We start from the raw sequence: 57,671 nt of genomic DNA on the forward strand, positions 1-57,671 counted from the left end.
ACCCCGGCCGATGGCCGGGGAATCTGTAACCCATGACCCGACTCATCTGTCACCTATGTCGTGAACTCAGACACCCTAGGCTCCACAAACTTCCCGTTAACTCCTGTGTCGCACACAACCAGGGTTTCCAGATACCCCCTGGGACCGCCGGCGATCCGCTAACATCCCCGACATCCGAGAGGTTGCTACCCCGCGATAAGGGATCCCACAGCGCAACTCCACCTTGCTATGAGGAGGAAACGGCTTTGTTCGGGCTAATCCGCAATGGGTTGGGGACTCGGGATCGGCCATGTCCACGGTCCAGATAGTCAATTCACCTCTTACTCCAATCGCGGTCATCGGGATGGCCTGCCGACTGCCCGGCGGAATCGCCTCACCGGACCAGTTGTGGGAGGCGTTGCTGCGCGGCGACGACCTGGTCACCGAAATTCCACCGGACCGGTGGGACGCCGACGAATATTACGACCCGCAGGCCGGCGTGCCGGGCCGGTCAGTGTGTAAGTGGGGTGCGTTCCTCGAGGACGTCGCGGGCTTTGATGCCGGGTTCTTCGGCATCACCGAGCAAGAGGCGACCGCGATGGACCCGCAGCATCGCTTGCTGCTGGAAACCTCGTGGGAGGCCATCGAGCACGGCGGGCTCACCCCGCGCACGCTGGCCAACTCGCGCACCGGCGTGTTCATGGGGTTGATGCATGACGACTACCAATTCGTGCACGCCGACGCCAACGCGTTGGAGGGGCCATACGGATACCTGGGCAACAGCTTCGCCATGGGCTCCGGGCGGATCGCCTACACCCTGGGACTGCGCGGTCCGGCGATGACGGTGGATACCGCCTGCTCGTCCGGCTTGTCTGCGGTCCACATGGGCTGTCGCAGTTTGCATGACGGCGAAAGCGACATCGTCCTGGCGGGCGGCGCATCCGTGTCGTTCGAGCCGCGCAAATCCTGCTCAGGTTCTGCCATCGGAATGCTCTCGCCGACCGGGCGCTGTCACGCGTTCGACGTCGCCGCCGACGGTTTCGTCGTGGGCGAAGGATGCGTCGTCCTGATGCTCAAGCGGTTACCCGACGCGGTCCGCGCGGGCGACCGGATTTTGGCGGTGGTCCGGGGTACGGCCGCCAACCAGGACGGTCACACCGTGAATATCGTGACGCCATCGAAGACGGCGCAGGTCGAGGCCTATCGGTCGGCGCTGGCCGTGGCCGGTGTCGACGCCCGCACCGTCGGCATGGTCGAGGCGCACGGCCCCGGTACCCCGGTGGGTGATCCGATCGAATACGCAAGCCTCGCAGAGGTTTACGGGCTCGACGGCCCTTGCGCGCTGGCATCGGCGAAAACCAACTTCGGCCACACCCAGTCGGCTGCGGGCGCGCTGGGACTGATGAAGGCCGTCCTCGCGGTGCAGCACGGTGTGATTCCACGTAATCTACATTTCACCCGTCTGCCTGACGAGATGGCGCAAATCGAGACCAAACTTTTTGTGCCACGAGCAAATTCACGGTGGCCCAGCAACGGTCACCTTGGACCCCGGCGCGCGGCGGTGTCGTCGTACGGGTTTTCGGGGACCAACGTGCACGCGATCGTCGAGCAAGCTCCCGAGACGCCCGCGCCGGACCGCGCATCGAGCCCTTCCGCCGCCGACGCGCCGCTCCTTTTCGTGCTGTCTGCCACCTCTGACGGCGGACTGCGGCAAACCGCGCGGCGACTTGCTGATTGGGCCGATACACACGGGTCAAACCTTGCGCCAACAGATTTGGCCTACACACTCGCTCGCCGGCGTGCGCACCGGCCGGTGCGCACGGCGGTCATCGCACGCAACATCGAGGAGCTGACCCGGGGTCTGGGCGAGATCGCCGCGGGCGACTTTCCCTATCAGCCCGCTGCCGGACAGGGCGATCGCGGCCCGGTATGGCTGTTCTCCGGACAGGGCTCGCAGTGGGCCGCGATGGGTGTCGAGCTGCTCGCGACAGAACCGGTGTTCGCAGCGACCGTGGCCGCGGTAGAGCCGCTGATCGCCAAAGAGTCCGGATTCTCTGTCAGCGAGGCGATCTCGGCCCCCGAGACGGTGAGTCAGATCGATCGGATTCAGCCCGCATTGTTCACGATGCAGGTCGCCCTGGCGGCCACGATGAGGGAATACGGTGTTGTGCCGGGGGCCGTGATCGGCCACTCGATGGGCGAAGCCGCGGCCGCGGTCGTGGCCGGAGCGCTTACGCTGGAAGACGGTGTCCGCGTGATCTGCCGACGATCGCGGCTGATGTCCACGATCGCCGGCTCCGGGGCAATGGCATCGGTCGAACTGCCCGCCGAGCAAGTGCTTTTGGAACTGATGGCGCGAGGCGTCGACGATGTCGTGCTGGCGGTGGTGGCCTCGCCCCACTCGTCGGTGATCGGCGGCGCGGCACGGACGGTGCGCGAGTTGGTCGCCGGCTGGGAGGAACGGGACCTGGTGGCGCGCGAGATCGCAGTCGATGTCGCTTCGCACTCCCCACAGGTCGAGCCGATCCTCGACGAACTGGTCGGCGTGCTTGCGGAGATCGAGCCCAGGACACCGGAGTTGCCCTTCTACTCCGCGACCGCGTTCGACCCGCGTGAGCAGCCCGTCTGCGATGGCTGGTACTGGTCGGACAATTTGCGCCACATGGTGCGTTTCGCCGCGGCGGTACAGGCCGCGCTCGAGGACGGCTTCCGGGTCTTCGCGGAGTTGGCACCGCGCCCCCTACTCATCCACGCCGTCGAGCAGACTGCCGGCAGCGTCGGCATGCCGGTCGCCGCACTAGCCGCCATGCGCCGAGAGGAGGCGCTGCCGCACGGACTGCGTACCTTCCTGGCGGAGCTGTTCAGTTGCGGTGCGGCAATTGACTTCTCGGTGATTCATCCGGGTGGCCGTCTGGTGGATGCACCGCTGCCGGCCTGGAGCCACCGCCCGCTGCTGCTCACCCGCAAGAGTCAGGAGCTGCGGGCACACGGCGCATACACGGTCCCGGTGCACCCATTGATGGGGGCGCATGTCCGGCTGCACGAGGAACCGGAGCGCCACGTTTGGCAGGGTGAGGTCGGCATCGCGGCGCAGCCCTGGCTCGGCGACCACCGGATACATAATGTGGCAGCCCTTCCGGGTGCCGCCTACTGTGAGATGGCATTGTCCGCGGCCCGCAAGGTATTTGGCGAGAGGTCCGAAGTTCGCGACATCCGCTTCGAAGCGATGCTGCTGCTGGACGACGAGACACCGGTGTCGGTGGTTGCGTCGGCGACCCCGACGGGCGCGCTCGATTTCGCGGTGGAGACCTCCCAGGACGGCACACAGATGGTGCGAGCGACCGCGACCCTGCACGCGGGGGTGGCGGAGCACCAGCCCCCGGCTTACGACATGCCCGCCCTGATCAACTCCCACTCATGCCGGCTCGACGGGACCGAGCTGCGGACGCAGTTCGACGGGCACGGTTTGCAGTATGGAACGGCATTCGCCGGATTGGCCGCCGTGCACCACTCGAACGAGACGATCGACACGCTGCTGGGCGAGGTGAACCTACCCTTGCCCATCCGCTCGCAACACAGCGCCTACGCGGTGCATCCCGCCTTGCTGGATGCCTGTTTTCAGGCGGTCGCGGCCCATCCCGGTGCCCGGGTCGCGGGCAACGCCGGCCTGCTTCTGCCGCTGGGCGTACGCCGAATCTGTGCCTACGGTTCTGCGCGCACCGCGCGTTACTGCTACACGACGGTGACACGGGCCGATTTGGCGGGGCTGGAGGCGGACCTCGATGTGGTCGACGAGGACGGGACGGTCCTGCTGGCCGTGCGCGGATTGCAACTGGGGACCGGCACCTCGGACAGCGTGAACCGCGATCGCGTGCTGAACGAGCGGTTGCTGACCGTCGAGTGGAAGCGCCGAACGCTGCCGGATGTGGATCGCATCGACCCGGGAACATGGTTGCTGATCAGTACCTCCGCCACCGCCGAGGTCATGACGACAAGGTTGACCGACGCGTTGAAGGTCGAGGGCGCCAGGTGCACGACCATGACATGGCCGCAGCATGCCGACCACCGGGCCAACGCCGAAGCGCTCGGCTCGCATCTCACCGGCGAGCTCAGCGCAACCGTCATACTCACCGGCCCCCAGCACGGCAGCCCGGCGGACGAGTGGGGCGTCCTCGGCGGCGGTTATGCGCGTCACCTGGTGCGAATTGCGCAGAAGATCACGGACATTGACGAAGAATCGCCCCGGCTCTACGTCGTGACACGGAACGCCCAGACCGTGTTGGCGGGCGACGTGGTGAACCTCGAGCAGGCCGGGCTGCGTGGCCTGGTGCGAGCTATCGGCACCGAATATCCGCACTTGCGCGCCACACAGATCGACATGGACGAGAATAGCGAGGCGGAGCAACTGGCCCGGCAACTGCTGGGGAACTCGGCCGAGGACGAGACAGCCTGGCGGAGTGGCCGATGGTACACGGCACGGCTGAGTCCCGCTCCCCTACGCATAGAGGAGCGGCGAACCGCCGTAGTGAACCACCAGCACGATGGCCTGCGCGTGCGGGTCCGCACGCCCGGCGACCTGGAAACAATGGAACTGGCTGCAGATCAACGTATTGCGCCGGGTCCCGGCGAGATCGAAGTCAGGATCAGCACATCCGGCATCAACTTCGCGGATGTCCTGTTGGCCTGCGGCCGGTATCCCCGCATCGACGGCGATGCACCCCGGCTCGGCATGGATTTCGCCGGCGTGGTCACCGCGGTCGGACCCGGCGTGACATCTCATCGTGTGGGAGACCGCGTCGGCGGTTTCTCCACAAATGGTTGCTGGGCCACTTTCGTCACATGTGACGCGCGCCTGGCCGTGACGTTGCCGGATGAGCTGACGGAGGACCAGGCGGCAGCGGTGAGTACCCCGCATGCCATCGCGTGGTACGGCCTGCACGATCAGGCCAGGATCGCCTCCGGCGACCGCGTGTTGATTCACTCCGCCACTGGCAGCGTGGGGCGGGCGGCGATCGGGATCGCGCGCGCCGCAGGAGCCGAAATCTTCGCCACCGCAGGCAGCGCGGAGCGCCGCAAACTGTTGTGCGAGTTGGGTGTCAAGCACATCTACGACTCGCGAAGCACCGACTTCGCCGAGCAGATCCGCCGCAAAACCGACGGACGCGGAGTCGACATTGTGCTCAACTCGCTATCCGGCGCGGCACAGCGCGCCGGACTCGAAGTGCTGTCCATCGGTGGACGATTCGTCGAGATCGGTAAGCACGACGTGTACGCCAATAGCCGGCTTGGCCTCTTTCCGTTCCATCGCAATCTCACGTTCCACTACGTCGACCTGGCGCTGATGTCGCAGAGTCATCCACAGCGAGTCGGCGACCTGCTGAGCACGGTGTATCGGCTCGTCGCAGACGGTGCGCTGCCGTTGCCGGAGATCACTCACTATCCGCTCGGCGATGCCGCCATCGTCGTGCGCGCGATGGACGCGGCAGAGCGGGCGGGCAAGGTGGTACTCGACGTGCCCCAGTTCGGACACACCAGCGTCGTGGTACCGCCCGAGCAGGCCAGGCCCTTCCGGCATGATGGCTCCTACATCGTCACCGGAGGCCTGGGTGGCATAGGACTTTTTCTCGCCGAGAAAATGGCCGAAGGCGGTTGTGGCCGCATCGTGCTCAGCTCGCGTTCTGAGCCCAGCCCCAAGGCGCTGGAAACGATCGAGCTCATTCGGGCGATGGGCACCGACATCGCGGTGGAATGCGGCGACATCACCGAAGTGGACACGGCCCCGCGATTGGTGAGCGCCGCGACCGCCACCGGGCTTCAGTTACGCGGGGTGCTGCACGCCGCCGCGGTCTTCGAAAACGCGATGCTGGCCAACATGACCGACGAGCTCATTGACCGCAATTGGGCTCCAAAGGTTCACGGCGCGTGGAATTTACACCGGGCCACGGCCGCTATTCCCCTGGATTGGTTCTGTTTGTTCTCCTCAGCCGTGGGTCTGCTGGGCTCGCCGGGGCAGGGGGCGTACGCCGCCGCCAACGGCTGGCTGGACGCTTTCGCGCGCTGGCGGCGAACTCAGGGCTTACCCGCCACGGCGATCGGATGGGCGTTGTGGTCCGAGGTGGGCCGCGCCGCCGAAGTCCGAGCCGAGGTCGGCGAAGAAACTACGCCCGGCCGCGATGGCGAAGGCACCGCGATCGCGCACTGGCGTGACACCGCTTTCACTGCGGACCAGGGTGCCTACGCATTCCAGGCTCTGCTGCGCCACGACCGCCCGTACTCCGGATATGCAACCTTGACGGGGACGCCGTGGTTCGCGGCGTATGCGCAACGTGGCCGGTTCGCTGAACTGTTCCGTTCCAACGACGAAAGCGCCTGGGACGCGGGCGAATTGTTGAACGAGTTGTACGCGCTGCCCTCGCAGGAGTGGCCCATTCGCCTGCGTCGGATGATCTCCGATGCGGTCAGCCTGATTCTGCGCCGTACCATCGATCCTGATCATCCGCTCTCCGAATATGGACTCGACTCGATGGGCAACCTCGAGCTGCGGACCCGCATCGAGGCCGAGACAGGGATACGCGTCACCACCAACGACATCACCACCATTCGGGGACTGGCCGGACTGCTATGCGAAAGGCTGGCTCCGGCAAGTGGTCTCGGCGTTATGGCGGTAGACCAGGACCGCGAATCGTCGGCCGAGCCGCAAGTGGACTGAGGGAGGGATGGTGTTAATAGGTGCAGGGCCGTCGCGCGGGCTGTTCGTGGGAACGGTTTATGACTGGGCGCCCGAGGCGGGCACAATTGTGTCTTGGCAGCCATCGCCCGCCTCGCTGGCGAAAGCTCGACAAGCTCCCATAAGTGCTGTACCGCTCAGCGCGATGCAAGACGCGCATCTTCGCGGCTTCTCCCGCTACGCGGCCCGCGGTCTCGACTATGCGCGGCTGGTGATCGGCTCCGGGGACGAACCCGGCCGATGTGATGTGCGAGCCATGAGTTACGTCATCAACTCACACCTTCGTCGGCACAAGACATATCACAGCTGGTTCGAGTATGACGATGCGGATAGCATTGTTCGGCATACCATCGTCGACCCCGCCGACATCGAGTTCGTCCTGACCCGGCAGGACAGTATGACGCCGCCCGAGTGGCACCAGTATGTGCTGTCCACTCCGGACCCGTTACAGTGGGATTGCTTCAGGTTCGGCATTATTCAGCGCAACGACCACTTCACTATCTTTGCGATCGTCGATCACCTCCACTGCGACCCGACGATTATCGCGGGCTTATACACCGAAATCGTGATGAACTATCGCCTTTTAGTGGCTGGCCGTGCGCTGGGTCAGGCCCCGCCGCCGGCCAGTCATGACGACTTCTGCGTGCGCGAACAGCAGCACGTCGCATCTTTGACCTTGGATTCCGTCGAGGTTCGCAAATGGATCGAATTCGCTGAGAACAACGGCGGAACACTGCCGGACTTCCCATTGCCGCTTGGCGATCTGTCGCAGGCCGCGGGCGGCGACGTGCTGGTCGATCGGCTGATGGATCAGGGACAGACGGCCGAATTCGAATCCCGGTGCATCGCGGCGGGCGCACGGGTCAGCGGCGGCCTGTTTGCCTGTATAGCCCTCGCGCAACATGAGTTGACGGGCGCGACAACATATTATGGCCTTGCGCCGACCGACAAGCGCAGGTCGCTTGCGGAATTTTCGACGATGGGCTGGTTCACCGGCGTGGTTCCCTTCACTGTGCCGGTGAACCCATCGTCATTCGAAGAGACCGCCCGAGCCGCGCAGACTTCCTTCGATTCGAATATGGGCCTCGCCGACGTGTCGTTCAACGAAATCTTGAAGTTGGCTCCCTGGCTTCGGGCATGGGGTCCGAACTGCACGATGGTCAACTACATGGATGCGGGCCTTCCTCCCTTCTCGGCCACCGTCACCTCTCACATGAAAGACGCGAATGTAAGCATCTACTGCGACCCCAGAGACCCTGCACACCTCTACTTCTCGGTGATCCGCCTTTTCGACGAGGTGTCGATGTGGGTGAACCTGCCGAAAAACGCAATCGCCAAGGACTCCGTGATCCGTTACGTGAGTGCGATGAAGTCCGTGTTGAAGCGTGTCGCTGACGGGCGTTACACCGGCGCAGCGGTTCAGGTGTCCTGATGAATATCGGCGCGAAATACCGACGAAAGGTCGGGGCCCGCCGATGAAAATCGTGTTGGCCGCCCATGGGACTCGCGGTGACGTCGAACCCTGCGCCGCAGTCGGTTTGGAGCTACTGCACAGAGGGCATGAAGTGCGCATCGCGGCTCCGCCCAACCTGGTTCGCTTCGTGGAGTCGGTCGGCCTGAACGCGGTCGCTTACGGGCCGGATTCGCAGGAGCAGGTGAGCGCGGTCGCTGACTTCGTGCACCACGCCTTCAAGCCGCAGAACCCCATCAACTTCGTCCACTCAGGCAGAGCCCTTTTCGTTGCCGGTTGGGCCCAGATGAGCCGGACGTTGGCTTCCCTGGCGGACGGGGCCGACCTGCTCGTGACCGGCCAGACGTACCACGGCGTCGTCGCCAACGTCGCTGAGTACTACGACATTCCGCTGGTGGCGATCCACCACATGCCGATCTGCGTCAATGGCCAGCTCGCACTGCCTTTGATACCGTCGCCGACACCGCTGGTGCGCTCCACATTGAGGGCGGCATGGTGGATGTATTGGCGCATCACCAAGGACGCCGACGACGCGCAACGACGTGAACTCGGCCTACGACGGACCTCAGCTCCCGCCGCGAAGCGAATGGCGGAACGTGGATCGCTTGAAATTCAGGCCTACGACGAGGCTTGCTTTCCCAACCTGGCAGCCGAATGGAACGGCCGGCGGCCCTTCGTCGGCGCACTGACACTGCAGTTGCCGACGGATTCCGACGACGAGGCCGCGAGCTGGATCGGCACCAAAACGCCGCCCATCTACTTCGGCTTCGGCAGCACACACGTCCACTCCCCCGCCGACACGATCTCCATGATCATCGCGGCATGTGCGGAGCTAGGCGAACGTGCCCTGATCTATTGCGACGCGGGCATTTCCACCTGCATCCGACATTGCGACGACGTGAAACTGGTCGGCCCCGTGAACTATGCCGCCATCCTTCCGCGATGTCGCGCAGCCGTCCATCACGGTGGTGCGGGCACCACGGCCGCGGCCCTGCGCGCCGGAATCCCGATGTTGATCCTTTGGGACGTAGCCGATCAGCCGATATGGGCGGCGCAGGTTACCCGGATGAAAGTCGGTCATGCTCAACGTTTGTCAACCATCACCCGAAACTCACTAATCGCACACCTACGCCGTATTCGCGCACCGCGTTACGTCGCCCGTGCCGGCGAAATCGCCGCCCGAATGACCGATCCCGCCGAAAGCGTCAGCGCGGCGGCCGATCTCATCGAAGGCGCCATTCACCGGAAGCGGGCTGCCTGATGTGGGCGACGGTGCTGGCACTGGCGCTATGGATCGCAACCGACCCGACGCGCCTGGTCGTCGTTGCGGCGTTGATGTCGCGCGTACGGCCTAAGCACAACCTGGTCGCATACTGGCTGGGCGGCCTGGCGGCCGGCACCGCCCCGGGAATCGTGGTCTTGGGCCTGATGCTGGTGATGCGCGATGCCGTACCGCTGGAAGGCATCAGGTCCGCGGTCTCCCGATTCACGGGCGGGTATTTCCAAATCGCGGTCGGCGTCCTCGCGCTGCTGATAGCGGCACTGCTGTCGGCGAGGTTTCGGGCACGGCCGGATGTCGAAGTGCCGACGTACGCCGGCTTCCCGTCCGGCCCGGATTGCCAACCACTCGCGTCAACCGGACTCGCACGGATAAGGGCGCGCGCCGGCCGGGCGTTGCAAGGCGGCAACCCGTGGCTCGCGTTCGGGATTGGTTTGGTGTCGACAATTCCGCCCATCGACTATCTGTTCGTCCTCATCGTCATCGCCTCATCGGGAGCCGCGATCGGCACGCAGTTCGGCGCGGTCGTGCTGTTCACGGTCGTGGTGCTCGCCCTCGTTGAACTCCCGCTCGTCTGCTATCTGGTCATGCCGGCAAGAACCCAGGCGGCGGTGTTGCAGCTGCAAAGGCTTGCGCTAGCTCACCGTCGGCGGATTCTCATCGCCGTCCCCGCAGTGGCAGGGGTTCTACTGCTGACGGCTGGCCTAGGCAACATCTGAGCCCGGCCTAGGGCAGGGCATAGCCTCTGCGGCTGAGCCTTTCGACGTTCGATTGGATCAATTGGTAGGGATAGGGGGTGTGCTGCTCGATGACGTCGCGCAGGTGCGTCATGGACTCGTGTCGGCGTTTGTCGCGCACCACGGCCACCTTGAGGAAAGGAAATCGGAAGTCCCTGATGAGGCCCTCCCAAAAGTAGAGGGTGCCGTTGTTTCGCCCGGAGCGGTTGTTGTCCCACGGATGCGACGAGAGACCGCCGGCGGTTCTGATGGCGGCGGCCGAGACGAACGGTTGGACGCTGAGCCCTGCTTTGCGCGCCCGCCGGGATAGGCCGACCTCGTAACGCCAGATCAGGGTGTTTTTGTGGGCGGTGTATCGGAATTCGTCCCATAGGTCGTTGAGGAAAGGGCGGGTGCGCGAATTGAGGTCCCAGGCGAGAAAAAAGGACTGGAGGTGGGAAAACATCTGAGTGTTTTCGATGGCGCCGTACATATCAGCGCCATGAAAGGAGCTCCACATCTCTTCCAGAGGAAAGAGCGGACCGAAGACGCTGTCGTTGGCGATGACGAAGCGGTCGAACTGATCGAGTGACCAGCCGCGCTGCCTGAGGATGCACCACGCGAGGTGCCACGAGCCGAAGTCGAAAGCGAGCGTGCGGCGGGTGTAAATGCCCGCACAGTAGGGGCGGATGGGAGCGGCCGATTCCGCCGAGAGTATGGGCGAGGCGGAGACGAAGACAATCGTCGCACCGAGTCGGTACAGCCCCTGCAGGTAATAGGTGACGTAAGGATCGACGATGCCTTGGACGTCGAAATGTGCGAACAGAACGAGGGTGCGCCGCCCGGAAGGAGGTTGCGGTGGAAGCTCTAGGTGGCTTTCGCAAAGGAATTGCAAAGCGTCGCGGCGCAGCCGGTATCCAATGATGGCCAAGGTGCGTTCGGTCTCCGTTCGCAGCATGTTCGACAGGTTCACGGCACCCCGATGTCGTCCGGTGCATGCGAAGTGGGCACTGCGACCGGCGCGCACCCCTTCGAGATGGTGTCCGCGGATGAGCCGATGCCATCCAGGCCATCGACCCCGCGATCGGGAGCAAGGGCAGTGTTGAAAAGCAAACTCGGACAGACGATCTCGACACGATATTTCTCATCGGCGATTGACAGGTAACGCCGACCAGGCGGTAAATGCCATCCGGCAAGTTCGCTCGGGAATCTTGGCCCGTTCTCCCGCGACGAGTACCGGCACCTGTAGGTGAACTTTGCGATCACCCGTGGCCCTGCCACTAGGCGTCCAAGCGGGCGAACTGATTCTGGCGATACCGCTCGACGCAGGCCGCTCTTCTGACCTTGCCGCTGGTGGTGATGGGAATCGAACCCGGCGCTACTACAACCAGATCCGCGACGCTCACCCCGTGGGCGTCGGAAATCGCAGAGGTGACCTTACGTTTGACGGCGTCGAATCCATCGTCGGTTCCGTCCGCGCAGCTGACCCGGTTTTTGAGCTCGATGATGGCTACGAGCTTTTCGGTTCCCTTGTCCGGCACCGCGATCGCCGCGCACCGCCCCGGCGCGACGCTCTGGATCGTTCCCTCGAGGTCGTCTGGAGAGTGGTTGCGCCCATACACGATCAAAAGATCCTTGATACGGCCGATGATGAACAGCTCCCCTTCGGACATGAATCCCAAGTCCCCGGTCCTCAACCAAGGCGCTTCAGGCGTGCCGGGGGACGGCGCGACAAGTGTTGCGCCGAACGTGTGCTCGGTCTCGCTCGCCTTCTGCCAATATCCGCTAGCGACGTTGCCCCCGTGCACCCAGATCTCACCGGTCGTTCCCGCGGGACATTCAACACGGGTTTCGGGATCGACGATGCGCACCATCGGTGAGCGCGGCGCACCGTAACTGACGAGCGCTGTGCCCCCTTTGTCCGCGTGACGCTTCGCCTGGCCAGCGGTGAGCTCTCCGGAATCGAAATGAGCGATCTGCGGTGGTTGACCCGCCTCGCGGGTCGAGACGTACAACGTCGCTTCCGCCAATCCATACGACGGCCGTAACACCTTGGGCTGAAGGTTAAACCGGGCGAACCGCTCGGCGAAACGCTGCAGTGTCGCGGGCTGTACCCGCTCCCCACCGTTGAAGATGCAAGACACGTCTTTAAAATCGAGCCCCACGAGATCGTCATCCGAGGTCTTTCGTGCCGCCAATTCGAAGGCAAAGTTAGGTGCTGCCGAATGTGCGCGACCGTTGTGTGCCAGCAATTGCATCCATCGGGCTGGGCGCTGCAGAAAGGAAACCGGACTCGTGAGCACACTGCGAAATCCCGAAAGAACCGAAAAGATGATCCCTAACTGCAAACCCATGTCGTGGTAGAGCGGCAGCCAGGACACCATCGTGCTGTCCGGTGGGGCAACTCCGCCGTGGTCGCCGAAGAAACCGGCATTCATGTGCTCGAAATTGGCCAGGATGTTCTTGTGCGAGATCATGACCCCGGCGGGGGTTCGGGTCGATCCCGAGGTGTACTGCAAATACACCGTGTCCGTTGAACTCTCGACACTCGCAGCGGGCACCTTTTTCGAGTCGAGATCCAACAGGTCGACTTCGATAAGCGATGGAGCGGCTTCGCCCGGCGTGGACCCGAGATAGCCGGCACAATCGCCCGCGATCGAGGATGTCGTGAGGACGGCAGAGGGAGATGCGTCGCGCAGCACCGAGCTGACACGTTCGTCGCTGGCGGCACCTAACGGAACCGCGATGAAGCCGGCCTGTATTGCGCCGAGAAACGCGGTGACGTAGTCGAGTCCCTGAGGTGCCAATATCAGGGCACGGTCACCGGTCGACCCATGAAGCCGTAGCTCGTGTGCCAGGTTCAGCACTCGTCGATGCAGCTGCGACCATGTCAGACTTTCCTCAACGCCGATTCGGTCCAGTTCGTAATTCATAAACGTGAACGCCGTCCGATTCGGCTGCAGACTGGCGCGTTCGCGCAGCAGGGCCGGAATGGGAGACTTGAGCATGGGCGTCAGGTTACCTCGGCCGTTATCACCACGCCGGTTTTGCAGCAAAGACGGTGGGCCGCTGCAACGTACGCCGATCGAAAGCATCATCGACCGGTTGAATCGCAACCCAGTCACGCTGAGAGTTCTGAATTTGCGCTTCAAATACGGTTACCGATTACTTAGCTGGCTGCTCATGCGGGACGACGTATTGTTCCTGAATTACGGCTACGAAGAGGACCCGCCGATGTCCTTGCCGCTGACGCCGGGCGATGAGGCCGATCGGTACCCCATCCAGCTCTACCACCGCACGGCCACGCAGGCGGACCTCGCAGGCAAGGACGTGCTGGAGGTGAGCTGCGGCCACGGCGGCGGCGCTTCGTATTTGGTGCGGACTCTGCGCCCGGCTTCGTACACGGGCCTGGATCTGAACACGGTCGGCATCGAGTTCTGCCGCAAAAGGCACACGTTGCCGGGCCTGAAATTCGTGCAGGGCAACGCAGAAAGCCTGCCGTTCGCCGATCGATCATTCGACGCCGTGGTCAATGTCGAAGCCGCGATCAACTACCAGAACGTTCCCAGGTTCTTCGCCGAGGTGGAACGCGTGCTCCGCCCGGGCGGCCGGTTCCTGTACGCCGATATCCGCTACGCCGACGAAATCCCCGCCTGGGAGGCCGACCTGGCTAACATCCCAATGCGGCTGTTATCGGAACGCGTCATCAACGCGGAGGTCATGCGTGGGCTGGAGAAAAATCGGTTCGTCGACCAAATCACTCGCCGGCTACCGAATATCGCGTCGTTGCGCGGCATAGCCAACGACTACGCGGGTGGGCCAGGCTCGTTGATCTACCGCCGGCTCGGCAACGGCGAGGCCTCCTATCGGCTGTTTTGCTTTGCCAAGGATTGAGACGCACGCCACCAGAATTTGTGCCGCGAGCATCCGGGTGAGCGGTTAACACTCCCTCCTGCAGTGCCCGACGGCCTATCCTTTGAGGAGTCAGCAAACGCCGGGGGCAAGGATTGGCGGAGGGTCGGATGACGGCCGTAGCGGCGTGCCAAGCATGCGGCACCGAACTCCTCGAGGACGCGCGGTTCTGCCACGGGTGCGGCGCGCCGGTCGGCGAACCCGCCGCACATGCGGAGTACAAGCAAGTGTCGGTGCTGTTCGCCGACGTCGTGCGTTCCATGGACATCGCCGCGGCCGTCGGCGCCGAGCGGTTGCGCGAAATCATGGGCGATCTGGTGCACCGCTGCACCAAGGTGGTCCACCGTTACGGGGGGACGGTGGACAAGTTCACCGGCGACGGGATCATGGCGGTGTTCGGCGCGCCGGTGGCGATGGAGGATCATGCCCTTCGCGCCTGTCTAGCGGCCCTGGGCCTTCAGGAGGAGATCAAGCGGCTTGCCGTCGACGTCCGCGAGCGTGACGGTGTGGAGCTTCAACTGCGCGTGGGGCTGAACTCCGGTCAGGTGATCGCGGGCGAAATCGGTTCGAAAGCGTTCGGTTACACCGCCATCGGCGAGCAGGTCGGGATGGCGCAACGGATGGAATCCGTGGCGCCGCCCGGTGGAGTGATGCTCAGCGAATCCACCGCCCGGCTCGTCGCGCAGGCCGCCGTGTTGGCCGATGCCGAGCAGGTGCACGTCAAGGGCAGCGCCGTTCCGGTCCTGGCCCGTCGTCTACTCAGCCTGACCGGCGGGCCGCAACGAAGCCGGTCCTTGCAAGGCGCACTGGTCGGACGAGAGCTGGAGGTGACAACGATCGCCGGCCTCCTGGATCGATCGAAAAGCGGACGCGGATGTGTGGTCTGTGTTGTCGGTCCGGCGGGCATCGGCAAAACGCGACTCGCCGATGAGGCCGTCATGTTGGCGAAACGTAAAGGCGTCGAGGTGGTTTCAGCCTTTTGCGAGTCACACACCAACGATGTCCCCTTTGTCGCGGCGGCGGCGCTGCTGCGTGCAGGACTGGGAATAACCGAACTCGACGACGAGGCGGCCCGGGCACAGGTGCGCGCCAGGATCCCCGACGTGCCCGATGAGGATGTGCTGCTGCTCTATGACCTGATGGGCATTCGAGACCCCGACACACCCCCTCCGACGATCCACCCCGACGCGCGGCGACGGCGGTTGACCGCACTGATCAACTCGATGTCGCTGGCCCGCACCGAACCGGTCCTCTACGTGATCGAGGACGCGCACTGGATCGATGAGGTCAGCGAGTCGCTGGTGGCCGACTTCCTTGCCGTCATCCCCCGGACGCCTTCGATGGTGGTGATCACCTACCGCCCCGAATACACCGGCCTACTCGCGAGTGTGCCCGGAGCGCAGACGATTTCGCTCTCCCCCCTGAGCGAATCGGAAACCGCGGTGCTACTCGACGAATTGTTGGGCCCCGATTCGTCGGTCGCCGGGATCAAAACGCTCGTTGCCGAACGGGCAGGCGGGAACCCGTTCTTCGCGCAGGAGATGGTGCGCGAGCTCGCCGAGCGCGGTGTGCTCGAGGGTGACCGCGGCGGCTTCACCTGTGGCACGGATCTGGCCGAGGTCTCAGTGCCTGCGACGCTGCAGGCCACCATCGCCGCGCGCATCGACCGCCTGGAACCTGATGCCAAGCAGACGCTGAACGCCGCGGCGGTGATCGGCTCGCGGTTCACACCCGAGTTACTCGCGGCGGTGGGCAATACACCTGTCCTCGACACGCTCGTCGCGGCCGCGCTGATCGACCAGGTTCGTTTTACGCCCAGCGCCGAGTTCGCCTTCCGCCACTCGCTGATCCGCAGCGTGGCCTACGAATCCCAACTGCGGTCCGATCGTGCAAAGATGCACCGGCGGCTGGCCGATGCCATCGAGGCGGGTGAGCCGGAATCCGCCGACCAGAACGCGGCGTTGATCGCCGAACATCTCGAAGCCGCGGGTGATTTGCGGGGTGCCTATGGCTGGCACATGCGGGCGGCAACATGGGCGACGTACCGCGACATCGCTGCGGCGCGGCTGAGTTGGGAAAACGCAACCCGGATAGCCGACGCGTTGAGCGCCGATGACCCAGACCTGGTAGCCATGTGCATTGCTCCTCGCACCATGTTGTGCGGGATCGCCTGGCGGTTGCATGTGAGCGACGTCGCGGACCGTTTCGACGAGTTGCGTCAGTTGTGCAACGCCGCAGGAGACAAGCCGTCGCTGGCGATCGCAATGGCGGGGCTGGTCGTGGATCACACGTTCCAGGACAGGGTGCGTGAGGCGTCGCGGCTGGCTTCCGAGGCCATCGCCCTCATCGAATCCATCGGCGACCCGACTTTGACGGTAGGGCTGTCCTTCACCGCGATCCGCGCCAAGATCGGGACCGGCGAGTGGGCCGAGATGCATCGCCTGTCGCAGAGGGTCATCGACCTGGCTGACGGTGACCCCACAAAGGGCAACTTCCTCTTCGGGTCTCCCCTGGCGCTCGCATTCGCCCAGCGTGGCACCGCCCGATGGGCCCTGGGTCGGCCCGGATGGCGAGACGACCTGCAGCGCGGCGTGGTCATGGCGCACGGCGCCGACTCCCTGTCCTACGTCACGGTTGTCAGCTACGTGTACACCACGGGTATACCGGCCGGCGCGCTTGTGCCCGACGAGGCCGCGGTGGGAGAGATCGAGGATGCGCTGGTGATCGCCCAACCATCCGGCGACAACCTCCAATTGGGGGTCGCCTGGCTGACCCTCGGGCTTGCGCTGGTGCATCGCCACACGGACGACGAGCGTGATCGCGGACGACAGTTGCTGGCTGAGGTCCGCGAAGTGTTCCGGCGCGGGGGGCACTTCTTGTGCGATCTACCGATGCTCGACGTGTACGTGGCCCGTGAGCAGGCGCGCCGCGGCGATCGTGACCGGGCGATACCGCTGATGCGCGCCGCGGTCGACCATCTCATGCTTGGGGGACAAGCGCTTTCGTGGGGAGTTTTGACGACGGGCGTCTTGGTCGAGACACTGCTCGAACGCGGGACCGAGAGCGACGTCACCGAAGCCGAGGCAGCGATCGAACGGTTGGCGTCCGAGCCAGCCGATGACCACCTGGCGATGCGTGAGACATGGCTGCAGCGGATGCGGGCGTTACTGGCGCGAGCTCATGATGATGCCGAGGCTTACACGCACTTCAGGGATCGTTACCGTGACCTGGCGAGAACGCTTGGCTTCGAAGGACATATCGCATGGGCCAAGGAGATGCCGTAGGAGCCGCGGCTCGACCGTGCGGGTCTAACCTGGCCTCGTGTAAGACGAGCCGAGAAAGCGCTCCACCAGGGCGCGTTCGGCGGCAGGGTCTTTCAGCGGCCACCCCCACAGCGCCAGGAAGACCCGGATCAGCCACTGCGCGGCCAGCGGATCATCGTTGCCGGGCCCCAGCATCTCGGCGGCCAGGTCCGTCACGGTCGGCGAACTGATGACCCAGTCGCTGACCGGAGCGGCATGGATCGACCGCATGAGTTGGGCCAGTGGATCGGAGCGCAGGCGTTGAAGCGCCATGATGGTGGCGGTCACCACGCGCTCCGGGCCGACGAGATCCTTGATGGCTTCCCTCGTGGTGTCAACAATGCGAGCCGCTTGAATCCCGATGACCGCATCGCGGATAGTCGATTTACCGCCGGCATGCCGATAGATCGTCGCGGGTGAGCAGTGAACCCGGGCCGCCAAGGCTTCGATCGTGAACCCCTCATAGCCCTGGCGAGCGATGATGTCTGCGGCCGCGGCATAGATCCGTTCGGTGGCTTCACTACGGCGGTCGCGGCCAACCAGCCAGTCGTCACGTGGCATCCACCCATGCTCCCCCATATTGCGGAGCACGGAAACGCTTCTCGCAGCATGAGAAATTCTGGCATCTTCTCTCACGAGAACGGCCTGCTCGTGCAGGGTTCACGTGGTCACCTGCGATCACGCCGGATCACGACCGGTCCTCAACTTTCCCCCGTTCCATTGACCCAGCGGTGAGCTACACCGAGCCTGAAGCACATGGCGGTCTTGGACAGTGCGACCCGGTTCTTCGACAGCGAGGCGATACAGGATCCCTACCCGCTGTATGACCGGATGCGCGCCGAGGCACCCGTGCACCGGATCGGCGACTCCGTCTTCTACGCCGTGTGTGGCTGGGATTCGGTGCAGGAGGCCGTGGAGCGGGTCGAGGACTTCTCGTCGAACCTCACGGCGACGATGGTCCTTCACCAGGACGGCGCGGTCACGCCGCTCGACATGGGGCCGCCCGGAGCCCCGATGCACGCGCTGGCCACCGCCGACGACCCCGCGCACGCGCAACACCGCAAGATACTGCTGCCGCATTTGTCGGCCAGACGAGTGCGGATCATCGAGGAATTCGCGGCCCGAACCGCCGACCATCTTTGGGACCAGAACCTGCGCGACGGCCAGATCGAATGGATGGGCAGCATCGCCAATCGGCTGCCGATGATGGTGGTCTGCAAGCTGCTGGGTCTTCCCGACGGCGATGTCGACGAACTCATTCGGCTCAGCTACTCGACCACCACACTCCTCGACGGAATCGTCACTCCCGAGCAGATCGAGCAGGCCGGACTAGCCGCGATGGAGCTGTCCGCCTATGTGTTGGAGCATTTCGAAAAGGCCAGCGGCAAGCCAAATTCCGGGCTCATAGGCGACCTGGCGGCACGTTACGCATCGGGTGAGCTCGAGCAGGTGCCGGCGCTGGGCATCATGCTCACGCTCTTCAGCGCGGCCGGCGAATCGACCGCATCGCTGCTGGGCAGCGCGGCATGGATCCTCACCGATCGCCCCGTGATCCAACAGCGGCTTCGCGAGAACCCGGAATTACTAAGCACTTTCATCGAAGAGACGTTGCGCTTCGAGCCGCCGTTTCGCGGTCATTACCGTCACGTGTGGCGCGATACCACGCTAGGCGGGGTGGAGGTGCCGGCCAACTCCCACCTGCTGCTGATGTGGGGAGCCGCCAACCGCGACCCGGTGCACTTCGAAACTCCAAACGAATTTCGGCTCGACCGCACCGCCGCCAAGAGCCACGTGAGCTTCGGCAAGGGCGTGCATTTCTGCGTCGGCGCCGCATTGGCCCGGTTGGAAGCCACCATCGTGTTACGCATGCTGCTCGAGCGCACTACCTGGATCGACGCCGCGGACATCGGACAATGGCTGCCGAGCATTCTGGTCCGGCGCCGCGAACGGTTGCGGCTGGTCGTGCGGTGACCTCAGGGACGCGGCTGCACGTCGACGCTGGGCGGCCGTGACTGCGGGTCCTGAGGCTTGGCCCGCACCGAGCGCCGGACGATGCTGAACGCGGCCGCGCCCCCGACAAGGACGGCGACGGCTACCCCCGCAAAGATCAACGGGCGCTTGCCGCGACGCTGCGCGCGTCGCGCATCCTGCAGCGCTTGGGGCAGACTGGTGACCACTTCCTGCGCGGCGGCCAGCTCCTGGGCCAACGTTTCTTGGGCCGCGGCGAGGTCACGGGCCAGCCGCCCCTCTTGGTATCGCCGACGCAGCTGCGAGGCGGTCGACTGCGCGGACTGAACACTCAGGCCGGCAACTCCCCGGGTGACGTCCAGCGGTCCCTGCGCCGAATAGGTCAGGCCGCGGGTCAGTCGCTGCCGCGGGGTCAGCCGGGAATCCATCTTCGCCCTCATCGGTCGCCTTTCTGTCCCGCTCATAGAGCCCGCCCTGAAGCCGGCTCAGGAAACTCCGGTATCCGAACAGACTCCCCAGCATAGGGACGTGCGTGTCGTATGGGCGCGCCGCGGTGTCCGCGGCGGTTCGCCTTGGGTGACACCGCGTGCGGCGACTCCCACCCGTAGTGGCAGACTCTCATGCCGTGACCAACAGCCCCTTTCAGACTGCTACCGCCACGCTCCACACCAACCGCGGCGACATCAAGGTCGCCCTCTTCGGAAACCACGCGCCCAAGACCGTCGCCAACTTCGTCGGCCTGGCGCAGGGGACCAAGGAGTACTCGACGCAGAATGCATCGGGAGGTTCCTCGGGCCCCTTCTACGACGGCGCGGTCTTTCACCGGGTTATCCGGGGCTTCATGATCCAGGGCGGCGACCCGACGGGAACCGGCCGCGGCGGCCCCGGGTACAAGTTCGCCGACGAGTTCCACCCCGAACTGCAATTCGACAAGCCCTACCTGCTGGCGATGGCGAACGCGGGCCCGGGCACCAACGGCTCTCAGTTCTTCATCACGGTGGGCCAAACCCCGCACCTGAACCGGCGCCACACGATCTTCGGTGAAGTGACCGACCCCGAGTCGCAGAAGGTCGTCGACGCGATCTCGACGACGGGCACCGATGGTAACGACCGCCCCACCGAGCCGGTGGTCATCGAGTCGATCACCATTTCCTGAGCCAGGACGTAGGCCGGGGGGTCGATCAGCCTTGCCGGGGGCCCGCGTAGCCCGCTGCCGTGAGGACGTCGAGCACCTCCACGGGATCTGTCCCAAGGTCCCAGCGGGAGAACAGCACCAGGTTGCCGTCGGCCTTCTCGACCTCGAGCAACCGCACCTTGCGTCCGTAGCGGCGGAACTCGATGATGCGGATGATCTTGATGTCGGAATGCTGCAATAACTGCGTTCTCAACCACCCGCGAAGGAGCAGGCCGTCGGGTGTGATTGCCAGCTTGGGACGCGCGTGCCACGACACGCCGGCAAACAAGATCAGACCTGCCGCGGCAACACCCGCGAAAATGCGCCCGGGCGGGTCTGTGACCACGGTCACACCGGCGATAGCCATCAAAACACCTGCGGCTCCGCAACCAGCGATTCCCGCCGTGTGCGGCTCCCATTGTGTTTGCTGCATGCTCTCGTTAACCCCTCCCACCACGGCCTATGCAGTTATCCACATCAGCTATCAACAGTGGGGATAAATCACACGCGTGTGATTGGGTGACCGGAAAGTTGCTGACGCAGTAACGAATCAGACCAAAAATGAATTCATCACGCCGACCGTCCTGATCAGTGCCAGCGCATCGTGAGCAACAACCCGGTGATCATGAAAGCGAACGCGATGGCATAGTTCCACGGGCCCAACTGCGCCATCCAGTTCAGCGCGGTCGGCGCCTGACTCCCGACCGCGGCCAACTGGAACACCATCAGCCAGACCAGGCCGATCAGCATGAGACCGATGAACAGGGCGACGAACCACACGCTCGATGGTCCGACCTTGACTTTCACCGGGGTGCGGCTGACCGCGCCGACGGCGAAGTCGTTCTTCTTGCGGACCTTGGACTTGGGCATGATTACCTCGCGGATTACCTCAACGACACGGTGAGCAGGACGGGGTGCAACGATAAACACCGCAACTGCACCCCATAGCTTGGCTACGAGACTAACTCACCTAGGGCGGTGACCAGGAAATGGAGAGGCGATGATCCAGACGCGCCGGTCGCCGTGGCGCTTTGGCGTCCCGGTCGTGTGTCTGCTGGCCGGACTGCTGCTCGCCGCCACCCACGGAGTCTCCGGCGGCGCTGAAATCCGCCGCAGTGATGCCCCGCGGCTGGTGGACCTGGTCCGCGAGACCCAGTCTTCGGTCAACCGGCTGAATGCTCAGCGTGAGGCGCTGGCGGGCAAGATCGACGCCGCGCACGGGCGGTCGTCGGATGCCGCGCTCGCGGCCATGCTGCGGCGCTCCACCGAGCTCGCCGGCGAGGCGGGGATGAACCCGGTCCACGGACCGGGCTTGGTGGTCACCCTTGCGGATGCGCAGCGCGACGCCAATGGCCGTTTCCCCCGTGATGCGTCCCCCGACGACCTGGTGGTCCATCAGCAAGACATCGAGGCAGTACTCAACGCGTTGTGGAGCGCCGGGGCCGAGGCGATCCAGATGCAAGATCAGCGGCTCATCGCGACGTCGGTGCCGCGCTGCGTCGGTAACACCTTGCTGCTCAACGGGCGGACCTACAGCCCGCCGTATGCGATCACCGCGATCGGCAACGCAACGGCCATGCAAGCCGCCCTCGCGGCCGCTCCCCTCGTGGTCCTCTACAAGCAATACGTCGTCCGCTTCGGCCTCGGCTACCAAGAAGAAGTCAAGTCCGATGTAGAGGTGGTGGGCCATTTCGAGCCGGATCGGCTGCATTCCGCCCAGCCCGGCGGCCCGATCGGCTACTGACGCATACCGACCAGGATCGCGATCGCCGTGGGACGGTAACCTGGCACGGTGCGGATCCTGGTCGTCGACAACTACGACAGCTTCGTGTTCAACCTGGTGCAGTACCTCGGGCAGCTGGGCATGGACGCCGAGGTCTGGCGCAATGACGACACCCGGCTCTCCGACGAGGCCGCAGTCGCCGGTCGCTTCGACGGGGTGCTGCTCAGTCCGGGCCCGGGCACCCCGGAGCGCGCGGGCGCGTCGATCCCGATGGTTCGGGCGTGTGCCGCCGCGCGGACCCCGCTGCTCGGGGTCTGCCTGGGGCATCAGGCCATCGGCGTCGCGTTCGGTGCGACCGTTGACCGCGCACCAGAACTGCTGCACGGCAAAACCAGCAGCGTCCACCACACTAATGTCGGTGTGCTGCAAGGACTTCCGGATCCATTCACGGCGACGCGTTATCATTCGCTGACGATCCTGCCCGAGTCGCTGCCCCCGGTGCTTGAGGTCACGGCTCAGACCCAAACCGGCGTGATCATGGGTGTGCGGCACACCGAATTGCCGATTCACGGTGTGCAGTTCCACCCCGAGTCGATCCTGACCGAGGGCGGCCATCGAATGCTGGCGAACTGGCTCGCCGATTGCGGGTGGGAGCGCAACGACACGTTGGTGCGGCGCCTCGAGAATGACGTGCACGCCGCCGTGCGGCCGTACTTCCCGGCCGAGCCGTCGGCTACTGACCGAACTTCAGCGTGATGATGCCGTCCCGGTTGACCCCGGAGCCCGCCGGCGGATTCTGATAGACCACCCGATGGGATTGGGAGCCGCCGGCGTCGACGTCGGCACCCTTGTCCAGGATTCCCGTCCAGCCCAGCGCGCGTAGCCGTGGTTCGGCGTCGGTCCAGAACATGCCGGACAGGTCGGGCATGACGAACTGATTGCCCTTGGACACTTGCAGCTCGATCACCGAGTCCACCGGAACCACCTGTCCCTTGGATGGGTTGGTTCCGATCACCTCACCGGCCGGTCGGGTGCTGTCCACCTGCACCTGGGTGACCTTGCTAAAGCCGTAAACCGTCAGATTCTTCTGCGCGATGTCGACGGTTTGGCCCGCGACATCGGGAACCTGCTTGGTCTCTGGGCCAGAGCCGACGATGAGGGTGACGACGTTTGTGATCGCCGACGTCTGGTTGGCCGGTGGATTCGTGCCGATCACCTTGCCCAGCAGTTCCGGGGTCGACGGGGAGTTGGCCTGCTTGAACTTACTGAAGCCCGCAGCCTTCAGCTTGCTGACCGCATCGGAGTAGCTCAGTGAGGAAACGTCGGGCACCTCCCGCTGTTCGGGTCCGGTGGAGACGTTGATGGTGATCTCGTCGCCCGCATTGACCGACGCGTTGGCGCCCGGGTCGGTACTGATGACGTGGTCGGGTGGGATCGCCGAATCCGGCTTCTGCAGGGTGCGGGTCTTGAAGCCACGATTCTGCAGCGCCGCAATGGCATCGGCGGACACCTGCCCGCGCACGTCGGGCACCTGCACGTCCCGGGCACTACCCCCGAACGTGTTGAAGGCAATGACAACAACGATCGTCAGGACCGCAAGCGCGGCCACGGCGACGATCCAGCGGCCGACCGAACCGACGCTGCGGTCCTCGCCGGCGTCGGCGAGGACCTGACGTGGCAGCGGGTCGGTACGCGACGGGCCGGAGCTACCGGCGTTGGACGACAGCAGCGAACTCCGGTCGGCGTCCGTGAGTACCTTGGGTGCCTCCGGTTTCTCGCCGTTGTGCACCCGAATCAGATCGGCACGCATTTCCGCCGCGGTCTGATAACGGTTGTCTGGATTCTTGGCCAGCGCCTTGAGCACCACCGCGTCGAGGTCGGCGGAGATGCCTTCGTGCCGCTGGGACGGGGGGACCGGGTCTTCCCGAACATGTTGGTAGGCAACGGCTACTGGCGAGTCACCGGTGAAAGGTGGTTCGCCCGTGAGGATCTCGTACAGAACGCAGCCCAATGAATACACATCGGAACGTGCATCGACGGCATCACCACGAGCCTGCTCGGGGGAGAGATATTGTGCGGTTCCGATCACCGCGGCGGTCTGGGTGACGCTGTTGCCGCTGTCGGCGATCGCGCGGGCGATACCGAAGTCCATCACCTTGACCGCGTTGGTGGTGCTGATCATGATGTTGGCCGGTTTGACGTCTCGATGGATGATGCCGTTCTGGTGGCTGAAGTTCAGCGCCTGGCACGCGTCGGCGATGATCTCGATGGCTCGGCGCGGTGGCAGGGGGCCGTCCGTGTGCACGATGTCGCGCAGGGTGACGCCGTCGACGTATTCCATGACGATGTAGGGCAGCGGCCCGGTGGGAGTCTCGGCCTCGCCAGTGTCATAGACGGCGACGATCGACGGGTGATTCAATGCGGCGGCATTTTGCGCCTCACGCCGGAAGCGGAGGTAGAAACTGGGATCGCGGGCCAGATCCGCGCGCAGCACCTTGACCGCGACATCGCGATGCAAACGGACGTCGCGGGCCAGATGAACCTCGGACATCCCCCCGAAGCCGAGGATTTCGCCCAGTTCATAGCGGTCGGACAGGTGCTGCGGCGTGGTCATTGCGGTGTTCCGTGTCGAGCCGGCACAGTGCGAAAGCCGGAGATCCCTATTGTCCCGTCATCCGGCCATTTCAACCGCATTTCGGGTCGGGCTCCGGCACCGCCCGGAGTGGCGCTCGGCGGCGGCGCCGAGGCGGGCGGTGTCCCGGTGTCGGTCACCGTCGGTGGCTGTTGCTGCTGATCCGCCCGCGAGTTGATGACGATCAGCACCGCAATGATGATCGCCAGCGCTCCGAGCACACCGGCTGCCCACAACAACGCGCGCTGACCCGAGGAGAAGGTACGACGGGCCGGGGGCGGGCGGTGGCCGCCGGTGGCCGGCCGCGACCGGCGTGCGGCGGAGCTTCGGCTCGGAGACACCGCGGCGGCGCGGGTCGTCGGACTGGACGGAATGGCTGCCGGCGATGCGCGGCCCGGCGGCGGTGACTGGCTCGGGCGTGGCGGACGACGGCCGGCCCGCACCGCCGCCACCGCGTCGGCGAACGGTCCACCGCTGCGGTACCGCATCGCCGGGTTCTTCACCAGCGTGATCTCGATGAGTTCGCGCACATTGGGCGGCAGTTCTGCGGGCAGGGGCGGCGGCGGTTCTTTGATGTGCTTCATCGCCACCGTCAGGGCACCATCACCGGTGAACGGCCGCTTGCCACATACAACCTCGTAACCAACGACCCCCAGCGAGTACACATCGCTCGACGGGGTGGCGTCGTGACCCAGGGCCTGTTCGGGTGCGATGTATTGGGCCGTGCCCATCACCATCCCCGTCTGGGTCACCGGCGCGGCGTCGACGGCCTTGGCGATACCGAAGTCGGTGATCTTCACCTGACCAGTCGGGGTGATCAGGATGTTGCCGGGTTTGACGTCGCGGTGCACCAGTCCGGCGGCGTGCGCTACCTGCAGCGCACGACCCGTCTGCTCAAGCATGTCCAGTGCGTGCCGCAGCGACAGCCGGCCGGTTCGCTTGAGAACCGAGTTCAGCGGCTCGCCGTTGACCAGCTCCATCACCAGATAGGCAGTCCGGCCCTCCCCGTCCAGCTGGCTTTCACCGTAGTCGTGGACGGCCGCGATGCCAGGGTGGTTGAGCATCGCGGTGGTACGCGCTTCGGCACGGAACCGCTCGATGAACTCGGGGTCTTGAGAGAACTCCTGCTTGAGCACCTTGACCGCGACGCGCCGGCCCAGCCGGCTGTCTACCGCCTCCCACACCTGACCCATGCCGCCGGTGGCGATCAGGCGCTGTAGACGGTATCTGCCGGACAGCGTCACACCAACTCGCGGGCTCATGGTCCTCCCTGTAGCGCGGCCTGGATGACGGCCCGTCCGATCGGCGCGGCGAGTGCACCCCCCGTCGCGGACAGGCGGTTGGCGCCATTCTCTACCAACACCGCCACGGCGACCTTCGGGGTCTGCGCGGGTGCGAAAGCGATGTACCAGGCGTGCGGCGGTGTGTGCCGCGGATCGCTGCCATGCTCTGCGGTACCAGTCTTCGATGCGATCTGCACGCCGGGAATGGCCCCTTTCTGTTGTGCGACCTTCTCGGCGCCGACCATCAGCTCTCTCAGCTTAGCGGCGACCTGCGGCGACACGGCGCGCCGCTGCTCATAGGGTGCAGTGGTGCTGATCGTCGTCAGGTCGGGCCCCTTGAGGCTGTCGACAAGGTACGGCTGCATCGTCACCCCATCGTTCGCGATGGTCGCGGCGATTTCGGCGTTTTGCAAGGGCGTCAGGGCGACGTCCTTTTGGCCGATGCTGGACATCCCCAGCGCCGCGGCGTCGGGAATGATCCCCACGGTCGACTCTGCGACCTGCAGCGGGATGACGCTCGGCGTGCTGTCCAGCCCGAACGAGCGCGCCATGTTGCGCAGCGCATCGGAGCCGGTGAGGATCCCGAGCTGGACGAATGCGGTGTTGCACGACAGGGCGAACGCCTGCCGCAAAGACACCGTCGGCTCGTTTCCACACGACTCCCCACCGTAGTTCTCCAACGTTGCGGTGCTGTTGGGCAGCGGAATCGAGGGGGCGGCGGTCAGCTGCTGGGTGTCCGAGGCACCGGCCTGCAGGGCGGCCGCCGTCGTGATCACCTTGAACGTCGACCCCGGCGGGTATGTCTCAGAAATCGCGCGGTTGGTCAGCGGATTGTTGGGGTCGTCACGCAACTTCTGCCACGCCTGCGCCTGGACTTCGGGATCGTGCGACGACAGCAGGTTGGCGTCATAGGACGGCGAGGACACCATCGCCAAGATCTTGCCGGTCGACGGTTCCAGGGCCACGACGGCGCCCTTGCACGGCGGACCGCCGCAGTCCTGTTGCATCGCGTCCCACGCGGCCCGCTGGACCCGCGGCTTGATTGTGGTGTCGACATTGGCGCCGCGCGGGTCGCGACCGGTGAAGAAGTCCGCGAGCCGGCGGCCGAACAGCCGCTCGTCGGAACCGTTCAACAGCGGGTCCTCGGCACGTTCCAGACCGGTGCTGGAATACCGCAACGAATAAAAGCCGGTCACAGGCGCGTACTCCGCCGGGTTGGGGTAGACGCGCAGAAAGCGATAGCGGTTGTCGGTGGCAACCGAATAAGCCAACAGCTGGCCGCCCGCCACAATCTGGCCGCGCTGACGTGAATACTCGTCGAGCAGAACCCGCTGGTTGCGTGGGTCGGCACGCAGCGAGTCCGCGGCGAAGACCTGCGTCATCGTGGCGTTGATCAACAGCAGCACGATCAACGCCATCACGGTCACCGAGATCCGGCGCAGAGAGGCGTTCATACTTTCTCGATCACCTCGGTGCTGGCCGCCGCGATCGAGGGTTTGCGGGCCCGGGTGCGCAGGGGACGACGGGCGCTGTGCGAAATGCGCGCCAGTATGGCCAGCAGCACGTAGTTCGCCAGCAAGGACGAGCCACCGTAGGACATCCACGGGGTCGTCAGCCCCGTCAGCGGAATCAGCTGGGTTACCCCGCCGACAACGATGAACAGCTGAAGGGCCAGCGTCGACGCCAGGCCCGCGGCCAGCAGCTTGCCGAAGCTGTCGCGGGTCGCGATCGCCGTGCGCAGACCCCGCACGATGACGATGGTGTAAAGCATCAAGATGCTGGCCAGGCCCACCAATCCGAGCTCTTCGCCGAACGCGGCGATGATGAAATCGGTCGAGGCGGCGGGCACGGTATCGGGCTGACCGTTGCCCAGGCCGGTCCCGAAGATCCCGCCGGTGGCAAAGCTGAAGAGCGACTGGACGACTTGGTAGCCGCTGCCGTCGGGGTCGGAGAACGGGTCCCACCACATCTGCACTCGCACCCGCACGTGGGCGAAAATGTAATACGCGACAACACTTCCCGCGGCGAATAGCACGAGGCCGATTCCCACCCAACTGAAGCGTTGGGTGGCGAGGTAGACCACCACCAGAAATGACGTGTAGAGCAATAGCGAAGTGCCAAGGTCCTTTTCGAAGGCCATCACCCCGACCGAGATCACCCACGCTGCCAGTAGGGGCGCGAGGTCTCGAGGCCGGGGCAGCGTCAACCCCATGAAATGCTTGCCCACGCTGGTGAACAGGCCGCGCTTGGCGATCAGCACCGCGGAAAAGAAGATCAGCAACAAAATCTTGGAGAACTCGGCGGGCTGAATTGAGAAGCCGGGCAAGCGGATCCAGATCTTGGCGCCGTTCTGCTCGGACAGCGACGCCGGCAGCAGGGCCGGGATCACCAACAACACCAAACCGACCAGTCCGCATATGTAGCCGTAGCGCGCAAGCTGCCGATGGTCTTTCAAGAACGTGACCACCAAAGAAAAGGTCACAACGCCGATCAGGGTCCACAGCATCTGCTGGGTCGCGCTGGGGTGGTGCCGGCCGCTGAGCTGATTGGTGACCAGATCCAACCGGTGAATCATCACCAGGCCAAGACCGTTGAGCAGCGCCACGATCGGCAGCAGCAGCGGATCGGTATAGGGCGCAAAACGCCTGATGGCCACGTGCGCCGACCCGAAGACGACAAGAAACACCAGCCCGTAGCTGATGGCAGTCCAATGCAGATCGCGCGCTTGGTTGGCTTCGACTATGAGCAGCGCGGCGACGGTGATCAGTGCGGCGAATCCGAGTAGCAACAACTCGGCATTGCGCCGGGTAGGCAACGGGGGTGTGACCGCGACCGGCGGCTGAAGCTGTGTGGTCATGCCACCGTACGGCAATCGATGCCTGGTTCAGGTGGCGGCCCGGGAAGCGTGGTCACTGGCTGCGACGTGGTCGTCGGACCTGCCGGTGCGGAATTCGCGGGGCCGTTGGCGCTCGTGCTCGGTGCGGGGCTGGCGCTCGGGGAGCTGGTGGTTGGTGGTGCGGGTGATGCTGTGGTGCCGGATTCTGGTGTTCCGCTGCGGGTGCCCGGTGAGCCGGGCGGAGAGGTGGCGCGCGGCGCCGGACAGATCGGCAATAGATATTCGGCCAACAGCTGCCGAAGCTGCGACTCGGCCTGGTCCAGGCTGCCACCGGGTAGTCCGGTTTGAACTTGGACTTGTCCCGGGCGGCGCAGATCTTGCAGCGTCATCACCTGGCAGTTGGTGTGGGCACCGGATTGCCGGTAACCGACCAGGGAAAGCTCGTTGCGGGTGTTGAGGCATCCCACCAGATAGGGCTGCTGCAACGGGATGCCCAGCAGGGTGCCCTGGATCCCGCGGACGATGGAAACGCGGCCGTCGTATTCGGCGACGTAGTAGTTGCGTTGAATGACCCAGTATCCGACGCCGAGGCCAGCGAACACCAGGAGCACCGCCAGGCCGACGGCGGCGAGCATCTTCCACCGTGGCCAGCGCGGGCGATGCGGTGCTTCTGGTTGCGGCGCAACGCGTTTGGCAGACTCATCGCGGGGACGAATCGCGGAAGCACGCCCGGCGGAGGTATTGGGCAGGGTCATTTGATCCTCGTCGCCCGACACCGCACCGGCAAGGATCGGCTGGGTTTGCCCGTAGTCGTAGTCGACTACATCGGCGACCACCACGGTCACGTTGTCCGGGCCCCCGCCACGCAACGCCAATTCGATCAGGCGGTAGGCAGCCTCGGCGACGTCGGGTATCTGCAGTGCCTCCAGGATGGTCTCGTCGCTCACCGGATCCGATAACCCGTCGGAGCACAGCAGATAGCGGTCCCCGGCCCGCGCCTCGCGCATGGTCAACGTCGGCTCGACCTCGTGACCCGTGAGGGCCCGCATGATCAACGACCGCTGCGGGTGGCTGTGCGCCTCTTCCCGGGTGATCCGGCCCTCATCGACCAAAGTCTGAACAAAAGTGTCGTCTTTGGTGATCTGAGTCAGTTCTCCGTCGCGCAACAAGTAGCCGCGCGAGTCGCCGATGTGCACCAGCCCGATGCGGTCACCCGCGAACAGGATCGCGGTAAGGGTGGTGCCCATCCCCTCGAGTTCGGGCTCGGCCTCCACTTGGGCGGCGATGGCCGCGTTGCCGGAGCGGACCGCGTTGTCGAGCTTGGCCAGCAGATCGCCGCCCGGCTCGTCGTCATCCAGGTGTGCCAGCGCAGCGATCACCAGTTGGGATGCCACCTCGCCGGCGGCGTGACCGCCCATGCCGTCGGCCAGCGCGAGCAGTCGTGCGCCGGCGTAGACGGAGTCTTCGTTGTTGGCGCGTACCAGGCCGCGATCGCTTCGCGCGGCATATCGCAGGACCAAGGTCACGGGCGCCACTCCTCGATCCCGGCTGCGCCGGCAGCATAGTCGTAGGCTCGGGTCACGGACGCAACTCAATCGCCGTTTTGCCGATTCGAATCGGCGTTCCGATTGGAACTCGTACCGCAGTCGTCACCTTCGCCCTGTCAAGGTAAGTACCGTTGGTCGATCCTAGATCCTCGACGTACCACTCCGAGCCGCGCTGAGTCAGCCGGGCGTGCCGCGTCGAGGCGTAATCGTCGGTGAGCACCAGCGTGGAGTCGTCAGCTCTTCCGATCAATACCGGCTGTCCGCTCAGCGTGATACGTCCGCCTGCCAGCGCGCCTTCGGTGACTACCAGATAGCGGGCCGCATGCCGGCGCTGGCGTGACGGCAGCAGCGTGCTGCGCAGCGCCAAACCGCGACGCACCATGACAGCACCGGTGGGCGCGTAGATGTCGGTCCGAAGGATCCGCAGCACGGACCAGATGAATACCCACAGCAGCATCAGAAAGCCGGCGCGCGTCAGCTGCAGTACCAGTCCCTGCATCTGGCGTCCTTTCCGTCCTAGCGTCGCATCCCTGGCGCCCGTGACTCCGAGCACATCGGCTACGTCACGATACTTGGACGGCGGATGACACGGGGCGAAGCACGGCAGCTTAAGCCCGGTGGCTTAGTGGATCCGGACGATGATCTCGGAGTGGCCCAAGCGGATCACGTCGCCGTCGGCCAGCTGCCACTCCTGGATCGGTGCGTTGTTCACCGTGGTGCCGTTGGTCGAGTTCAGATCCGACAGCAGCGCGACCTGTCCGTCCCAGCGGATCTCGAGGTGACGCCGGGACACACCGGTGTCAGGCAACCGGAACTGGGCGTCTTGTCCGCGGCCCACGATGTTGGAGCCCTCGCGCAGTTGGTAGGTGCGGCCGCTGCCGTCGTCGAGCTGAAGGGTGATCGTGGTTCCACCGGCGCCGTAGCCGCCCTGGCCGTAGCCGCCGTAACCAGCCTGTTGTCCGTAGTCGGCGGGCTGGCCGTAGTCAGCCGCCTGTCCGTATTCCGGTTGCTGTCCGTACTCCGCCTGCTGGCCGTAGTCATACTCGGGGCTGGCGGTCTCGGGATAACCGCCGGCTTGACCGCCGTACGGCCCGCCCTGCGCGTGCTCGGCGTATTGGGTGTACTCGGCGGAGCCATAGTCCTGGCGGCCGTACCCGCCGCCTTGTGGGTAGCCCTGGTCGTACCCACCACCGTGCTCGGGGTACCCGGGTCGTTGTTCGGGCGGGGCGTAGCCGCCCTCGTCCTGACGGGCCGGGCCGCGACCGTAGTCGCCGTATCCGCCGTAGCCCTGCTGACCGCCGGGAGGGGGAGCGTAGCCGCCGCCTTGGCGGTATCCCTGGTCGTAGCCTTGCCCGCCGTAGCCGCCGGGCGCGGGCGGACGTTGCTCATACGACTGCGGATAGCCGCCCTGTCCCTGCTCGGGGTAGCCGCGCTGTTCTTGGTAGCCCTGTTGGGGCGCGTAACCGCCCTGGCCCTGTTGGTCGGGGTAGCCGCGCTGCTCGGGGTAGCCGGCTTGTTCCGGGTAGCCCTGTTGCGGCGGGTAGCCACCGCCGTGCCCCTGCTCGGGGTAACCGCTTTGTTCCGGGTAGCCGCCCTGCTCGGGCTGGCGGGGAGGCGGCGGGTAGCCCTGCTGAGGTGGGTAGCCGTGCTGCTCGGGTGGATATCCGCCCTGCTGGTCGGGTGCTCCCTGCGGGTCTGGACCACCGCGCGCGTCGTCCTGCGGACGCCCGTAGCGGTCGTCGTAATACTCGTCGCCGGATCGGCCCGGCCCCTGACCCCCGCGGTAGCCAGAATTGTCAGTCATTGGTGCCACTCCTCGTTCTTCGCCGAACGCGTTCTTTGATTGTGGCCGGACGGGGTCGTCGACCGTCGGGCGGGGCTGGACATCAGGGTTGACAGCACCGCGGGCGCGGTACTGGCCGGTGCGCAGGTCCGACGACTGTTCGAACCGAACGACCACCTCACCATACGTTTGCCACCCCTGTTCGTGGATGTAGTCGGCCAAGTACCTCGCGAAAGCGCTCGACGTGAGATTTGAATCGGCGCTCACCTTCTCGAAGTCGTGCATACCGAGCGTAATGATGTATTCGTTGGGGGCCAAAAGGCGATTTCCCTGAAGTTTCTGCACCCCGTCACGCGCCTCGCGGCATAACAGAGCTTCCACCTCCTGCGGAACGATCGCTCCACCGAATACCCGGGCGAAGGCGTTGTCTACCGTCGCCTCGAGTTTGCGCTCGATGCGCGCGACCAGCCCCCGTTGGCTATTCATGTCCTACCGTTCGTGTGCACTTGCCATTACGTATTGCCGCTGGACGGCAAACGAATCACCACGGCGCTGGATCACTCCCGCATCGTATCGGGACATCGTGTCGCTGCGGCACTTTCGAAATCGTGAGAACCGCATCGGCGCAGTTCAGAGCCGTGCGCACTGGAGACCGCGAGGTGCGGTACGGCTTCGGATCCCACTTCGCCGGTTCGGGAATCAAGCCATTAGAGTGATATGGTCCATCGGTTGTTTTTCCGGGCGAGTGGCGGAATGGCAGACGCGCTGGCTTCAGGTGCCAGTGTCCTTCGGGACGTGGGGGTTCAAGTCCCCCTTCGCCCACACTGAGCGGTTCTACAAAAGGTCACGGCCTCGAAAGAGGTCGTGGCTTTGCGTTCGTGAAGGATGCTTTCGCCCCACCCCTATCGGCGCGGCGATAGGTCTCGTAGCCCTCGACGACCGCGCCGGGCTGGAAGGGCGGCGCGTGACCGGGTCGCGAACGAATGCGCTTCAAGCGGAACCGCGGATCCGGAATGCGTGCGAAGGCTCGGCCCCATACCTCCATGACGCCGCGGGTCAGCGATGATGCCGGCTGCGCCCCGGCCGGGTTGTCATAATTGACGGCGAATGTCGAGAAGGTGGTGCTGCAGTTCGTGTGCGGTGTGTACCGCGACCCACCGCAGCGACCGCACACTGGTCTCGGGGTAGTGATAGACAACCGTGCGGGCCCAGTCGTCCGCGGAGAGCCGCGCCAGCACATTGGTGAACATCGTTGCGGCATCGGCCAGTTGGCGAGCGACCCGCACGGGGTCCTGATCGTTGTAGCCGTCGTGTTCGGCGCGCTCCTCGCGTCCCATGGACACGCAATCGGCGCCATCGACTCGACGCGCCGCGAGCACTCGTTCACGTTGGACGAGCAGCACATCGCGTGCATGGCATGCGTACTGCAGCGGGGACCACACGTCGGGCCGCACCCGCAGCCGGACGGCCCCGCCGTTACTACACAGCAGCGCGCCAATATGGGTGGCCGCGGCGCGGATGTCGTCTCCGACGGTTGTGGCCTGCCGCGGGTCATAGGTGAAACCGCATTCGGCGCAGGGGCCAGTCACCAGATCATCATTCCAGATCGCACCTTTGGTGTTCGTATTAAAGGTGCGACACAGGAGGCTGATGGAACAGACTTCAAAGTTGTTGTGGCCGTGGCGATATAGCTAACCAGGAACGGCGGTGGCAGACTGGCCGTTGCGCATCGCCCCACCTGGAGGGAGCGCGGATGCTACGCCGCTGGTCGACATAGGTGACCTACGAGCGCACCCACTGCGTGATCTCGGGAGTGACCGGGTCGGTGATGTCATCGAATTCGGGATGCTTCTTGAGCACCGTGCCAATCATCGAGCACACCGGAACGATGCGCTTGCCATCGTCCCGCGCCTCGTTGAGCGCCTCCTCGACCAGGATGGTCGCCAGCCCACGTCCGCCATAGTCCGGATCGATTTCTGTGTGGTAGAAGACGCGCTGATCGCCGCGGTCGGCGAAATCGGCCAGCCCCACCGACCTGCCGTCGACGGCGATCGTGTACTTGCCGTCCTCGAGGGTGACCGTGGCTTCCGCGCCGGTCTTATCGGTTGTCATCTGTGTTTCCCTTTCTTTGCGGTGTAGGCCTGGGCCGCAGCCGAGTGGTCGGCAGCGGCGGGGCGGGAAGCCGGTCGAGCGCTCCCCGGTATCCCTGGACAGCGCCGAATCGGTCATCGGCGTCCTCCCACAATCGGCGGTAGTTGACGATGTCCTCGTGGCTTCGTCCCACGAAGTTCCACCACATCACCACCTCATCGGTGAACGGTGTGCCACCGAGCAGCAGCACCCGCGCGGGTCCCTCCCCCGCGTTATGCAACCGCAGCCGGTCCTGGCCGGGCCTTTGGTATGCCAAGTCAGCCAGCGCCAGGGCCGTCCCGCCCACGTGTATGGTCCCGGAATCACACAACACCCCATGCTCGAAGTTCGGGTCCACGTCGATCTCGAGGGTGGCCCCCGGCTCAAGGTCTATCTGGGCACCCAGCAAGGGTGTGAACGTCGGCACCGGCGATCGGCTGCCGGCCAGCTCGCCGAGAAAGACGCGAGCGTGCGCGCCCGGCAGGGACAGGGGCGCGGGCGCGTAGTGGGCGAAGTCTCGCCCTGAGTCGCGATCGGATGCGGGCAACGCGACCCAAAGCTGGACGCCGTGCAGCGGGGCGCCCGAATCGACCGAGACTTCCGAATGGCAGATACCGGCGCCCGCAGTCATCAGATTCAGCTCGCCGGGCCGGATGGCCGCGTGTACGCCCGCGCTGTCACGGTGCTCCACCTCGCCACTAAACAACCAACTGACGGTTTGTAGTCCCGTGTGGGGGTGCGGCGCGACGTCCATTCTCGCGGCGACCGGGCCGTAATGGTCGATGAAACACCAGGCGCCGACGAGCGATCGCTGGCGCTGTGGAAGGGTGCGTTGCACCCGGATCGCCCTCGGGCCGCCTAACGGAACCTCCCGCGGACGCAGCACTTCCACCGTCGGCGAGTCGCCCGCCTGTGGTGAAGCAGCGCAGGCGACTTCGGCTGGGGCGGCTTCAAGATTGCTCATCGTCCCCCCTCCGTCGCGAAGCCGCCTGCAGCGCCTTCGTCCGCGACCGTACCCGGCGCGCTTACTTTCGTGGGGGCCGCAGCACCTTCATGGCAAGGCTCATGACGGGCTCGGGCACGCGATCCTTGATAGACAGGGCGTTGTCGGCGAGGCGACTTCGCAGCGGGGTTCCCCGCCCGAATACCCGGTTGAGCGGCCCGCCGGTCGGCTCCAGCACCACATGCAGCGGCGGAGTACCGACGGCGGCGCCTAGCGCGTTGGAGATGACCATCCGCTGAATCTCGCTTGTTCCTTCAAAGATGGTGTACAGCTTGGCATCTCGATACCATTTCTCAACCGGATGATCAGTGATGTATCCCCAGCCGCCCATGGTTTGGATCGCACGTTCGGTGGCCCTGACCGCGACTTCGCTGGCGGCCATCTTCGACATCGAACCCTCGCCCCGTTCGAAGGGAACGTTATTTGCCGCCATCCACGACGCGCGCCACGTGAGCAGCCGAGCGGCGTCGATCTGGGTCGCCAGTTCCGCCAGCGGGAATGCGATGCCCTGGTTGTCGATGATGGGGCCACCGAAAGCCTCACGCTCGGTGGCGTACGCGGTGGCGTACTCGAGCGCGGCGCGGGCGATGCCGATGGCTTGGGCGGCGACCATGGGTCGGGTCTGCTCGAAGGTGCCCAACGTCGCAGAACCGGAGCGTTTTCCGCCGGCTACGACTTCCCTGGCCTTGGCGAGCTTGTGCTCGAGTTTCTCTTCTCCGCCAAGCAAGTTGGCGGCCGGAACGCGCACACCTTCGAAGAGCAACTCGGCGGTATGAGACGCCCGGCAGCCCAGTTTGTCCAGTTTCCGCACCAGCTTCAGCCCAGGGGTGCCGCCCGGCACTACGAACAGTGCCTGACCGCGATGGCCGAGCTCCTCGTCGACCACCGCGTTGACCACGTGCACGTTGGCGATGCCGCCATTGCCGATCCACATCTTATGGCCGTCGATGATCCAGTCGTCGCCGTCGCGGCGCGCGTGGGTGCGCAGGTTACGCACATCGCTGCCGCCTTCGGGTTCGGAGATGGCCAGCGCAGCGAGTTTGAGATCTCCTGGTGTGCCGAAACATTCGGGCGCCCATTCCAGCATCTGTTCGGGTGAGGCGGCCTGGCCGATTGCCGACAACGCCAACGCCGGCATGACGATGGCCAAGCCGATGCCCGCGCAGCCCCAGAACAGCTCCTCCATGAACATGGGCAACGAGATGCCGGTCGGATCACCGATCAGATCGCGGTAAAAGAGCGGACTGTAGAAACCGCGCTGGGCCGCCTCTTCGAGCACTGCCCAGGGAAATTCCTGTCGTTGGTCGTAGTCGAGCGCTACTGGGCGTATTACGGATTCGGCGAACTCGTGCGTACGCCGCGCAAGGTCGTGTTGGGCCGCCGTCGGGGTCAGGTCGAACGTCATGGGGCGCCTCTAGGTCGACAGACTGTTCCTGCCGACCCCGACTACCCCGTTGATCGGCTCGGCAAACTGCCAGCGCACCTTTCGACGAAATGTCAGGCGGCCGAACGGGGTTTGACTTGCCCCAGCGGCAGATGCAGAACGACCGCGGCCACCGCGACCGACTGGTGTTCATGACGTGCCAGCAGCGCCGCGTTCTCGGGCAGTTGCCGGGCGTTGATCTCCCCCGCGGCAATGCGCCGCAGGACATCGTGTGCGTGCGCGAGCTGGTCACGCTTACGGTATTGACCGCCCGGCAGCTTCACCCCGGCCCAGACGCCGTACTCCTCGTGGTGTGCGATGGCATGCGCGGCGCAGCGGCGCTGTTGCGCCAGCGGGCAGCGGCGCAGGCACTGGATCCGTGCTTCGGTGGCCGACCGCTCGTATGCGCGCGCCTTCGCGGCGCCGTCTCCACCGTCGTCGTCGGGGTAGCCGAACCAAAGTTCCGGATTGGCTGCGCAGGGGTGTCCCATGTCGGTCTCCTTGTTGAGCGTGAAACGTAGATGGAAGCGTATACAGAAGAAGCGCCTGCGCACAAGAGAAACGTGACAAAAGCGTATATCCAGATGCGGGAGCCGCCTGCTGTGTAATATCCGGCTCATGGCCGGAGCGTGCGGTGACCCGTGAATCGGCCGGTGCGGCTATCCGCGCGCTACGTGAATCACGCGATTGGTCACTAGCCGACCTCGCCGCCGCGACCGGTGTCAGCATCATGGGGCTCAGTTTCATTGAGCGTGGTGCCCGGAAACCGCACAAAAGCACAGTCCAGAAGCTTGAAAACGGCCTCGGCCTGCCCCCGGGCACCTACTCGCGGCTGTTGGTGGCCGCCGATCCGGACGCCGAATTGGCGCGCCTGATGTCCGCGCGGCCGCCGGCGCCCACGCCCGCGCGGCGCAGCGGACCGGTGGTGGTGGACCGTCATAGCGACACCGAGGTGCTGGAAGGCTACGCCGAAGCGCAGCTCGATGCGCTCAAATCCGTCATCGATCGATTGCCTGCGACAACATCAAACGAATATGAGACGTATATTCTGTCTGTGATTGCGCAGTGCGTGAAGGCCGAGATGCTCGCCGCCAGCTCGTGGCGGGTTGCCGTGAACGCCGGTGCCGACTCGACCGGTCGGTTGATGGAACATGTTCAAGCTTTGGAGGCGACGCGTGCGGCGCTGTTGAAGCGGATGCCCTCCACCTTGAGCGCCCGTTTCGACCGGGCATGCGCAAGGTCGTCGCTGCCGGAGACCATCATTGCCGCCCTGGTCGGCGTCGATGTCGACGAGATGTGGGATATCCGCAATCGGGGCGTGATCGCACCGGGTGCGCTGCCGCGGGTTCGTGCCTTCACCGAGGCGGTCGAGTCGGACGAAAAAGATGCAAGCCGGGACGACGAGGGGGCATCGTGAGTGAATCCGAAGTCGAGGCGTTGAGCCGGGCCCATCAACTCTTCGCGGGCAGCGCCCAGCGGTCGTCGTTGAACGCGGACACCGCGCATTACCGCAATGTGTTGCACCGGGCTGCCAGACTGAGCGACAGGATGGCGCGCGGCGGTTACCAACTCGCGGTGGACCACGGTCGGGAACGCCTCGCCGCGGCGGCCGACACCGACGCGGCGGCCACCGACGTCGTTGCCGGCGCCCACCGCGATCGCGCACAGGCAAGCGACCGGACCCGAAGCGTGCTGGACGCGGCCCGCGCGGATGCCGATACGCCGGCGACACCATTGGCCCAGCGGGAAGCGATGCGTCGCCGCGTGACTCGCCTGCGGGCCCAGCGGGCGCACGTCGTGTCGGCACGCGCGCATGCGCGGCGCCGCCACGCCGAACTGCTGGCCTTGCGTTATCGGCTCCGGCGCGACCGTCGGCTCGGGATGTCGGGACTGCGCGGGCTGACAAATGACCGCGCCGGGCTGGCGGTGCGCGCCGCATTGTCTCGACTGGGCCGACCCTATGTCTGGGGAGCGACCGGACCCGACCGGTTCGATTGTTCGGGGCTGGTGCAGTGGAGTTACGCGCAGGCCGGTATTCACCTGGATCGCACCACATATCAGCAGATCAACGACGGCATCCCAATATCTCGTGCCCAAGTGCGGCCTGGTGATCTGGTGTTTCCGCACGCCGGCCATGTGCAGCTGGCCATCGGGAACAACCTGGTTGTAGAAGCCCCCTACTCGGGTGCCTCGGTGCGAATAAGCCGACTGGGCAGCAACGTTGCGATCCGCCGACCGATATGACCAGCAGAGGGCCCGGTATACGGGCACAACGAATGGGGGTGAGCCGATGCCGGAACAACCCGGCCCCTCGTTAGAGGCCGTCGAGGCGCGGCGGTCGGCGCTGGCGAGCCAGCACGGCACCGCGACCGAAGCCGATCGGGCGCTGAGCGAGGTGCTGACCAGCGTTCACGACGCGGCGCGCGAAAGTGTCAGGCGACTCGACTCCATCGCCGAGCAGATCGACCGAGCGACCGTGAACCAGGCGGACCTCGCCCTCGATACCCCGATGGGTGCGCGCGAATTTCGAAAGTTTTTGATGGCCAAGCAACGCGAGATCGCTTCGGTCATTGCCGAAGCGCGCGAAATCAGCCGGGCGAAAACCGCTGTGTTGCAGAGCCTTCGGGCTCAATATGCCGCCGATAGCGGCTAGCCAGAACTAGTCCACACCGTGCAACACAGTGAATTGTCGACAACTCTGCCGCTGAGTACTGTCGCCGAACATGAAGGGGCCGCGCCGTTTCCCGCAGCAGCGTCCGAGCAGGCTGCGACGCCGCTTGCCTGGCTGATGTCGGCCTATGACGACCTGCTCGCCGCGCTCGAATCCGTAAGAGATCGCACCGGCGATCCGAACGCGTGGCAGACAGGATTGACGCCGGCCGAAGTGACTGCCGCGCTCAGCCCGACCACGCGTTCCGAACAGATCGAGGCAATCCTGCGCAAGATCCGCCAACAACAAGCCGGCGTGCTCGGCGCGGGAACGACGGCGAACGCGCCCGTGCGGCCGTTCGCCGAAGCCGCGGCATCGCCGGACCGAGAGTCGGGCGATGCGGCCGATGCCATCGCCCATGCCGAAGCGGCTCTGGCACAACAGAACTCGGCGAGCTCGCAACTGGACCTGCAGGTAATCTCGGCCATCTTGAACGCGCACCTGCATGCGGTTGACGGCAGCCAAGCCCTCGTCAGGTTGCAACACGACACCGAAGCCGCGGTACGGACCCGGTCGGATCTGGACACCCCGGCCGGGGCGCGTGACTTCCAGCGGTTTCTTATCGGCAAGCTCCGAGACATTCGGGAGGTCGTCCTGAATGCCAGCCTGGACGACACGTCGAAGTCGGCACTGATGGCCGCCTGGACGTCGCTGTACGACGCCTCCAAAGGTGAACCGAATGCCCCGGGCGGACGCCCGGGAGCCGCGGCGCCGGTTGGTGATGCGCCCGGGGGCGGCCCGACCGACGATCTCGACGCCGAATGGGATCCGCTACTGGACTCGTTGCTGGCCGACGATGGTGGCGTCCCCGGCGATGTGTCAGGACCGGAGACGGCGGGCGTCGCCGCGATGCCGGCCATACCGCAACAGCCGATGGCGTCCGCCGTGCCTAACTTTGGTGGGGGGTCACTGCCGGGGCTCGGTTCTCTACCCGCATCGATGGCCGGTTGGGAAGGGCCCGGCGGACTGCCGCTCTCCCGGCTGGGGGATGGTGACAGGACCGATCCGGCTCTGGGCGATCTGGCCGACGAGGAGGTGCCCGACGAGCGAACCCAGGATCCGAGCTCGCGGGGAGCCTCGAACGAGCCAGGCGACGGGACCGACGCCGAGGAAGGCACGGCATCCGAGGAGCCGCCGGCGGGTCCGACACCGGTGACCTTGCCCGATGGGGAAACAGTCACCGCGGGTAGCCCAGCGCTGGCAGCGGTGATCACGGCCGCCCTCGGCGGCACTCCGATAGCGGAGGCCTTCCAGCAGCAGGGAATCACCATTCCCCCACCGGGAACCGCAGTCCCGAGCCCTATCGATGCCCCGCAGGTTTCGCCCGGCGATATCGGGATGCTCACCGATCGGCATGCGCTCGCCCTTGGCCCCGGAAAGGCGCTTCTCGATGGCCAAATTCAACACATCGCCACCGTGAGCGGACCGAGCTTCCTAGGCTGGGAGCATCCGCCGTCGTCGCATGCGGCAGTAACGACGCCGGCCAAGCCTGACCCACCGACACCTACCCGGCCGGCGACCTCGTCGACCACCTGACCAAAACTCGCCGGCGCAACCGGCGGTCGTCAACAGGAGATAGCGGATGGCAGATTCGATTCATGTAGTGCCTGCGCACCTACGTCAGGCTGCCGCAGACCACCAGGACATCTCCGAGTACCTGCGTACCGTCCCGTCGTCGCACGCGGCGATCCAAGACAGCCTCGATTCGCTCGGACCGGTCTTCAGTGAGCTGCGCGACGCAGGCCGTGAGCTGCTGGAACTTCGACGCCAGTGTTATGAACAGCAGGCTGCCGACCACGCTGATCTGGCCGACAAACTGAACGCCTCGGCGACGATGTGGGAACAGCACGAGCAGGAGGCGGCAGGGAAGTTCGACGACATCGTCGACCGCGGTCGATGACCGACGCGAATCCCGCTTTCGACACTGTTCATCCGAGCGGACACATTCTTGTCCGCTCCTGCCGGGGCGGCTATATGCACAGCGTCACCCTGAGCGAGGAGGCGATGGAAACCGACGCTGAGGCATTGGCGCACGGCATTCTCCTGACCGCCGACGTGTCATGCCTCAAAGCTTTGCTGGAAATCCGCGACGAGATCGTCGCTGCCGGGCACACACCCTCCGCGGCGGTCCCAACCCCCCGAGACCTTGATGCGGCCATCGAAAAGTTGCTGTCCCACAAACTGCGTCGCCGTAGTGGCGCAATCTAGAGAGCGATCAGGCGCACGCTGGCCTAGCGTAACCGTGGCTGAGCCACGCTTGGATCGGGAGCGATACCGGTTGGCGGTTCTACCGGATTGGGGCCGAACAACTCTCGCGCGCGAGCGAGGAAGGCGCGCACCTCATCGAGTTGCTGCTCCAGTGCAGAATCAGCCATGTCCTTACGCTACCGAGGGCCTTGCGACCGCACAATTCACCGACCGCAAAGGTCGCCGGCCGGGCCCCGGTACGCTTAGCCGGTGGCGGTCTTCGGTCGGATGTCGGCGCGTCAGCGCCTCCGGAGAGCTACCCGGGAATCGCTGGCGATGCCGGCTTTCAGCTCCCCTATCGACTGCACCCCGTGGGTGACAGGCGGATTGTGGCCTGCCGAACTGTCGACGGTCACAGCCGAAACCGCTACTCTCGCTGAGCATCTCAAAGCTGACCTGCAGCGGATTTCTCACGCCGCCAACGACGAACTGAAGTTGCTCAAGCGATCGGGAATGACCGACGCCTCCCGCCAGGCGGCAGAGGCGCGAGTCATCGACGAGGCCCGCGCCCGTGCGGTGCGCCGAGTCGAGTCGACGATGCGCTATCTGCATGCCATGCGAAGCGGAGCCCAAGCTCCCGTTACTCCCCCACCGAGGCTCGAGCCGCACGGCGCGGATCTGGAAAGAACGCAGGTACTGCCTGCGATCCGCGAGGCCAAGCCCGTCGCCGAGCCGCCCATGCGGCTTGACCCTGAGGCAACCCCACGGCCGGAAGGAAGGCGTCGTCGCGAGTCTGCGATCGAACTTGTCGCCGACCCCGGTACGCCGCAGGCACCCAGTCAGCGGGCACATGCCGACCGCACCGCCGATGTGTCACATCTCGGCGAGACGCAAGTTATCCCGGTGGTCAGGGACGAGCCTGATTCACCGGTGCCGGTGCAGCCAGCGCCCGAGCCGGCACCGGATCAGGCCGACTCCGGCCGCCACCACGCGGTCGTCGACGAGGCGGTCACCGGTATGGCGGAGCCGCAGGTGGTCCGCCAGGAACGGGTTGTCGATCCAACCGCCACCGCCGCCACGCCTGCCGTTGCGGGAAGCGGCAGACCATCCGCCACGACTGCCCAGCCTGGCGACGAAAAACGCAGATTTGCAACGAGTCTCGATAGTGAGCGGCTGAACCGGTTGCTCGAGTTCGTGGTTCGGCAGGAGCCGCGCCTCAATTGGGCTATCGGAGATCGTGGCGACGGCACGACCGTACTGGTCACCGATCTCGCTCACGGGTGGATACCTTCAGGCATCACCCTTCCGGCGGGCGTGCGATTGTTGGAACCCGAGCGTCGCAGCGGTAGGGTCGCCGCACTGATCGGCGAAACGGCGCGCGTCGTCACATACGCCCCCGGCGATTCTTTGCACCGCTCGGTCGACTTCACCGCGACCAGATCGTCGATGGAGCCGCGCACGCTGCCCGCCATCGATGACCTGGCGAGCGTGTTGAGTGCGGCCACGCGCGGTCGTGACGATCTACCCAAGATCGCGCCGAGGTTGGCCGAAGCCGCCGCCACGGGAACGGTTGTCGTCGACCAGGAGGTCGACGTGCTGCGGGTCCATCTCGATACCGCGCGTTACCAGCTCCTCGTTCAGTATCCGAACGTCAATCCCGGGCTCCTGCTCAAGTGCCTGTTGATGGCCGCCACCGAGGGCATCGCCAGCGGAGACGCCGTGTCCGCTAACTACCACCTCGCGTGGTACCAAAAGCTTGCCGGGTGAGCTGCCGGCAGGTAGGCCGAAAGCCTGCTCGCATATGAATTGACGCTGGTCGGAGGGGTCGACGATACTGTCATGGTGGCGGATTCGGGCAGTCGCGCGAATCTCAGCGAGAAGGATCTCGTCGAATCGGTTCTTCGGGATCTGAGCGAGGCGGCCGACAAGTGGGAAGCCCTTGTGGCGCAGGCGGAAGCCGTTACCTACAGCGTCGACCTGGGCGACATTTACGCCGTTGCGAATTCCGACGGCCGGCTGCTGAAATTGACTTTGCATCCCGGGGTGATGACCGGATACGGCCACGTCGAGCTGGCCGAGAGACTGAACCTCGCGATTACCGCGCTGCGCGAGGAGGCTGAGGCCGAGAACCGGGCGAGTTACGGCGGCCCACTGCACTGACGCGCGCTTCGCGTGCTCATCGACCGGCGCGTGTGCTGATGGGCTCCGGCTCTCTTCGCGCGCTTCGCGTGCTCATCGACCGGCGCGTGTGCTGATGGGCTCCGGCTCTCTTCGCGCGCTTCGCGTGCTCATCGACCGGCGCCGGGAGGCCCGGCGAAGGCTTGAGCGATCTGCAACCAGCGCTGGGCGTCGGCGCCATGGGCGGTGATGTCGAGGGCGCTCAGCGGTCGCCGTTGGGTGACAAGGAAACAGAAATCCTGCGCGGACCCACTGACCCGCTGCTCGGCATCGGGCGGCCCCCAGGTCCACGTGTCGCCGCCGGGACCACGCAGTTCGACGAAGAAGGGCTCTGCCGGCGGCACCAAATTGTTGATGGCGAAGGCGAAATCGCGGGTCCGTACCCCGAGGTGAGCGATCGACCGCAGCCGTTCGGTCGCGTGTCGCGTGACGCCCAGAGCGTCGGCGACATCGACGCCGTGCGCCCACGTCTCCATCAGGCGCGCGGTGGCCATCGAGGCCGCGCTCATCGGCGGGCCGAACCATGGGAGTTTGCGACCGGACTGCACCGTGAGCAGTGCATCGTGTAATCGTCCCCGGGTGAGCCGCCAGTCGGCCAGTAGATCGGCCGGCGCCAGCGCCGCCAGCTCGTCGGCGCCTTTGTCCACGAAACCTGCCGGGTCAGCGGCCGCGCGTTCCAACACCTCGGCGAACCCGGCCTCGTCGGTAATGGCGATCAGAGCGACCCGATCGGTCCACAGCAGGTGGCCGATCTGGTGGGCGATGGTCCAGCCGGGCGCGGGCGTCGGGTCGGCCCAGCGGTCCGGCGACAACGGTGAGACCAGTGCGTCGAGGGTGTCGCTCTCGGCGCGCAGATCGTCGACCATGGGCGCGGGACCGGTCATCGGCACTCCCGGCTGTCGGCTGCGGCCATCGCACAACTCACGTCTGTACCTTAACGATCGCTCGTTGCGTCGCCGCCGCGACCGATGATGCTGTGCACGACCAGGCCCATCAGGTAAAGCACGGATCCGAACAGCGCGAAGGTGGGCGCGTGCCCGTCGTCGGGAATCAAGATGCCGGCCACCGTGATCGAGACGATGAACGCGACCCAGAACAGCGCGTCCTGTACGGCGAACACGTGCCCGCGAAGTGCGTCATCGACATCCATCTGAATTGCGGTGTCGGCGCAGAGCTTGACCACCTGCCCGGTAATCCCGAGCAGGAAGCCGCACGCGACCATGACCGGGACGAGCAGTTCGGCGCCGGCGACCTCGATGATCGCCGACGTCGCCAACGCGCCGTTCGCCGTCGCGTACCGCCCCCAGCGGCGGACCGCGGGCGGGGTGAGAACGTTGGCCAAAAAGGCGCCGAGGCCCGCGGCGCCGAAGAACAGGAGGGCGGTGCCGAACCCCCCACCCTTGAGGTTGGGCATGTGATGGACCAGCAACAAGACCAACAGCGAGTTGATGCCGACGACCATGCGGTGCGCGGCCAAGCCGGACAGGGTGGCGGCGACCGTGGGCCGCTGCGCCACCGTGCGTGCTCCGTGCAGCCAGCCGGTGATCACCGCGTAGACGACGGGCCCGTGGATCGCACGCCGGGTGTCGTCGGGGCCCAGCACCCGCGAACCGAAGCGCCAGGACAACAGCAACGCGATGGACACGGGGATCGTTGTGATGAACACGATTGCCGAGGCGCCCTTGTCGCTGGCGCCCAAGATGAATCGTGGCACCAGCATGAAATTTGCGCCGACGAACGCCGCGATGGCCCCGGATGCCGTGGCGACCGAGTTCATCGTCACCACCTGCTCGCGCGGCACCACATGCGGCAGCGACGCCGACAGCCCGGACCCGACGAACCGCGCCAAACCGTTGGCCAACAGGGCGCCCAGCAGTAGCGGCACATCGCCGGCCCGGACCGCCAGGATGGTGCCGATCGCGGCGAAGAGGACCAGCCGGCCCACGTTGGCGCCGACGAGCACCAGCCGCCGATCCCAACGGTCCATCAGGGCGCCGGCGAACGGGCCCAAAAGCGAGTACGGCAAGAACAGAACCGTGAAGGCGCGCGCTATGGAAAGAGGGTCGGCGGCCCGATCGGGGCTGAACAGCAAAGCCCCGGCAAGCGCCGCCTGGAACAAACCGTCACCGAATTGGCTCGCGATGCGCACCTGCAGCAGCCGCCAGAAGTCTGGCAAAACGCGCACCGACCGCCAGACTTCGACGGGTGCGCTGGACTGCATCCGAGTTGGGATCACCGAAACCGACTTCCACGATTGGGGCTGATAAGGCTCGCGCGATCAGAGCCGTCCAACAACAGTACAAATCTCCAGGGCCCACGGTTCGGATTGCCCCGGGCCACGATGCGCCGGATGCGATGATGGTGTGGTGCCGCCGCCGGAGGATCCAGAGGACTACGTCGCACCCGCCGCGCAACGGGTGCGCGCGGGCACTTTGCTGCTCGCCAATACCGACCTTCTCGAGCCCACGTTTCGCCGCAGCGTGATCTACATCGTCGAGCACAACGACGGCGGCACGCTGGGCGTCGTCCTGAACCGCGCCAGCGACACCGCGGTGTACAACGTGTTGCCCCAGTGGACCAAGTTGTCGGCCAAGCCGAAGACCATGTTCATCGGCGGACCGGTGAAGCGTGACGCGGCGCTGTGCCTGGCCACGCTGCGGGTGGGCGCCGATCCCCAGGACGCGCCGGGCCTGCGGCACGTGGACGGCCGGGTGGTCATGGTCGATCTGGACGCCGACCCCGACGGCATCGCGCCTCTGGTCGAAGGGGTCCGGATCTTCGCGGGGTACTCAGGCTGGACTATCGGTCAGCTGGAGGGCGAGATCGAACGCGACGATTGGATCGTGTTGTCCGCCTTACCATCCGACGTGCTGGTGGGACCGAGGTCCGACCTGTGGGGCCAGGTTTTGCGGCGTCAGCCGCTGCCGCTTTCGCTGCTGGCCACCCACCCCATCGACATCAGCCGAAACTAGGGCCACTCCCCCAATTCAATCAGTGGCACGACTGTATGCAGCCGGCGCAGCTGCCGACGCAGGTGGGTGCCGCCGCTTCCTGGCGCAGCACGAAACGCGCACTCTGCCACGAGCCCGCGGCCAACGTACCCAGCGCCCCTACCACACAGACGACGAGCACGACCAGCGCGGTGTCTGGAGCCGCGGCCACGGCCACCGCGCCACCGGCTGCCAGCATCACGGCGGCGGCCAACTGTGTCGGCGCCATCGCGCGCAGCGCCAATGCGGTGGCGCCGAAACTCCGGTTATGCGCGAGCGTCCAGGTGCCGAACCCCGCCGAGGCCACCGCAGCACACATGCACAGCACGCCCGCAATCAGCATGGGCTCACAATACGAGCCGGGTCGCCGGCCCGCACACCCGGCTCGGCGGGTGCCGGTGCCGCCGTCCGCTAGTGCTGGAGGAACGAGAAATTCGGTAGCGGGGGCAGTCCCGGCACCATGGCCAGCAGGCTGGGTGTGCGCTGCGGATTTGTCATCGGCGGCTGCGCGGGGAGCCCGACGGGCGCCGGGGGTGACGTCTGGGCGAGCGGCACCAGTGGAGCCGTGCCGGGTGCCGGGGCGGCAGGCGCGACTGGAGCCACGGCCGGTACCGGTGCGCCCGGTGCGGCGGCGGGAGCCTGATTGGGCAGCCCAACCGGAGAGGTGGCGGGAACCTGGGCCGGTGCCGGGGCAGCCGCGCCGGGGACGCTCACGCGGAATCCGTTGATGATGGCGTCGGTGGCCGGTGCGTCGGCGACGCTCACCGCGCGATCGGTGGTCACCGCCAGCGACACGAGGTACTTGTCGTGTCCCGACGTGGCGATGACATGGCGCCGCGAGGTGTTGAGCGTCAAGTCGCCGTCGCGGTAGGTGCCCTCAATGATCGACGACGGGAAGCCGTTGAAATCGGCCATCGAGGCGTTGGTGGGCTGCCAGGCAAACAGCTTCTGGCTGTCGATGTAGCCGTGGGTGATGGCCTCTTTCGGATCGAAGGCGCCGACCAGTTTGTAGACCACGACTTGCGCATTCGATGAGTAGATACTGCTGCCATGCCGGTCGGCGATGACCGCGAACGCATCGGGCACGTTGGGATCGGGTACCTGGGTCCAGCGCGGGGGCATCGGCAAGGTGATGTCGAGAGCAGTGAAGCCCTGCGGCTTTTGCGCCTCGAGCTTCACGCCCTTCGACTGCAGGAATTCGTGGATCGTTCCAGAGGACGCCGGAACCGGAACCGCTGGGCCGGCAGTAGCCGGTGCCGTGGTTCCGGGGGCTGTGGCGGTCGCCTGCGGGGCGGTCTGGTTGCCGGCCGGCGGAGCCGCGAGATATCTGCTCGGCGGCACCAGCTCGGGTCCGAGGTTCGGCGGTGCCTGCGCGGGAACCGTGGGGACGGGCGCCGGTACCGGAGGCAACGGGTCTGCCGATGCCGTGCCGCCCGCAACAACCGCCAGGCCCATCAGGCCTGCGACCAGTCCGCCGAGCAGTGCCCGGCGGACGGGGACGATCTCAATCATCTGCGTCGGTCCTTCCAAAGGCTCTTCTACCAGAAGCCGTCGATAGTGGCTGACTGTAACTAGAGGTCAAAGGCGTGCACAGGGCCGAAACACACCTGGGATGAACCTCTGATCGGCGCGCAACGGAACCGAGACCAACCTGTGGCCGGCAGACCCCTCGTGTCGGCCCTTATACCCTGTTCAGGTGACCGACTCCCCGATCGCCTCGCCGGCGAGCAGCTCTGGCGCCGCCGCGCCCGACTCTGACGCGCCGCCGCATCGCTACACCGCGGCGCTGGCGGGCCGTATCGAGGGCGCGTGGCAGGAGAACTGGGCGAAGCTGGGGACGTTCAACGTGCCAAACCCGGTCGGTTCGTTGGCTCCCTCAGACGGAGCGCCGGTCCCGGACGACAAGTTGTTCGTGCAGGACATGTTTCCCTACCCGTCGGGGGAGGGGCTGCACGTCGGTCACCCACTGGGCTACATCGCAACGGACGTATACGCACGCTACTTCCGGATGACCGGCCGCAATGTGCTGCACGCATTAGGGTTTGACGCCTTCGGGCTGCCGGCCGAGCAGTACGCGGTGCAGACCGGCACCCATCCGCGCATCCGGACCGAGGCCAACGTCATCAATTTCCGGCGCCAGCTGGGACGCCTGGGCCTCGGCCACGACAGCCGACGCAGCTTCTCGACGACCGATGTCGAGTTCTACAAGTGGACCCAGTGGATCTTCCTGCAGATCTACAACGCCTGGTTCGACACCGCCGCCAACAAGGCCCGCCCGATCACCGAATTGGTCGCCGAATTCGATTCCGGCGCACGTCGCCTGGAGGACGGGCGGGACTGGGCCGGGTTGTCGGCGGGGGAGCGCGCCGACGTCATCGACGGCCACCGACTGGTCTACCGGGCCGACTCGATGGTGAACTGGTGTCCCGGTCTGGGCACCGTGCTGGCCAACGAAGAGGTGACCGCCGACGGGCGCAGCGACCGCGGCAATTTCCCGGTGTTCCGGAAACGATTGCGGCAGTGGATGATGCGCATCACCGCATACTCCGACCGGCTGCTTGACGACCTCGACCTGCTGGACTGGCCTGAACCGGTCAAGACCATGCAGCGCAACTGGATCGGCCGGTCCACAGGCGCTGCAGCGCTGTTCGCGGCGACCGGCACCGACGGCGAGACGCTCGATATCGAGGTGTTCACCACCCGGCCCGACACGCTGTTCGGCGCCACATACCTGGTGCTGGCGCCCGAGCACGACCTGGTCGATGAGTTGGTGGCGGCCGCCTGGCCGGACGGCACCGACGCACGCTGGACGTACGGTGCCGCCACACCGCGCGAGGCCGTCACCGCGTACCGGCGGGCGATCGGATCGAAATCCGACCTCGAACGCCAGGAGAGCAAGGCGAAGACCGGTGTCTTCTTGGGCAGTTACGCCACAAATCCGACCAACGGTAAACCGGTGCCGATCTTCATTGCCGACTACGTGCTGGCCGGATACGGCACCGGGGCGATCATGGCGGTCCCCGGCCACGATCAGCGCGACTGGGACTTCGCCCACGAGTTCGGGCTTCCGATTGTGGAAGTCATTGCCGGCGGTGACATTTCGGAGTCCGCGTATGCCGGTGACGGGGTGCTGGTCAACTCCGGGTACCTCGACGGATTGGATGTGGCCGCGGCCAAGGACAAGGTCACCGCGCGCCTGGAGGCCGAGGGTCGCGGCCGCGCGCGCATCGAATACAAGCTGCGGGATTGGCTTTTCGCCCGTCAGCGCTATTGGGGCGAACCGTTTCCCATCGTCTATGACGCCGACGGGCGTGCGCACGCCCTCAGCGAAGCCGCACTGCCGGTGGAGTTGCCCGACATGCCGGACTACGCGCCCGTGCTGTTCGACCCCGACGACGCCGACAGCGAGCCCTCGCCGCCGCTGGCCAAGGCGACGGAGTGGGTGCACGTCGAATTGGACCTCGGCGACGGCCTCAAGCCCTACACCCGCGACACCAACGTGATGCCTCAGTGGGCCGCCAGCTCTTGGTACGAACTGCGCTACACCGACCCGCACAACTCGGAACGGTTCTGCGACAAGGAAAACGAGGCCTACTGGATGGGCCCGCGGCCGGCCGAGCACGGCGCGGACGATCCCGGTGGCGTCGACCTTTACGTCGGCGGCGCCGAACACGCGGTGCTGCACCTGCTGTATTGCAGGTTCTGGCACAAGGTCCTCTACGACCTGGGCCACGTGAGCTCCCGCGAACCCTATCGCCGGCTGGTCAACCAGGGTTATATCCAGGCCTTCGCCTACACCGACGCGCGCGGCTCGTACGTCCCGGCGGAAGAAGTGGTCGAGCGGGATGGCCGTTTCATTTATCCGGGGCCCGGGGGAGAGATCGAAGTCTTCCAGGAATTCGGGAAAATCGGTAAGAGCCTGAAAAATTCGATCTCGCCCGACGAGATCTGCGACGACTACGGCGCCGACACGCTGCGGGTCTATGAAATGTCGATGGGCCCGCTGGAGGCCTCCCGACCCTGGGCGACCAAGGATGTCGTAGGAGCCCACCGCTTCCTGCAGCGCGTGTGGCGTTTGGTGATCGACGAGCAGACCGGTGACACCCGGGTGGTCGACGGACTGGCACAGGACATGGCGACCGATACGCTGCGAGCACTGAATCGGACGATCGCCGGGGTTGCGGAAGACTATGCGGCACTTCGCAATAACACCGCTGCTGCGAAGCTGATCGAGTACACCAACCATCTCACCAAGGAGCACCGCGACGCGGTGCCGCGTGCGGCCGTCGAGCCGCTGGTGTTGATGTTGGCTCCGCTGGCCCCGCATATGGCCGAGGAATTGTGGCTGCGCCTGGGCCATCAGACCCCGCTGGCGCACGGTCCCTTCCCAGTCGCCGATCCCGCCTATCTGGTCGACGACACCGTCGAGTACCCCGTGCAGGTGAATGGCAAGGTGCGCGGGCGAGTGGTGGTGGCCGCCGACGCCGACCAGGACACGCTGAAGGCCGCCGCGCTCGCCGATGAGAAGGTCCAGGCATTTTTGGCGGGTGCCAACCCGCGCAAAGTGATCGTGGTCCCGGGCCGACTGGTCAACCTGGTCGTGTAGCGACGCCTAGCGCTCGGCGGGCCGCAGCACCACCTCGTGCATGTGGCCGTCCGGCGGGGTGGCAACCGCATTGGCCACCGCAGTCGCCACCGTCTCGGGCTTCAAAAAGTTGGCGGGGTCATACGTGCCGCCCTCGAACCGGACGAGTTCTCGCTGCATGTCGCTGTCGGTCCGTCCCGGATAAACGGTCGTCACCCTCAACTCCGGTTCGCCGCTGCGCAGCGAATCCGCGAAGGCGCGCAGCGCGAACTTACTGGACGAATAGGAGGCCATACTCCGCGAAGCGGTGCGGCCGGCGCCGGAGTTGATGAACACCACCTGTCCGCGGGCCCTTCGCAGCGCCGGCAACAGCGCCAGCGTAAGTTCCACCGCGCCAAAGACATTGACGGCAAAGGTGGCGCGCCATTCGTCGACGTTCGAGTCGGCAACACTGCCGGGTATGGCCACCCCCGCATTGTGCACCAGTACGTCGAGTTCGTCCACGATTTCGCAGGCGGCTTCGATATCGCCGGAGTCGGTGAGATCCAGCGGAAACGTGGTGGCCCCTAGTCGCTCCGACACCGCATCGAGCCGATCGGACGGGCGGCCCGCCAACAGCAGGGTATGCGTGGGTGCCAGCGCAGTGGCGATGGCCGAGCCGATACCACCGCCGGCGCCGGTGATGAGTGCATTGGGCATGCCCTGCAGTCTACCCACGGCACAGAGGTAACCGAAAACCGGTGACGGCGAAAGCCTTTCAGGCTTCCTTGCGTGCGGGTGGCACGCCGGCCGGTCCCGACGTCGGGTCACCGGAGGCCAGCCGTTCGAGTGGCGCCAACGCCTGCATCAGGGTGTCCAGGTCGGACGCCGGGAGCTGGCTCAGCATCGCGGCCAGCGAAGCGCGCCGATTAGCCAGCGATTCACCGTGGACAGCTCGCCCCCGCGGGGTGATGTCCACGAGTACCGCACGCAGATCGGACGGGTCACGGGAACGTTTGACCAACCCCACCTTCTCCAGCCGGCGGATCGCCACGGTCGTGGTGGGAGTTCGCACCCGTTCGTGTGCGGCGAGATCGGTCATCCGGATCGGGCCCTGGTCGAGCAGCGTGACCAGGATCGACAATTGCGCCAGGGTCAGCTCTCCGGCCGCCGCCCCGCTGGGGTCGCCGCGGCGGAGAATGGCAAACAGTTTGGACAGCGCTCGGTGCAAACCCTCGGCGAGCTCGGCTACCTCGGCCGGAGGCGATTCGCTGTCTGCCATAAATCGGGAGTCTATCCCGATATGAGGTGCTTACAAGGGAGCTATCGCGCACCAGATAGTTCAGGTCAAAGGACTTGGGACAAAAACCGCTGCAGCCGTTCGGTCTCTGCGGCATCGAATATTTGCTCCGGAGGGCCCGACTCCACGACCCTGCCGTGATCCATAAAAGCAACGACATCGGATGCCGACCGCGCGAAACCCATTTCGTGGGTTACCACAATCATTGTCATGCCATCCTCGCCGAGGTCCGCAATGAGTTGGAGTATTCCCTTGACCATTTCGGGATCCAACGCCGAGGTCGCCTCATCGAAAAACATCACCTGCGGCGCCATCGCCAGCGCACGGGCGATCGCCACCCGCTGTTGTTGTCCGCCGGACAGCGTGCTGGGGCGGGCACCGGCCTTGTGCTTCAGGCCAACTCGGTCCAGCTGTGCCAGCGCCAGGTCGCGAGCCTTGTCAGCCGGCAGACGCCGCAGCTTTCGCGGGGCCATCGCCACGTTGTCCAAAACGCTGCGGTGCGGGAAGAGATTGAAATGCTGGAACACCATGCCTATGCGTTGGCGCAGCTCGTCGGGATCATCGTGCAGCACCGATCTGCCATCCAGCAGAATGTCGCCGCTGTCGGGCTCATACAGGCGGTTCATGGTACGCAGCAGTGTTGACTTTCCCGAGCCGGACGGCCCGATGATCGCTACGGTGCTGCCCGCGGGTGCCTCGATATCGACGCCGCGCAGCACCTTGCTTGCGCCCAGCGTCTGGTGAAGGTTCTTGGCCGCCAGCGAGACTGACACTCGGGCATGAATGCTGGAGGTCACGTGATTTCCTGGCCGAATGTCGTCGCAAGTAGGTCGGCGTCGTCGTCCTCTGGGGCCGCGGCACTGCGGCCGCGGCGAAGGCGGGTGTCGATGTAGTTCACCAAATGCGTTAGCGGAATGGTCAATAGCAGATAGAAAAGACCGGCGGCCACCAATGGCGAAAGGCTGCCGGTCTGCGCGTTGAGGTCTCGTCCGACTTGAAACAGCTCCCGCTGATCGGCGATCAGGCCGAGGAAGTACACCAGCGCCGATGCCTTCAACAACCCGATGGCCTGATTGACCAGGGCGGGGAGCACGCGACGGACTCCCTGCGGTACCACCACCAGCCGCATCGCGGTGGAATAGCTGAAGCCCAGCGCCCGAGACGCTTCCAGTTGCCCGGGGTCGACGCTTTGAATTCCGGAGCGCAGAATCTCGCCGACGTAGGCGGCTGCCATCAATCCCAGTGCTGCGATGCCGAGGGGGTAAGGATTCTTGTTGGTCAACGCGCTGACCAACGGGCCGATGCCCATTCCGATCAGCAAGATGATCACCACTTCGGGCAAGCCTCGGAAAATGTCGGTGTATACCCGGGCCGGCCAACGCAGCCAGCCCCGGTGCGAGATTCCCGCCATCGCCAACACCATCCCCAACGCCAGACCGATCGCGAGGGCGCTGGTGGTCAGAATCAAGGTATTGGGCAATCCCGTGGTGAATAGAATCGGAATGGCCCGCCGGTACATATCCCAGTCGAAGAACGAATCCCCCAATTGCGCCAGTGGTGATTTCGGGGCGGGAGGGCCTGTGGGGGAGCGGTGTTGTTGCGCGATCGCGGCGAAGTCCGGCAGTTTGGGGATGGGGGCGGCTTTGGAGCCGGGCTTCCAGCCGGGCGGCAACGACCGCGGCACCCATTGGGTGTACAGGCGTGCCCAGGTGCCGTCGGCGATGACGGCGTCCAGCCCGGAATTGAGCGCGTCGATCAACGGCTTGTTGTTCTGGGCCACCGCAAAAGCCACGAAATTGCCTGGGCTGTAAGTGTTCGCGGTGACCACCGCGGGATCACCCGGGCGAATGACGGTCGCCGCGAGGCTTCCCGGCGCCACCCACGCATCGATCTGGCGGGATTTGAGGCTGGCGTACAAGGTGGCAAAGCTCGGATACTTCACGGGTTGCATATGCAGTACATCGACGACGTACGACTCCTCGACGGTGCCTTGCACGACGGCGATGCGCTGGGCGGCCGCGAGGTCGCTGAACTTGTGGATCGCCGAACCGGGCGGAACGACCAGCGAATAGAACCCGAAGTCATAGCCGTTGGTGAACGAGACGGTGCGCCGACGGGCTTCGGTGGCCTTAACCGCTGCCGAGCCGACGTCGAAGCGCCGGGACGCGACCTGGGCCAGCAGCGCGGAAAAGTCGGTACTGACGAACCGGACCGGCAGACCTAGTTTGTCGGCGATGGCGCGCAGCAGTTCGTTGTCGAAGCCGCTGAATTCGCCAGTCGGATTGATGCAGACGTTGGGCGGGGCATCCGATAACGTGCCGACCGTCAGCACAGCCGGCGTCCCGAGATCCAAGGCACCGACGTCGACCGCGCTGACCGGCTCGACCGATGCCGTTGTGTCGCGGTCGTCCTCGCCGGCGGTCGTGTTTTTGGTCAGGTCTTTGGGCAGGCTCCGGGCGGCCTCCACACCGGCCGGCGCGCATTGGTTCCAGTCGGCGGCGGCCGGCGCGACCGGGACACCCAATGCGACGCCGCATACCATGAGGACGGTCGCGGCCAGGCCAAAGGCCCGTCCGCGACGCTTGGCATACCGGCCTACGCGCGAACTCATCAGTGTCACGGTAACGACACAGCGGCAACGCGGCCCGATCAGAGTCGGTTCAAAGCGACAGCGATGGTTCGGCGCGGATGGTGTTCGCGCCGGGGATGACCGGCAGCGCGCCGGGACCGACCCGGCTGAAGTCGTCGGTGGGGGTGAAGACCCGCCGCCGGAACAGTTCGGCCAGCATTCTCTGGGCCATCAGATAGGAACGGTTGACGCACGCTGCCCGCGCGGCGTCGGGGTCGCGCCGCTGTATCGCCGCAGTCTCGTCTTCGTAGAACGGCAGCATCTCGTCACGTCCGCTTTGATACGTCGTCCAGAACAGGCGCGGGATGAGGTTCTGCGAGGCGCGGATCGTGGCATGCAGCCGCGGACCGGCGTATTCGTCGTTGACCGTGCGCCGGTATTCGGCGGCGATGTCGGTGAAGGCGCGCGCATCCTTGGCGCCGCGCAGCGAGCGCATCAGCCGATCGAGGTGCCCCAGGATCCGCGGCGTTGGGCTGGTCGCCGCGCGGGCGGACGCAATCGCATTGAGCAGCCCGTCGAGCTCGTGGTGCTCGAGCACGGTGGCTTCATCGAACCGTTCGACAAACGCGCCGCGGTGATAACGCGTGGACACGATGCCGTCGTGTTCGAGCTGGACCAGTGCTTCTTGAATAGGGACTCGGCTCACTCCTAAGCAGATCGCAATTTCATTGCGGTCGACGCGGTCCCCAGTGCGCAGCTTACCGGTCAACAAAAGGTGGAGGATGTGCGAAACAACCAGGTCCTTTTCTTTGACCCCGTATTTCTTCGGCATCTTTTTGTTGAGTCTCTTTCACACCGGTTCGGCCATCTAGCGGTGAGAGTTTCTCACGAATTGGCGCGTGCGTTTAGGTGTTTGCCCCATGTTCGATTGCAGCCGCCGGTCTAACGGTGATCGCGCCACTCGCACAGCGCTTCGGCGGCGGTCAGGTCGTAGTCCGGACCGTTCACGCCGACGGTCAGCAGGGTCACGCCTAGCGCGGTGAGGCCTTCGGCGTTGGCAATCAACCCGTCAAGGCGCTCGCCGCGGCGAACACCGCTGTTGTCCTCGACGCCGGCAGATCTCTCGATGGTGGACGGGTCGCGGCCCACGGCGGCGCAGTGTTCTTCAAGCACGGCCGACGCGGCCGGATAGGTTTCGACGGTGGTGAAGCCGTGCCAGATGTCGCCGTATTCGGCGACCAGTCGCAGCGTCTTTCGGGGGCCCTTACCGCCGATCAGGATCGGCAGCTCACGGGTGGGAGGCGGGTTCAGTTTGGCCAGCCGCGCTTGAATTCGAGGCAGTGCGGTCGCCAGGTCGTCCAGGCGGCTGCCGACGGTGCCGAATTCGTAGCCGTACTCGTCATAGTCCTTTTGTTTCCACCCCGAACCGATGCCCAGGATGAGCCGGCCGTCGGAAATATGGTCGACGGTGCGGGCCATATCGGCCAGCAGCTCCGGATTGCGGTAGGAGTTGCACGTCACCAGCGCGCCGATCTGGATGCGTGATGTTTGCTCGGCCCAGGCCCCGAGCATCGTCCAGCATTCGAAATGCGGACCGTCGGGGTCGCCGTAGAGCGGGAAGAAATGATCCCAGTTGAAGGCGATGTCTACGCCGATGTCCTCGCAGCGGCGCACGGCATCTCGAATCTGGCTGTACTGCGGCGCGTGTTGCGGCTGCAGCTGGACACCGATACGCACGGGACGGTCAGGAGTCATCTCCCCACCGTAGGCTCAGCGTGCGTCGAGCACCCCTCGCAGTAGGTCGATCAGCGCGCGGGGCTGGTCGCTTTGCACGGAATGGCCCGAATTCTCTACCACGTGCGCAGAACGGAAATGCTTTGCGCGACGGCCGAGCTCGGCCGCGTCCTCGTCGCTGACGAAGGCCGATGAGCCGCCGCGCACCAGCGTCACCGGTGCGGACAAGGCGTCGACGTCGTCCCACAGACTGGCGAAATCCGGGAAGGTGCGGATGGCGTCATAGCGCCACGTCCACTTGCCGTTGTCCAGCTTGCGCGAGTTGTGGAACACCCCGCGGCGCAGTGCCTTCACCTCGCGGTGCGGCGCCGCCGCGACCGTCAAGTCGAGCATGGCCTGGAAGCTGGGGAACTCGCGTTCCCCGTGCATCAGCGCTACGGTGCCCTGCTGCTCCTTGGTCATCTCCGAATGCCGTTGTAGTGCCGACGGAGTGACGTCGACCAGCACCAGCTCTTTGACCAGCTCGGGCGCGACCGCGCCCAGCCGGATCG

49 protein-coding genes, 1 tRNA gene and 1 pseudogene (1 of these 51 running past the window's edge) are annotated in these 57,671 nt (G+C 65.4%); 21 read left to right on the forward strand and 30 right to left on the reverse strand.

From position 1 onward, the window contains the following. Positions 1 to 289: 289 nt before the first annotated feature. From pks2 to A5686_RS13205, 4 genes are all read left to right on the forward strand, one after another. A complete protein-coding gene (pks2, locus tag A5686_RS13190) occupies positions 290 to 6,688 on the forward strand; it encodes a type I polyketide synthase (RefSeq protein ID WP_067934756.1) in 6,399 nt (2,132 codons plus the stop codon). 163 nt (positions 6,689 to 6,851) lie between these two features. Continuing rightward, a complete protein-coding gene (locus A5686_RS13195) occupies positions 6,852 to 8,138 on the forward strand; it encodes an acyltransferase (RefSeq protein ID WP_231986374.1) in 1,287 nt (428 codons plus the stop codon). Positions 8,139 to 8,181: 43 nt separating this feature from the next. After that, positions 8,182 to 9,438: a glycosyltransferase gene (locus A5686_RS13200; RefSeq protein WP_067934760.1), complete on the forward strand. Its 1,257-nt coding sequence runs from the start codon at positions 8,182 to 8,184 to the stop codon at positions 9,436 to 9,438. Further along, the gene (locus A5686_RS13205; protein WP_067934762.1) at positions 9,438 to 10,175 is read left to right on the forward strand and encodes a GAP family protein; all 738 of its coding nucleotides are present in this window, start codon (positions 9,438 to 9,440) and stop codon (positions 10,173 to 10,175) included. Before A5686_RS13200 ends, A5686_RS13205 begins: the two co-directional genes overlap by 1 nt. A 7-nt stretch (positions 10,176 to 10,182) precedes the next feature. Here the strand turns inward: A5686_RS13205 and A5686_RS13210 are convergent, their stop codons facing one another. Together A5686_RS13210 and A5686_RS13220 are read right to left on the reverse strand one after the other, a co-directional pair. After that, positions 10,183 to 11,145, reverse strand: a complete 963-nt coding sequence (locus tag A5686_RS13210) for a rhamnan synthesis F family protein (protein WP_067934764.1) — start codon at positions 11,143 to 11,145, stop codon at positions 10,183 to 10,185. Between the two features lie 307 nt (positions 11,146 to 11,452). Further along, a complete protein-coding gene (locus A5686_RS13220; RefSeq protein WP_067934854.1) occupies positions 11,453 to 13,180 on the reverse strand; it encodes an AMP-binding protein in 1,728 nt (575 codons plus the stop codon). A 61-nt stretch (positions 13,181 to 13,241) separates the two neighbouring features. Here A5686_RS13220 and A5686_RS13225 point away from each other — a divergent pair, with 61 nt between their 5' ends. Further along, positions 13,242 to 14,066, forward strand: a complete 825-nt coding sequence (locus A5686_RS13225) for a phthiotriol/phenolphthiotriol dimycocerosates methyltransferase (RefSeq protein ID WP_369829707.1) — start codon at positions 13,242 to 13,244, stop codon at positions 14,064 to 14,066. Between the two features lie 128 nt (positions 14,067 to 14,194). After that, positions 14,195 to 17,368: an adenylate/guanylate cyclase domain-containing protein gene (locus A5686_RS13230; RefSeq protein WP_067934769.1), complete on the forward strand. Its 3,174-nt coding sequence runs from the start codon at positions 14,195 to 14,197 to the stop codon at positions 17,366 to 17,368. A gap of 24 nt (positions 17,369 to 17,392) precedes the next feature. On the opposite strand, the gene A5686_RS13235 is transcribed toward A5686_RS13230, so the two are convergent. Continuing rightward, positions 17,393 to 17,947 carry a TetR/AcrR family transcriptional regulator gene (locus A5686_RS13235; protein ID WP_067934771.1) on the reverse strand — a complete coding sequence of 185 codons (555 nt, stop codon included), beginning with the start codon at positions 17,945 to 17,947 and terminating at the stop codon, positions 17,393 to 17,395. Between the two features lie 195 nt (positions 17,948 to 18,142). Here A5686_RS13235 and A5686_RS13240 point away from each other — a divergent pair, with 195 nt between their 5' ends. Then, positions 18,143 to 19,357 (forward strand): cytochrome P450, encoded by a 1,215-nt coding sequence (locus A5686_RS13240; protein WP_067934773.1) that lies wholly within the window; start codon positions 18,143 to 18,145, stop codon positions 19,355 to 19,357. 2 nt (positions 19,358 to 19,359) lie between these two features. On the opposite strand, the gene cwsA is transcribed toward A5686_RS13240, so the two are convergent. Continuing rightward, on the reverse strand, positions 19,360 to 19,794 hold the full coding sequence (gene cwsA, locus A5686_RS13245) for a cell wall synthesis protein CwsA (RefSeq protein WP_067934775.1): 435 nt from the start codon (positions 19,792 to 19,794) through the stop codon (positions 19,360 to 19,362). A 167-nt stretch (positions 19,795 to 19,961) separates the two neighbouring features. Between cwsA and A5686_RS13250 the strand changes: the two genes are divergently transcribed. Continuing rightward, complete coding sequence (locus tag A5686_RS13250; RefSeq protein ID WP_067934777.1) at positions 19,962 to 20,510, forward strand: peptidylprolyl isomerase; 549 nt, start codon at positions 19,962 to 19,964, stop codon at positions 20,508 to 20,510. Positions 20,511 to 20,535: 25 nt separating this feature from the next. Here A5686_RS13250 and A5686_RS13255 read toward each other — a convergent pair whose 3' ends face one another. Together A5686_RS13255 and crgA are read right to left on the reverse strand one after the other, a co-directional pair. Beyond that, a complete protein-coding gene (locus A5686_RS13255; protein WP_067934779.1) occupies positions 20,536 to 20,961 on the reverse strand; it encodes a PH domain-containing protein in 426 nt (141 codons plus the stop codon). A 155-nt stretch (positions 20,962 to 21,116) separates the two neighbouring features. Next, the gene (gene crgA, locus A5686_RS13260; protein WP_067934780.1) at positions 21,117 to 21,398 is read right to left on the reverse strand and encodes a cell division protein CrgA; all 282 of its coding nucleotides are present in this window, start codon (positions 21,396 to 21,398) and stop codon (positions 21,117 to 21,119) included. A gap of 130 nt (positions 21,399 to 21,528) precedes the next feature. Here crgA and A5686_RS13265 point away from each other — a divergent pair, with 130 nt between their 5' ends. Then, a complete protein-coding gene (locus A5686_RS13265) occupies positions 21,529 to 22,272 on the forward strand; it encodes a DUF881 domain-containing protein (RefSeq protein ID WP_067934782.1) in 744 nt (247 codons plus the stop codon). A 48-nt stretch (positions 22,273 to 22,320) separates the two neighbouring features. After that, positions 22,321 to 23,007 (forward strand): aminodeoxychorismate/anthranilate synthase component II, encoded by a 687-nt coding sequence (locus A5686_RS13270; RefSeq protein ID WP_067934784.1) that lies wholly within the window; start codon positions 22,321 to 22,323, stop codon positions 23,005 to 23,007. Here A5686_RS13270 and pknB read toward each other — a convergent pair. The 7 genes from pknB to A5686_RS13305 form a co-directional block, all read right to left on the reverse strand. Next, positions 22,985 to 24,865, reverse strand: a complete 1,881-nt coding sequence (pknB, locus tag A5686_RS13275; RefSeq protein ID WP_067934786.1) for a Stk1 family PASTA domain-containing Ser/Thr kinase — start codon at positions 24,863 to 24,865, stop codon at positions 22,985 to 22,987. The genes A5686_RS13270 and pknB overlap by 23 nt on opposite strands. Continuing rightward, positions 24,862 to 26,145, reverse strand: coding sequence for a serine/threonine-protein kinase (locus tag A5686_RS13280; protein WP_067934787.1), 1,284 nt, complete (start codon positions 26,143 to 26,145; stop codon positions 24,862 to 24,864). The genes pknB and A5686_RS13280 overlap by 4 nt, the downstream gene beginning before the upstream one ends. Next, on the reverse strand, positions 26,142 to 27,620 hold the full coding sequence (gene pbpA / locus A5686_RS13285; protein WP_067934789.1) for a D,D-transpeptidase PbpA: 1,479 nt from the start codon (positions 27,618 to 27,620) through the stop codon (positions 26,142 to 26,144). Before pbpA ends, A5686_RS13280 begins: the two co-directional genes overlap by 4 nt. Further along, entirely contained in the window at positions 27,617 to 29,023 is a 1,407-nt protein-coding gene (locus A5686_RS13290; protein WP_067934790.1) for an FtsW/RodA/SpoVE family cell cycle protein, read from the reverse strand. The genes pbpA and A5686_RS13290 overlap by 4 nt, the downstream gene beginning before the upstream one ends. Continuing rightward, positions 29,020 to 30,528: a PP2C family serine/threonine-protein phosphatase gene (locus A5686_RS13295; protein WP_067934856.1), complete on the reverse strand. Its 1,509-nt coding sequence runs from the start codon at positions 30,526 to 30,528 to the stop codon at positions 29,020 to 29,022. Before A5686_RS13295 ends, A5686_RS13290 begins: the two co-directional genes overlap by 4 nt. A 52-nt stretch (positions 30,529 to 30,580) precedes the next feature. Beyond that, positions 30,581 to 31,048 carry an FHA domain-containing protein gene (locus A5686_RS13300; protein WP_067934792.1) on the reverse strand — a complete coding sequence of 156 codons (468 nt, stop codon included), beginning with the start codon at positions 31,046 to 31,048 and terminating at the stop codon, positions 30,581 to 30,583. 123 nt (positions 31,049 to 31,171) lie between these two features. Continuing rightward, positions 31,172 to 32,818, reverse strand: a complete 1,647-nt coding sequence (locus A5686_RS13305; protein WP_067934793.1) for a DUF3662 and FHA domain-containing protein — start codon at positions 32,816 to 32,818, stop codon at positions 31,172 to 31,174. Positions 32,819 to 33,071: 253 nt separating this feature from the next. On the opposite strand from A5686_RS13305, the gene A5686_RS13310 reads away from it, so the two are divergent. Beyond that, positions 33,072 to 33,154 (forward strand) — tRNA-Leu (locus A5686_RS13310). Between the two features lie 269 nt (positions 33,155 to 33,423). Here the strand turns inward: A5686_RS13310 and A5686_RS13315 are convergent. The 5 genes from A5686_RS13315 to A5686_RS13335 all read right to left on the reverse strand — a co-directional run bounded on the left by A5686_RS13315 (position 33,424) and on the right by A5686_RS13335 (position 37,379). Next, complete coding sequence (locus A5686_RS13315; RefSeq protein ID WP_082947626.1) at positions 33,424 to 33,921, reverse strand: DinB family protein; 498 nt, start codon at positions 33,919 to 33,921, stop codon at positions 33,424 to 33,426. Between the two features lie 193 nt (positions 33,922 to 34,114). Continuing rightward, entirely contained in the window at positions 34,115 to 34,444 is a 330-nt protein-coding gene (locus A5686_RS13320) for a GNAT family N-acetyltransferase (protein ID WP_067934795.1), read from the reverse strand. Next, on the reverse strand, positions 34,431 to 35,426 hold the full coding sequence (locus A5686_RS13325; protein WP_067934796.1) for a pirin family protein: 996 nt from the start codon (positions 35,424 to 35,426) through the stop codon (positions 34,431 to 34,433). The genes A5686_RS13320 and A5686_RS13325 overlap by 14 nt, the downstream gene beginning before the upstream one ends. 61 nt (positions 35,427 to 35,487) lie before the next feature. Beyond that, entirely contained in the window at positions 35,488 to 36,870 is a 1,383-nt protein-coding gene (locus tag A5686_RS13330) for an acyl-CoA dehydrogenase family protein (protein WP_067934798.1), read from the reverse strand. 92 nt (positions 36,871 to 36,962) lie between these two features. Next, a complete protein-coding gene (locus A5686_RS13335) occupies positions 36,963 to 37,379 on the reverse strand; it encodes a WhiB family transcriptional regulator (RefSeq protein ID WP_067934800.1) in 417 nt (138 codons plus the stop codon). A gap of 143 nt (positions 37,380 to 37,522) precedes the next feature. Here A5686_RS13335 and A5686_RS13340 point away from each other — a divergent pair, with 143 nt between their 5' ends. The 6 genes from A5686_RS13340 to A5686_RS13365 all read left to right on the forward strand — a co-directional run bounded on the left by A5686_RS13340 (position 37,523) and on the right by A5686_RS13365 (position 41,806). Next, a complete protein-coding gene (locus A5686_RS13340; protein ID WP_067934802.1) occupies positions 37,523 to 38,305 on the forward strand; it encodes a helix-turn-helix domain-containing protein in 783 nt (260 codons plus the stop codon). After that, positions 38,302 to 39,132 (forward strand): C40 family peptidase, encoded by an 831-nt coding sequence (locus A5686_RS13345; RefSeq protein ID WP_067934804.1) that lies wholly within the window; start codon positions 38,302 to 38,304, stop codon positions 39,130 to 39,132. The genes A5686_RS13340 and A5686_RS13345 overlap by 4 nt, the downstream gene beginning before the upstream one ends. A gap of 46 nt (positions 39,133 to 39,178) precedes the next feature. Continuing rightward, positions 39,179 to 39,541: a DUF4226 domain-containing protein gene (locus A5686_RS13350; protein ID WP_067934805.1), complete on the forward strand. Its 363-nt coding sequence runs from the start codon at positions 39,179 to 39,181 to the stop codon at positions 39,539 to 39,541. Between the two features lie 135 nt (positions 39,542 to 39,676). Next, positions 39,677 to 41,134: a DUF4226 domain-containing protein gene (locus A5686_RS13355; RefSeq protein WP_067934807.1), complete on the forward strand. Its 1,458-nt coding sequence runs from the start codon at positions 39,677 to 39,679 to the stop codon at positions 41,132 to 41,134. Positions 41,135 to 41,180: 46 nt separating this feature from the next. Further along, the gene (locus tag A5686_RS13360; protein ID WP_067934809.1) at positions 41,181 to 41,498 is read left to right on the forward strand and encodes an ESX-1 secretion-associated protein; all 318 of its coding nucleotides are present in this window, start codon (positions 41,181 to 41,183) and stop codon (positions 41,496 to 41,498) included. Then, entirely contained in the window at positions 41,495 to 41,806 is a 312-nt protein-coding gene (locus A5686_RS13365; RefSeq protein ID WP_067934810.1) for a DUF2694 family protein, read from the forward strand. The genes A5686_RS13360 and A5686_RS13365 overlap by 4 nt, the downstream gene beginning before the upstream one ends. Positions 41,807 to 41,829: 23 nt before the next feature. Here A5686_RS13365 and A5686_RS27605 read toward each other — a convergent pair whose 3' ends face one another. Then, the gene (locus A5686_RS27605) at positions 41,830 to 41,973 is read right to left on the reverse strand and encodes a hypothetical protein (RefSeq protein ID WP_197520568.1); all 144 of its coding nucleotides are present in this window, start codon (positions 41,971 to 41,973) and stop codon (positions 41,830 to 41,832) included. A gap of 82 nt (positions 41,974 to 42,055) precedes the next feature. Here A5686_RS27605 and A5686_RS13370 point away from each other — a divergent pair, with 82 nt between their 5' ends. Both A5686_RS13370 and A5686_RS13375 read left to right on the forward strand, forming a co-directional pair. Further along, the gene (locus tag A5686_RS13370; protein WP_067934812.1) at positions 42,056 to 43,552 is read left to right on the forward strand and encodes a DUF5631 domain-containing protein; all 1,497 of its coding nucleotides are present in this window, start codon (positions 42,056 to 42,058) and stop codon (positions 43,550 to 43,552) included. 72 nt (positions 43,553 to 43,624) lie between these two features. Then, on the forward strand, positions 43,625 to 43,945 hold the full coding sequence (locus tag A5686_RS13375; protein WP_067934813.1) for a DUF2710 family protein: 321 nt from the start codon (positions 43,625 to 43,627) through the stop codon (positions 43,943 to 43,945). Positions 43,946 to 44,073: 128 nt separating this feature from the next. On the opposite strand, the gene A5686_RS13380 is transcribed toward A5686_RS13375, so the two are convergent. Both A5686_RS13380 and A5686_RS13385 read right to left on the reverse strand, forming a co-directional pair. Next, a complete protein-coding gene (locus A5686_RS13380) occupies positions 44,074 to 44,847 on the reverse strand; it encodes a TIGR03084 family metal-binding protein (protein WP_067934819.1) in 774 nt (257 codons plus the stop codon). 50 nt (positions 44,848 to 44,897) lie between these two features. Next, positions 44,898 to 46,242: pseudogene (locus A5686_RS13385) on the reverse strand (MFS transporter). Positions 46,243 to 46,326: 84 nt separating this feature from the next. Between A5686_RS13385 and A5686_RS13390 the strand changes: the two are divergent. Beyond that, positions 46,327 to 46,935: a YqgE/AlgH family protein gene (locus tag A5686_RS13390; RefSeq protein WP_156750054.1), complete on the forward strand. Its 609-nt coding sequence runs from the start codon at positions 46,327 to 46,329 to the stop codon at positions 46,933 to 46,935. A 19-nt stretch (positions 46,936 to 46,954) separates the two neighbouring features. On the opposite strand, the gene A5686_RS13395 is transcribed toward A5686_RS13390, so the two are convergent. Both A5686_RS13395 and A5686_RS13400 read right to left on the reverse strand, forming a co-directional pair. After that, the gene (locus A5686_RS13395; protein ID WP_067934822.1) at positions 46,955 to 47,296 is read right to left on the reverse strand and encodes a hypothetical protein; all 342 of its coding nucleotides are present in this window, start codon (positions 47,294 to 47,296) and stop codon (positions 46,955 to 46,957) included. Positions 47,297 to 47,364: 68 nt separating this feature from the next. After that, the gene (locus A5686_RS13400; protein ID WP_067934860.1) at positions 47,365 to 48,465 is read right to left on the reverse strand and encodes an LpqN/LpqT family lipoprotein; all 1,101 of its coding nucleotides are present in this window, start codon (positions 48,463 to 48,465) and stop codon (positions 47,365 to 47,367) included. A gap of 184 nt (positions 48,466 to 48,649) precedes the next feature. Here A5686_RS13400 and leuS point away from each other — a divergent pair, with 184 nt between their 5' ends. Continuing rightward, positions 48,650 to 51,559 (forward strand): leucine--tRNA ligase, encoded by a 2,910-nt coding sequence (gene leuS / locus A5686_RS13405; protein ID WP_067934824.1) that lies wholly within the window; start codon positions 48,650 to 48,652, stop codon positions 51,557 to 51,559. Between the two features lie 6 nt (positions 51,560 to 51,565). Here leuS and A5686_RS13410 read toward each other — a convergent pair whose 3' ends face one another. The 7 genes from A5686_RS13410 to A5686_RS13440 all read right to left on the reverse strand — a co-directional run. Next, positions 51,566 to 52,237 (reverse strand): SDR family oxidoreductase, encoded by a 672-nt coding sequence (locus A5686_RS13410; RefSeq protein WP_067934826.1) that lies wholly within the window; start codon positions 52,235 to 52,237, stop codon positions 51,566 to 51,568. A gap of 58 nt (positions 52,238 to 52,295) precedes the next feature. Next, positions 52,296 to 52,799: a MarR family winged helix-turn-helix transcriptional regulator gene (locus tag A5686_RS13415; RefSeq protein ID WP_067934827.1), complete on the reverse strand. Its 504-nt coding sequence runs from the start codon at positions 52,797 to 52,799 to the stop codon at positions 52,296 to 52,298. A gap of 65 nt (positions 52,800 to 52,864) precedes the next feature. Then, on the reverse strand, positions 52,865 to 53,602 hold the full coding sequence (locus A5686_RS13420) for an amino acid ABC transporter ATP-binding protein (RefSeq protein WP_369829708.1): 738 nt from the start codon (positions 53,600 to 53,602) through the stop codon (positions 52,865 to 52,867). Positions 53,603 to 53,610: 8 nt separating this feature from the next. Continuing rightward, a complete protein-coding gene (locus A5686_RS13425; protein WP_067934830.1) occupies positions 53,611 to 55,428 on the reverse strand; it encodes an ABC transporter substrate-binding protein/permease in 1,818 nt (605 codons plus the stop codon). A 49-nt stretch (positions 55,429 to 55,477) separates the two neighbouring features. Continuing rightward, entirely contained in the window at positions 55,478 to 56,218 is a 741-nt protein-coding gene (locus tag A5686_RS13430; protein ID WP_067934832.1) for a GntR family transcriptional regulator, read from the reverse strand. A 110-nt stretch (positions 56,219 to 56,328) separates the two neighbouring features. Continuing rightward, positions 56,329 to 57,141: an LLM class F420-dependent oxidoreductase gene (locus A5686_RS13435; protein ID WP_067934833.1), complete on the reverse strand. Its 813-nt coding sequence runs from the start codon at positions 57,139 to 57,141 to the stop codon at positions 56,329 to 56,331. A 15-nt stretch (positions 57,142 to 57,156) separates the two neighbouring features. Beyond that, positions 57,157 to 57,671, reverse strand: the 3' portion of a protein-coding gene (locus tag A5686_RS13440; protein WP_067934862.1) for an alpha/beta fold hydrolase. The gene runs 400 nt beyond the window's last position; the window shows 515 of its 915 coding nt (coding positions 401–915); its start codon lies beyond the right edge, outside the window; the stop codon is at positions 57,157 to 57,159.

It is taken from the genome of Mycobacterium sp. E2479, from assembly GCF_001667925.1.
Classification (GTDB): domain Bacteria; phylum Actinomycetota; class Actinomycetes; order Mycobacteriales; family Mycobacteriaceae; genus Mycobacterium.

Bases quoted from the DNA above. Each gene is read 5' to 3' on its own strand.
- pks2 (WP_067934756.1), top strand. From the start codon at position 290: ATGTCCACGGTCCAGATAGTCAATTCACCTCTTACTCCAATCGCGGTC.
- A5686_RS13195 (WP_231986374.1), top strand. From the start codon at position 6,852: ATGCAAGACGCGCATCTTCGCGGCTTCTCCCGCTACGCGGCCCGCGGT.
- A5686_RS13200 (WP_067934760.1), top strand. From the start codon at position 8,182: ATGAAAATCGTGTTGGCCGCCCATGGGACTCGCGGTGACGTCGAACCC.
- A5686_RS13205 (WP_067934762.1), top strand. From the start codon at position 9,438: ATGTGGGCGACGGTGCTGGCACTGGCGCTATGGATCGCAACCGACCCG.
- A5686_RS13220 (WP_067934854.1), bottom strand. From the start codon at position 13,180: ATGCTCAAGTCTCCCATTCCGGCCCTGCTGCGCGAACGCGCCAGTCTG.
- A5686_RS13230 (WP_067934769.1), top strand. From the start codon at position 14,195: ATGACGGCCGTAGCGGCGTGCCAAGCATGCGGCACCGAACTCCTCGAG.
- A5686_RS13235 (WP_067934771.1), bottom strand. From the start codon at position 17,947: ATGCCACGTGACGACTGGCTGGTTGGCCGCGACCGCCGTAGTGAAGCC.
- A5686_RS13240 (WP_067934773.1), top strand. From the start codon at position 18,143: ATGGCGGTCTTGGACAGTGCGACCCGGTTCTTCGACAGCGAGGCGATA.
- cwsA (WP_067934775.1), bottom strand. From the start codon at position 19,794: ATGAGGGCGAAGATGGATTCCCGGCTGACCCCGCGGCAGCGACTGACC.
- A5686_RS13255 (WP_067934779.1), bottom strand. From the start codon at position 20,961: ATGCAGCAAACACAATGGGAGCCGCACACGGCGGGAATCGCTGGTTGC.
- crgA (WP_067934780.1), bottom strand. From the start codon at position 21,398: ATGCCCAAGTCCAAGGTCCGCAAGAAGAACGACTTCGCCGTCGGCGCG.
- A5686_RS13265 (WP_067934782.1), top strand. From the start codon at position 21,529: ATGATCCAGACGCGCCGGTCGCCGTGGCGCTTTGGCGTCCCGGTCGTG.
- pknB (WP_067934786.1), bottom strand. From the start codon at position 24,865: ATGACCACGCCGCAGCACCTGTCCGACCGCTATGAACTGGGCGAAATC.
- A5686_RS13280 (WP_067934787.1), bottom strand. From the start codon at position 26,145: ATGAGCCCGCGAGTTGGTGTGACGCTGTCCGGCAGATACCGTCTACAG.
- pbpA (WP_067934789.1), bottom strand. From the start codon at position 27,620: ATGAACGCCTCTCTGCGCCGGATCTCGGTGACCGTGATGGCGTTGATC.
- A5686_RS13290 (WP_067934790.1), bottom strand. From the start codon at position 29,023: ATGACCACACAGCTTCAGCCGCCGGTCGCGGTCACACCCCCGTTGCCT.
- A5686_RS13300 (WP_067934792.1), bottom strand. From the start codon at position 31,048: ATGCAGGGACTGGTACTGCAGCTGACGCGCGCCGGCTTTCTGATGCTG.
- A5686_RS13305 (WP_067934793.1), bottom strand. From the start codon at position 32,818: ATGAATAGCCAACGGGGGCTGGTCGCGCGCATCGAGCGCAAACTCGAG.
- A5686_RS13320 (WP_067934795.1), bottom strand. From the start codon at position 34,444: ATGACAACCGATAAGACCGGCGCGGAAGCCACGGTCACCCTCGAGGAC.
- A5686_RS13325 (WP_067934796.1), bottom strand. From the start codon at position 35,426: ATGAGCAATCTTGAAGCCGCCCCAGCCGAAGTCGCCTGCGCTGCTTCA.
- A5686_RS13330 (WP_067934798.1), bottom strand. From the start codon at position 36,870: ATGACGTTCGACCTGACCCCGACGGCGGCCCAACACGACCTTGCGCGG.
- A5686_RS13335 (WP_067934800.1), bottom strand. From the start codon at position 37,379: ATGGGACACCCCTGCGCAGCCAATCCGGAACTTTGGTTCGGCTACCCC.
- A5686_RS13350 (WP_067934805.1), top strand. From the start codon at position 39,179: ATGCCGGAACAACCCGGCCCCTCGTTAGAGGCCGTCGAGGCGCGGCGG.
- A5686_RS13355 (WP_067934807.1), top strand. From the start codon at position 39,677: ATGTCGGCCTATGACGACCTGCTCGCCGCGCTCGAATCCGTAAGAGAT.
- A5686_RS13360 (WP_067934809.1), top strand. From the start codon at position 41,181: ATGGCAGATTCGATTCATGTAGTGCCTGCGCACCTACGTCAGGCTGCC.
- A5686_RS13365 (WP_067934810.1), top strand. From the start codon at position 41,495: ATGACCGACGCGAATCCCGCTTTCGACACTGTTCATCCGAGCGGACAC.
- A5686_RS27605 (WP_197520568.1), bottom strand. From the start codon at position 41,973: ATGGCTGATTCTGCACTGGAGCAGCAACTCGATGAGGTGCGCGCCTTC.
- A5686_RS13375 (WP_067934813.1), top strand. From the start codon at position 43,625: ATGGTGGCGGATTCGGGCAGTCGCGCGAATCTCAGCGAGAAGGATCTC.
- A5686_RS13380 (WP_067934819.1), bottom strand. From the start codon at position 44,847: ATGACCGGTCCCGCGCCCATGGTCGACGATCTGCGCGCCGAGAGCGAC.
- A5686_RS13395 (WP_067934822.1), bottom strand. From the start codon at position 47,296: ATGCTGATTGCGGGCGTGCTGTGCATGTGTGCTGCGGTGGCCTCGGCG.
- A5686_RS13400 (WP_067934860.1), bottom strand. From the start codon at position 48,465: ATGATTGAGATCGTCCCCGTCCGCCGGGCACTGCTCGGCGGACTGGTC.
- A5686_RS13410 (WP_067934826.1), bottom strand. From the start codon at position 52,237: ATGCCCAATGCACTCATCACCGGCGCCGGCGGTGGTATCGGCTCGGCC.
- A5686_RS13415 (WP_067934827.1), bottom strand. From the start codon at position 52,799: ATGGCAGACAGCGAATCGCCTCCGGCCGAGGTAGCCGAGCTCGCCGAG.
- A5686_RS13425 (WP_067934830.1), bottom strand. From the start codon at position 55,428: ATGAGTTCGCGCGTAGGCCGGTATGCCAAGCGTCGCGGACGGGCCTTT.
- A5686_RS13430 (WP_067934832.1), bottom strand. From the start codon at position 56,218: ATGCCGAAGAAATACGGGGTCAAAGAAAAGGACCTGGTTGTTTCGCAC.
- A5686_RS13435 (WP_067934833.1), bottom strand. From the start codon at position 57,141: ATGACTCCTGACCGTCCCGTGCGTATCGGTGTCCAGCTGCAGCCGCAA.